This is a genomic window from Nitratidesulfovibrio vulgaris str. Hildenborough (genome assembly GCF_000195755.1).
Taxonomy (GTDB): Bacteria; Desulfobacterota; Desulfovibrionia; order Desulfovibrionales; family Desulfovibrionaceae; genus Nitratidesulfovibrio; species Nitratidesulfovibrio vulgaris.
In genome coordinates, this window is record NC_002937.3 from 1,036,813 (window position 1) to 1,093,639 (window position 56,827).

At 63.5% G+C, this 56,827-nt stretch carries 52 protein-coding genes and 2 tRNA genes (2 of these 54 running past the window's edge); 36 read left to right on the plus strand and 18 right to left on the minus strand.

Going from position 1 to position 56,827, the window contains the following annotated elements; all coding sequences use genetic code 11:
• The 4 genes from DVU_RS04475 to DVU_RS04490 all read left to right on the plus strand — a co-directional run.
• Positions 1–348, plus strand: partial view of a YeiH family protein gene (locus DVU_RS04475; protein WP_014524295.1) — the end only. Its footprint begins 1,392 nt before the window's first position; 348 of the gene's 1,740 nt are visible here — the last part of the coding sequence; its start codon lies off the left edge, out of view; the stop codon is at positions 346–348.
• Positions 349–401: 53 nt separating this feature from the next.
• A complete protein-coding gene (locus tag DVU_RS04480; protein ID WP_010938243.1) occupies positions 402–659 on the plus strand; it encodes a hypothetical protein in 258 nt (85 codons plus the stop codon).
• 85 nt (positions 660–744) lie between these two features.
• Positions 745–3,177, plus strand: a complete 2,433-nt coding sequence (locus DVU_RS04485) for a c-type heme family protein (RefSeq protein ID WP_010938244.1) — start codon at positions 745–747, stop codon at positions 3,175–3,177.
• A gap of 2 nt (positions 3,178–3,179) precedes the next feature.
• Entirely contained in the window at positions 3,180–4,610 is a 1,431-nt protein-coding gene (locus DVU_RS04490; protein ID WP_010938245.1) for a sigma-54-dependent transcriptional regulator, read from the plus strand.
• A 55-nt stretch (positions 4,611–4,665) separates the two neighbouring features.
• Here the strand turns inward: DVU_RS04490 and DVU_RS04495 are convergent, their stop codons facing one another.
• The 3 genes from DVU_RS04495 to DVU_RS04505 all read right to left on the minus strand — a co-directional run bounded on the left by DVU_RS04495 (position 4,666) and on the right by DVU_RS04505 (position 6,984).
• Positions 4,666–5,571, minus strand: a complete 906-nt coding sequence (locus DVU_RS04495) for a DMT family transporter (protein ID WP_010938246.1) — start codon at positions 5,569–5,571, stop codon at positions 4,666–4,668.
• Positions 5,572–5,746: 175 nt separating this feature from the next.
• The gene (locus DVU_RS04500) at positions 5,747–6,175 is read right to left on the minus strand and encodes a peptidase associated/transthyretin-like domain-containing protein (protein WP_010938247.1); all 429 of its coding nucleotides are present in this window, start codon (positions 6,173–6,175) and stop codon (positions 5,747–5,749) included.
• Positions 6,176–6,222: 47 nt separating this feature from the next.
• Complete coding sequence (locus DVU_RS04505) at positions 6,223–6,984, minus strand: DUF4198 domain-containing protein (protein ID WP_010938248.1); 762 nt, start codon at positions 6,982–6,984, stop codon at positions 6,223–6,225.
• 160 nt (positions 6,985–7,144) lie between these two features.
• Here DVU_RS04505 and DVU_RS04510 point away from each other — a divergent pair, with 160 nt between their 5' ends.
• From DVU_RS04510 to tyrS, 3 genes are all read left to right on the plus strand, one after another.
• Positions 7,145–8,482 (plus strand): molybdopterin molybdotransferase MoeA, encoded by a 1,338-nt coding sequence (locus tag DVU_RS04510; protein WP_010938250.1) that lies wholly within the window; start codon positions 7,145–7,147, stop codon positions 8,480–8,482.
• Position 8,483: 1 nt separating this feature from the next.
• Entirely contained in the window at positions 8,484–9,356 is an 873-nt protein-coding gene (locus tag DVU_RS04515) for a TIGR00282 family metallophosphoesterase (protein WP_010938251.1), read from the plus strand.
• 193 nt (positions 9,357–9,549) lie between these two features.
• A complete protein-coding gene (gene tyrS, locus DVU_RS04520; protein ID WP_010938252.1) occupies positions 9,550–10,746 on the plus strand; it encodes a tyrosine--tRNA ligase in 1,197 nt (398 codons plus the stop codon).
• Between the two features lie 172 nt (positions 10,747–10,918).
• Here tyrS and DVU_RS04525 read toward each other — a convergent pair whose 3' ends face one another.
• Positions 10,919–13,255, minus strand: coding sequence for an LPS-assembly protein LptD (locus DVU_RS04525; RefSeq protein ID WP_011792614.1), 2,337 nt, complete (start codon positions 13,253–13,255; stop codon positions 10,919–10,921).
• A gap of 144 nt (positions 13,256–13,399) precedes the next feature.
• On the opposite strand from DVU_RS04525, the gene alr reads away from it, so the two are divergent.
• The 5 genes from alr to dnaB all read left to right on the plus strand — a co-directional run bounded on the left by alr (position 13,400) and on the right by dnaB (position 17,185).
• Positions 13,400–14,530, plus strand: coding sequence for an alanine racemase (gene alr / locus DVU_RS04530; protein WP_010938254.1), 1,131 nt, complete (start codon positions 13,400–13,402; stop codon positions 14,528–14,530).
• A gap of 137 nt (positions 14,531–14,667) precedes the next feature.
• The gene (gene rpsF / locus DVU_RS04535) at positions 14,668–14,973 is read left to right on the plus strand and encodes a 30S ribosomal protein S6 (protein WP_010938255.1); all 306 of its coding nucleotides are present in this window, start codon (positions 14,668–14,670) and stop codon (positions 14,971–14,973) included.
• Complete coding sequence (rpsR, locus tag DVU_RS04540) at positions 14,974–15,237, plus strand: 30S ribosomal protein S18 (RefSeq protein WP_010938256.1); 264 nt, start codon at positions 14,974–14,976, stop codon at positions 15,235–15,237. It abuts the gene before it with no gap.
• 12 nt (positions 15,238–15,249) lie between these two features.
• The gene (gene rplI / locus DVU_RS04545; RefSeq protein WP_010938257.1) at positions 15,250–15,753 is read left to right on the plus strand and encodes a 50S ribosomal protein L9; all 504 of its coding nucleotides are present in this window, start codon (positions 15,250–15,252) and stop codon (positions 15,751–15,753) included.
• Positions 15,704–17,185 (plus strand): replicative DNA helicase, encoded by a 1,482-nt coding sequence (gene dnaB, locus DVU_RS04550; protein WP_010938258.1) that lies wholly within the window; start codon positions 15,704–15,706, stop codon positions 17,183–17,185. The genes rplI and dnaB overlap by 50 nt, the downstream gene beginning before the upstream one ends.
• Positions 17,186–17,586: 401 nt before the next feature.
• Here dnaB and DVU_RS04555 read toward each other — a convergent pair whose 3' ends face one another.
• Positions 17,587–21,651, minus strand: a complete 4,065-nt coding sequence (locus DVU_RS04555; RefSeq protein WP_010938260.1) for a DUF748 domain-containing protein — start codon at positions 21,649–21,651, stop codon at positions 17,587–17,589.
• A 461-nt stretch (positions 21,652–22,112) separates the two neighbouring features.
• Positions 22,113–22,610, minus strand: a complete 498-nt coding sequence (gene queF / locus DVU_RS04560) for a preQ(1) synthase (RefSeq protein ID WP_010938262.1) — start codon at positions 22,608–22,610, stop codon at positions 22,113–22,115.
• Positions 22,611–22,861: 251 nt separating this feature from the next.
• Here queF and DVU_RS04565 point away from each other — a divergent pair, with 251 nt between their 5' ends.
• From DVU_RS04565 to yjgA, 12 genes are all read left to right on the plus strand, one after another.
• Complete coding sequence (locus tag DVU_RS04565) at positions 22,862–25,855, plus strand: NAD-glutamate dehydrogenase domain-containing protein (protein WP_010938263.1); 2,994 nt, start codon at positions 22,862–22,864, stop codon at positions 25,853–25,855.
• 239 nt (positions 25,856–26,094) lie between these two features.
• Complete coding sequence (locus tag DVU_RS16695) at positions 26,095–26,271, plus strand: hypothetical protein (protein ID WP_010938264.1); 177 nt, start codon at positions 26,095–26,097, stop codon at positions 26,269–26,271.
• Between the two features lie 94 nt (positions 26,272–26,365).
• Positions 26,366–27,184 (plus strand): transporter substrate-binding domain-containing protein, encoded by an 819-nt coding sequence (locus DVU_RS04570; protein ID WP_010938265.1) that lies wholly within the window; start codon positions 26,366–26,368, stop codon positions 27,182–27,184.
• A 269-nt stretch (positions 27,185–27,453) separates the two neighbouring features.
• A complete protein-coding gene (locus DVU_RS04575) occupies positions 27,454–28,467 on the plus strand; it encodes an amino acid ABC transporter permease (protein WP_010938266.1) in 1,014 nt (337 codons plus the stop codon).
• Between the two features lie 2 nt (positions 28,468–28,469).
• Positions 28,470–29,204, plus strand: coding sequence for an amino acid ABC transporter ATP-binding protein (locus DVU_RS04580; RefSeq protein WP_181409382.1), 735 nt, complete (start codon positions 28,470–28,472; stop codon positions 29,202–29,204).
• Positions 29,205–29,451: 247 nt separating this feature from the next.
• Positions 29,452–30,198: a LysE family translocator gene (locus DVU_RS04585; RefSeq protein ID WP_010938268.1), complete on the plus strand. Its 747-nt coding sequence runs from the start codon at positions 29,452–29,454 to the stop codon at positions 30,196–30,198.
• Positions 30,198–30,740 carry a hypothetical protein gene (locus DVU_RS04590; RefSeq protein WP_014524297.1) on the plus strand — a complete coding sequence of 181 codons (543 nt, stop codon included), beginning with the start codon at positions 30,198–30,200 and terminating at the stop codon, positions 30,738–30,740. The genes DVU_RS04585 and DVU_RS04590 overlap by 1 nt, the downstream gene beginning before the upstream one ends.
• Positions 30,740–31,519 (plus strand): MogA/MoaB family molybdenum cofactor biosynthesis protein, encoded by a 780-nt coding sequence (locus tag DVU_RS04595; protein WP_010938270.1) that lies wholly within the window; start codon positions 30,740–30,742, stop codon positions 31,517–31,519. Before DVU_RS04590 ends, DVU_RS04595 begins: the two co-directional genes overlap by 1 nt.
• 38 nt (positions 31,520–31,557) lie before the next feature.
• Positions 31,558–32,823, plus strand: a complete 1,266-nt coding sequence (locus DVU_RS04600) for an HD domain-containing phosphohydrolase (protein WP_010938271.1) — start codon at positions 31,558–31,560, stop codon at positions 32,821–32,823.
• Between the two features lie 2 nt (positions 32,824–32,825).
• Positions 32,826–33,689: a 4-hydroxybenzoate octaprenyltransferase gene (locus tag DVU_RS04605; RefSeq protein ID WP_014524298.1), complete on the plus strand. Its 864-nt coding sequence runs from the start codon at positions 32,826–32,828 to the stop codon at positions 33,687–33,689.
• 98 nt (positions 33,690–33,787) lie between these two features.
• The gene (locus DVU_RS04610) at positions 33,788–34,126 is read left to right on the plus strand and encodes a hypothetical protein (protein WP_010938273.1); all 339 of its coding nucleotides are present in this window, start codon (positions 33,788–33,790) and stop codon (positions 34,124–34,126) included.
• Positions 34,127–34,158: 32 nt separating this feature from the next.
• Positions 34,159–34,719: a ribosome biogenesis factor YjgA gene (gene yjgA / locus DVU_RS04615; RefSeq protein ID WP_010938274.1), complete on the plus strand. Its 561-nt coding sequence runs from the start codon at positions 34,159–34,161 to the stop codon at positions 34,717–34,719.
• A 142-nt stretch (positions 34,720–34,861) separates the two neighbouring features.
• Here the strand turns inward: yjgA and DVU_RS04620 are convergent, their stop codons facing one another.
• Positions 34,862–36,025 (minus strand): response regulator, encoded by a 1,164-nt coding sequence (locus DVU_RS04620; RefSeq protein WP_010938275.1) that lies wholly within the window; start codon positions 36,023–36,025, stop codon positions 34,862–34,864.
• A gap of 126 nt (positions 36,026–36,151) precedes the next feature.
• On the minus strand, positions 36,152–36,559 hold the full coding sequence (locus DVU_RS04625; RefSeq protein WP_164928124.1) for a hypothetical protein: 408 nt from the start codon (positions 36,557–36,559) through the stop codon (positions 36,152–36,154).
• Between the two features lie 170 nt (positions 36,560–36,729).
• Between DVU_RS04625 and DVU_RS04630 the strand changes: the two genes are divergently transcribed.
• The 4 genes from DVU_RS04630 to ptsP all read left to right on the plus strand — a co-directional run bounded on the left by DVU_RS04630 (position 36,730) and on the right by ptsP (position 42,212).
• Positions 36,730–37,584, plus strand: a complete 855-nt coding sequence (locus DVU_RS04630; protein WP_010938277.1) for a substrate-binding domain-containing protein — start codon at positions 36,730–36,732, stop codon at positions 37,582–37,584.
• Positions 37,585–37,768: 184 nt separating this feature from the next.
• Positions 37,769–38,833 (plus strand): dihydroxyacetone kinase subunit DhaK, encoded by a 1,065-nt coding sequence (gene dhaK / locus DVU_RS04635; RefSeq protein WP_010938278.1) that lies wholly within the window; start codon positions 37,769–37,771, stop codon positions 38,831–38,833.
• 178 nt (positions 38,834–39,011) lie between these two features.
• Positions 39,012–39,644, plus strand: a complete 633-nt coding sequence (gene dhaL / locus DVU_RS04640; RefSeq protein WP_010938279.1) for a dihydroxyacetone kinase subunit DhaL — start codon at positions 39,012–39,014, stop codon at positions 39,642–39,644.
• Positions 39,645–39,647: 3 nt separating this feature from the next.
• On the plus strand, positions 39,648–42,212 hold the full coding sequence (ptsP, locus tag DVU_RS04645; protein WP_010938280.1) for a phosphoenolpyruvate--protein phosphotransferase: 2,565 nt from the start codon (positions 39,648–39,650) through the stop codon (positions 42,210–42,212).
• A 37-nt stretch (positions 42,213–42,249) separates the two neighbouring features.
• Here the strand turns inward: ptsP and DVU_RS04650 are convergent, their stop codons facing one another.
• From DVU_RS04650 to DVU_RS04665, 4 genes are all read right to left on the minus strand, one after another.
• Positions 42,250–42,909: a histidinol phosphate phosphatase domain-containing protein gene (locus DVU_RS04650; RefSeq protein WP_010938281.1), complete on the minus strand. Its 660-nt coding sequence runs from the start codon at positions 42,907–42,909 to the stop codon at positions 42,250–42,252.
• A 1-nt stretch (position 42,910) separates the two neighbouring features.
• Positions 42,911–43,456, minus strand: a complete 546-nt coding sequence (locus DVU_RS04655; RefSeq protein ID WP_010938282.1) for a bifunctional nuclease family protein — start codon at positions 43,454–43,456, stop codon at positions 42,911–42,913.
• Complete coding sequence (gene miaB, locus DVU_RS04660) at positions 43,450–44,799, minus strand: tRNA (N6-isopentenyl adenosine(37)-C2)-methylthiotransferase MiaB (protein ID WP_010938283.1); 1,350 nt, start codon at positions 44,797–44,799, stop codon at positions 43,450–43,452. The genes DVU_RS04655 and miaB overlap by 7 nt, the downstream gene beginning before the upstream one ends.
• A 132-nt stretch (positions 44,800–44,931) precedes the next feature.
• Positions 44,932–45,177, minus strand: a complete 246-nt coding sequence (locus DVU_RS04665; RefSeq protein ID WP_011792600.1) for a hypothetical protein — start codon at positions 45,175–45,177, stop codon at positions 44,932–44,934.
• Positions 45,178–45,368: 191 nt separating this feature from the next.
• Here DVU_RS04665 and DVU_RS04670 point away from each other — a divergent pair, with 191 nt between their 5' ends.
• A complete protein-coding gene (locus tag DVU_RS04670; protein ID WP_010938286.1) occupies positions 45,369–45,572 on the plus strand; it encodes a heavy-metal-associated domain-containing protein in 204 nt (67 codons plus the stop codon).
• 457 nt (positions 45,573–46,029) lie between these two features.
• On the opposite strand, the gene DVU_RS04675 is transcribed toward DVU_RS04670, so the two are convergent.
• The gene (locus tag DVU_RS04675) at positions 46,030–46,956 is read right to left on the minus strand and encodes a carbohydrate kinase family protein (protein WP_010938287.1); all 927 of its coding nucleotides are present in this window, start codon (positions 46,954–46,956) and stop codon (positions 46,030–46,032) included.
• 9 nt (positions 46,957–46,965) lie between these two features.
• Positions 46,966–47,277 carry a divalent-cation tolerance protein CutA gene (gene cutA, locus DVU_RS04680; RefSeq protein WP_223294592.1) on the minus strand — a complete coding sequence of 104 codons (312 nt, stop codon included), beginning with the start codon at positions 47,275–47,277 and terminating at the stop codon, positions 46,966–46,968.
• Between the two features lie 243 nt (positions 47,278–47,520).
• Here cutA and nth point away from each other — a divergent pair, with 243 nt between their 5' ends.
• The 4 genes from nth (at position 47,521) to DVU_RS04700 (ending at position 51,144) form a co-directional block, all read left to right on the plus strand.
• On the plus strand, positions 47,521–48,378 hold the full coding sequence (gene nth, locus DVU_RS04685; protein WP_010938289.1) for an endonuclease III: 858 nt from the start codon (positions 47,521–47,523) through the stop codon (positions 48,376–48,378).
• Complete coding sequence (locus tag DVU_RS04690; protein WP_010938290.1) at positions 48,375–49,193, plus strand: ribonuclease H-like domain-containing protein; 819 nt, start codon at positions 48,375–48,377, stop codon at positions 49,191–49,193. Before nth ends, DVU_RS04690 begins: the two co-directional genes overlap by 4 nt.
• A gap of 187 nt (positions 49,194–49,380) precedes the next feature.
• Positions 49,381–50,343, plus strand: coding sequence for a chemotaxis protein (locus DVU_RS04695; RefSeq protein ID WP_010938291.1), 963 nt, complete (start codon positions 49,381–49,383; stop codon positions 50,341–50,343).
• A gap of 78 nt (positions 50,344–50,421) precedes the next feature.
• Positions 50,422–51,144, plus strand: a complete 723-nt coding sequence (locus DVU_RS04700) for a hypothetical protein (RefSeq protein WP_010938292.1) — start codon at positions 50,422–50,424, stop codon at positions 51,142–51,144.
• Positions 51,145–51,416: 272 nt separating this feature from the next.
• Here the strand turns inward: DVU_RS04700 and DVU_RS04705 are convergent, their stop codons facing one another.
• The gene (locus DVU_RS04705) at positions 51,417–51,668 is read right to left on the minus strand and encodes an FmdB family zinc ribbon protein (protein ID WP_014524300.1); all 252 of its coding nucleotides are present in this window, start codon (positions 51,666–51,668) and stop codon (positions 51,417–51,419) included.
• Between the two features lie 167 nt (positions 51,669–51,835).
• On the opposite strand from DVU_RS04705, the gene DVU_RS04710 reads away from it, so the two are divergent.
• Positions 51,836–52,423 carry a DJ-1/PfpI family protein gene (locus DVU_RS04710; protein WP_010938294.1) on the plus strand — a complete coding sequence of 196 codons (588 nt, stop codon included), beginning with the start codon at positions 51,836–51,838 and terminating at the stop codon, positions 52,421–52,423.
• Between the two features lie 212 nt (positions 52,424–52,635).
• On the opposite strand, the gene DVU_RS04715 is transcribed toward DVU_RS04710, so the two are convergent.
• Positions 52,636–53,511, minus strand: coding sequence for a phosphodiester glycosidase family protein (locus tag DVU_RS04715; RefSeq protein WP_010938295.1), 876 nt, complete (start codon positions 53,509–53,511; stop codon positions 52,636–52,638).
• 400 nt (positions 53,512–53,911) lie between these two features.
• On the opposite strand from DVU_RS04715, the gene metF reads away from it, so the two are divergent.
• Together metF and DVU_RS04725 are read left to right on the plus strand one after the other, a co-directional pair.
• Entirely contained in the window at positions 53,912–54,787 is an 876-nt protein-coding gene (gene metF, locus DVU_RS04720) for a methylenetetrahydrofolate reductase [NAD(P)H] (protein ID WP_010938296.1), read from the plus strand.
• A 523-nt stretch (positions 54,788–55,310) separates the two neighbouring features.
• Positions 55,311–56,366 carry a glycosyltransferase family 9 protein gene (locus DVU_RS04725; protein WP_010938297.1) on the plus strand — a complete coding sequence of 352 codons (1,056 nt, stop codon included), beginning with the start codon at positions 55,311–55,313 and terminating at the stop codon, positions 56,364–56,366.
• A gap of 175 nt (positions 56,367–56,541) precedes the next feature.
• Here the strand turns inward: DVU_RS04725 and DVU_RS04730 are convergent.
• Together DVU_RS04730 and DVU_RS04735 are read right to left on the minus strand one after the other, a co-directional pair.
• A tRNA-Lys gene (locus tag DVU_RS04730) sits at positions 56,542–56,617 on the minus strand.
• Between the two features lie 191 nt (positions 56,618–56,808).
• Positions 56,809–56,827, minus strand: a tRNA-Lys gene (locus DVU_RS04735) (it continues 57 nt past the right edge of the window).

A 56,827-nucleotide genomic window follows, 5' to 3' on the forward strand; every position in this document is an offset into this window, starting at 1 on the left:
GGCTGGATCGAAATCTGGAACCGCTTCCCCAAGTTCGTCCTCGGCTTCCTCACCGCGTCGATCATCTTCTCGATCATCTCCGGCAGCCTCGGCTCGGACATGAGCCAGATCATGGTCAACCAGGGCGTCCTGAAGGGTCTGTCGTCGCCGCTGCGTGGCTGGTTCTTCTGCCTCGCCTTCACCGCCATCGGTCTTGCCACGAACTTCCGTGAACTGGCGCACTACTTCAAGGGCGGCAAGCCGCTCATCCTGTACGTGTGCGGTCAGAGCTTCAACCTTGTGTTGACGCTGACCATGGCCTACATCATGTTCTACATCGTCTTCCCGGAAATCACCGCGAAGATTTAAGGGAACGGCTGGCGGGGGCTACGGCCCCCGCCTCAATCCGCAAGGAGCGAAAGATGGTACAGGCGAGTCTTCCGGTGAGGCTGCTGCGACTCGGATTCGGCATCGGGGTGTTGTGGTTCGCGTTCTGGGTGGTGGGGCCGCGCATCGTCGCCAGTGTTCCGGCCCTTGCCCACTACGGTGCGGTGCAGGACATCTACGGTATCCGTAGCGGAGCGCTCTATTACAATGATGTGGACGCCACGCAGGCTGCCGAGAACAATTCACGGGACAGTTGGCGGTTCACGCCCCAGGGACCGGAACAAGGGGGCTAGCCGTTGACGGGGCACGCTCCTGCCCCTAGACTCCGTTTCATTCTGTAACGCGGCCCCGTGCCGCCTTTTTCGCTTTCGAGACGCCATGCACAATCGCAAATCGCATACTCTGGAGCACAAGTTCCTGCTCAGCCTCGGGCTTGCCGGACTTGTCCTGTGCGTGGTCTTTTCCTTCATATTCTATGTGCATATGCGTGGAGTGGTCGAAGAGCAGGTGCGTGACAAGGCCGAACTGGTCTTCGCCCAGATTGACGCCATTCAGGGGTACGTGCGCGAGACGCTCCGGCCCAGCATGTTCAAGACGCACCCCGGCGAGTTCTTCATCGAGGGCATGTCCTCTTCGTTCATTTCCCGGAATATCATGGAACGCATGGGCGACAAGGCTGTCGGCCATGTCTACAGGCGGGTCGCCATCGGCGCACGCAACCCGGCGTCGGAGGCGGATGAGCTTGAGCGGTCGCTCATCGAGCGGTTCCGGGCTCGCGAGGACGAGACGCAGTGGGCCGGAACGCTGAACCTTCGCGGTACCGATCATTTCGTCATCACCCGGCAGGTGCGCTTCACGGCCGAATGCATGCCTTGCCATGGCGTGCCAGGCGACGCGCCGCCGGAGCTCATCCGCATGTATGGCGAAAGGGGCTTCGGGCACAAACTCGACAGCATCGACGGGCTCGACTTCGTCGCGTTCCCTGTCGGTTCCAGCGAAGCGCAGCTCAAGGGTGTCATCACCTCCTATTTCATTCTCTTCGTGCTCTGCGCCACGTTCTTCTTTGCCACTGCATTCTTCGTGTTCAGGGTGCTCGTCGTGCGCCGTCTGCATGACCTTGCCGCCTCGTTCAGAAAGACGCTCGGTTTCGACGGGCAATCGCGAGCGCTTGAACGCCTCGACGGGCTTCAGGAAGGGGACGAGGTCGAAGAGATCGTCGAACGGTTCGAGGATGTGGCACATCATCTCGCCGAGGCCCGTAACCAGTTGCAGGCGTATGCCGACAATTTGCGCGACATGGTGGACGCCCGCACCGAGGCCCTTTCGCAGGAGGCCGCAGAACGGCGCGCCGACGTGAGCCTGTTCGTGCAACTGCTCGAAGACATGCGTGGAACCCATACCCGCGAGCGTCTCTGGCGCGGAGCCCTGCCCCAGATTGCTAAACGGTTCGGCACGCGGCGTGTGGGCTATGTCTGCACCTTCGTGTCGCACAACCATTATGTGTGGCCGTCCAATGAACCCCTCCCGGAATTGCCTGAACCGCTCACCCCGCTGCTTACGGAGGGGCGTGTGCATGTTTTCGGAACGCGGGTCTTCGTGCCGGTGGAAGCGCAGGACGGGGCGACCGAGGGGTTGCTCTGCCTCGAATGGGCGACGCCCGAAGAGGCTGCGAGGCAGAATATGGATGTCTTGCGCGCACTCGGCAGACAGCTAGGAACCGTAGCCGAGAACATCTCTGCGCTCGATCGCATGATGCGGCAGATGGACCTGCTGCAAGCCGTCTTCGATGGTGTCGGCGACCCTCTCGCACTCCTCGACGCCAAGGGGCGACTTGTCATCGCCAATGATGGCGCACGGCGTCTGGCTACCGAACTCGGCGGCACCGACGGCTACGGCAATCTGCTGGCACCGTTGCTCGGTACGTCGTGCGAGACCGAGATCGAAGCCGTTGCCCATGGCGGAGCCGTGTTGCACCGAGAGGTGCAACTGGATGACGGCAGGTCTTTCAGTGTGCAACTCTATCCCTTGCCGCGTGTCGAGGAACGCCCCGGCAGGGTGGCGGCCTACATCCATGAAACCACCGCCGAGCGCCGGATGCTCGCCCGCGTGAATCAGAGTGAACGCATGGCCACGGTGGGCAAGCTTTCTGCGGGCCTTGCCCATGAGATCAACAACCCGCTGGGCGTCATCCTGTGCTATGCCGAACTGCTGCGCCAGGGGGCGACCGCAGAACAGCAGGACGACCTGGGCATCATCCTGCGGCATACCCGGCAGGCCCAGAAGGTGCTGCGCGACCTGCTCGACTTCGCGCGGCCCAAGGCCTTTGAGGGGGTGCTGACCGACGCGGCTGGTGTGGCGCGGCGCATGGCGGAGGTCTTCGGGCCTCAGGCCGCCCACCGTGGGGGACGGGTACAGGTCGAGGCTGAAGATGGCTTGCCGCCTGCCCGCATCGGTGAGCAGGCCCTTGAGCAGATACTCTCGAACCTGCTCCTCAATGCCATCGATGCGCTCACAGGCGAGGATGGACTCATCAGAATACGGCTTCGCAGCCATGGGCTGAACGTCCGTATCGATGTGGAGGACAATGGCCTCGGGGTGGAGACCGATGCCCTGCAACGGGTGTTCGACCCGTTCTATACCACCAAGGAGACAGGCACAGGGTTGGGGCTTTCCGTCGTCTATGGCATCGTGACCGATGCCGGAGGCACGGCGGAGGTCTTGCAAAGCCATGAACTGGGCGGTGCCGTCTTCCGGGTGACACTGCCGGCCGGGACCGCCCCTGAAGCCGGGGCCACAGAGGAGAAGGTGTAGGAATGGCAAACAGGCAGAGGGTGCTTCTCGTCGATGACGAGCAGGATTTCGCCAACGGGCTGGCTCGCCTCATAGCCCGTCTTTTTCCAGACGTGCACGTGGATGTCGCCTTCTCCGGTCAGGACGCGCTGGAGCATATCCGCAAGCAGCGCGTCCACGTCATGGTGACCGACCTGCGTATGCCGGGTATGGGCGGCATGGAACTGCTCAGGCGGGTCATGGAGACGGAACCCGATGTGAGCGTCGTGGTGCTCACCGCCCACGGCACCATCGAGACCGCGGTGGAAGCGTTGCAGGCCGGGGCCTACGATTTCGTGACCAAGCCCGTCGAGCCTGAACAGGTGGCGCGCGTCCTTCGCAAGGGACTTGAGAGGGCACGCCTGCTCGACGAGAACAGGCGCTTGCGCGACCTCGTGGCACTGGTGGGCGAATCCGGTGAACTGGTGGGCGAGAGCCCCGCCATGCAGTCTGTACGCCGCACCGTCGCCACGGTTGCCCCTTCCGACTACACCGTGCTCATTCGTGGCGAGTCGGGTACCGGCAAGGAGATGGTCGCGCGGATGGTACATCGTTTAAGTCCGCGTGTTGACGAACCCTTTCTTGCCCTCAATTGTCCGGCCATTCCCGAACATCTGCTTGAGAGCGAGCTCTTCGGTCACGTCCGGGGAGCATTCACAGGCGCGGAAAGGGATCGCAAGGGCCTGTTCTCCATTGCCGACGGTGGCACTGTCCTGCTTGATGAAATCGGTGACATCTCATCGAACATCCAGACAAAACTGCTGCGCTTCCTGCAAGAGGGAGAGGTGCGCCCCGTGGGGTCGCCCCGCAATGAGCACGTGGACGTCCGCATCATCGCCTCCACCAATCAGGACCTTGAAGCCCGCATGGCGTCGCGCGACTTTCGCGAAGACCTCTTCTACCGCCTCAATGTCGTCACCATCTGGGTTCCGCCGTTGCGTGAACGGCTTTCAGACATCCCTCTGCTTGCGGCGACGTTCCTCGCCCGTGCAAGTCGGGAACTCGGTGTACCGCAGCGTGACTTCGATGAAGGCGTCCTCGACCATCTCATGCGGCGCGAATGGCCGGGCAACGTGCGTGAATTGCAGAACTACGTGCGCAGGCTCGCCCTGTTCAGCCGGGGGGATGGCATCACGCTTGATGCCGTGCAACAGGCCGAACAGAGCGAGAGCGGAGCCCCTGCCGCCCTCTGTGTGCCGTCTCCCGTGGCGGAGGGAGAGGTGATGCCCTACAAGGATGCCAAGGCATCGCTGGTCGAGTCGTTCAGTGAGAGGTACCTGCGCGACCTTCTGGAGAGTACGGGGGGCAATGTCACCGAGGCTGCCAGACTTTCGGGGCTGTCGCGCGTGTCCATCCAGAAGATGGTCGCCCGTTACGGTATCGATGCCGCAGCCATGCGTGCCAACGGCAGTTGACCGATGGCTGGCCGTGGGCCCGTGCCGCTCCTAGGTGGTCAGGCCCCGGACATCATCACTTCGCGGCTGGTGCCCGCTGCATCGTGGCGATGAGGATGCCCCCGACGATGAGGGCGCAACTTGCCACGTGGGCGAGGGTTATCGTCTCGCCGAGAAGCAGGGCGGCTTCTGTCGCACTGAAAAGCGGTAGCGAATAGTAGACCAGTGCCGATTTGGCCGGGCCTATACGCTCAACGGCGACACTCCAGCACAGGTACGCCAGCAACGAGGCGCCAATGCCGATGTAGAGCACTGCGCCGACCACGGCGGGAGTCACCGCGAGTTGCGCACCGTGCCCCCATTCCCAAGCGAGCATGGGAAGGATGCCCACGACGCCGATGGCGAACGTGGTGGTCAGCGACCCGAGGGCCGAAATGCCTTCGGGTTTCTTGCGTAGCAGGACGGAGTAGCTTGCGAAGGTGAGCGCAGCTGCCAGCATCCACAGGTCGCCGACGGCGAATCGCAGCGAGGCGAGGCGTGTGAAGTCCCCTCTGGTGACAAGGACGAGTGTCCCGCAAAGCGAGACGGCGACCCCGGCGGCGCGGCGCAGGGTGACGGCCTCACCGAGAAGGATGCGGGAAAGGATGATGATCCAGACGGGCGACGAACTGGCTATGAGCGCCATGTTGATGGCTTCGGTGGTACGCCCCGCAATGTAGATGAACGTGTTGAACACCGAGACGCCCGTGATGCCTGCCATGATGAAATAGGTGAGGTTGGCGCGCAGAAGCGGCATGTCGCGGCGCACGGCACCAAGCCCGAAGGGCAGAATCACCACGAGGGCCGTGACCCAGCGCAGAAAGGATGTGGTGACGGGGGGGACGGTGTCGGCGAGGGCGCGGGCCACGATGAAGTTGCCCGACCAGATGACGGTGGCGGCAAGGGCGCAGAGGTAGCCAGTTGCCTTGGCAGAACGGGGCATGATGCTTCCTGGTAGGCTTCGGTTGGTAAGAAGCTAGCTCATGCGATGTTGGGGGCTTGCCGTCAAGTAGGCACTTTTGCGGAACCAAGGCTCGTGGGAGGGGGGGGCACTGCCATCCCGGCCCGTCGGCCTTTCCGTGTGCGGGAAGCGGAAAGGCCGACGGGGGGCTGGGCTGCTAGGCGTTGCGCCTGCGCAGGAGGGCTGCGCTCATGGCGATGTTGCCAAGTAGCGACAGGCCGAGGAGAGTCGCCGTGAGGCCGGAAGGGCCTTCGGCGTTGCCGGAAGGCTGTCGGGCGGTGGATGAGTCCGCACCGGCAGCAATGGTCATTTCAGAGCGGTGTCCCATGCCGTCGCTGACGACGAGGCGCCATGAGCCGGGCTTGTCCGGAAGGACGGCGATGCGGCCCTTCGCGTCTGTTCGGGCGTTCTGGTGCTCGACCCCTTCCGGGTCGAAGAGGGTCGCCTCGGCGAACGCCATGGGGGTGCCGTCGGAGTAGTAGAAGCGGATTGCCTCGGCGTTGAGCGTTTCAGGCACATGGCCGACGCCATGAGCGTGGGCGGTGTCGTTCCATGCCGCAAGCACCGTGAGTAGTGCTATTGCCATGGCATTCAAGGCGACCGGGCGCGTGAGGCGGAAACCCTGAAGCACGTCTACCTCACAGGGAATACGAGCGTGGCGCGCATCACATGGGCGTCATACTCTGCCGTCTTCGTCCTGTCGGTGTGTTCAACGCGCACCATCCACAAGCCCGATGTCGAAAGCCTGATGGACGCTAGGCCGTCCCCGCCCGGTTCCGTAAGGTAGGCCCATGTGTTGGCGGCGTCACTGAACCCGTCATACGTGGCGGTCACGCTTTCGGGTGCGAAGGGCTTGCCGTCGAGCAGTACCTTGAAGCGGACGGTGTCTCCGGGGCGGGCCGCAAGCGGGTTGTCCACGGGGACGATCTCGAGCCTGTCTCCAGCGACCTTATCAAACCCTTCGGTCTTGCCGTCGACCGGAAGGAGCGTCTTGGCGAATTTCTCGTACTTGTTGCTGGTGATGGCATTCTTGTGGGTGTCGCGCCCGCCCTTCAGCCAGCCTTTGGGGGTGTTGCTCCAGATTTCCCCTTTGCGGTGGGCACGAAGCAGCGCTGCGCCGGACTTGCCAAGCTTCACCTTGCCCTCATGCTGGAGGAAGACGCTGTCGGCCTGCAAGGTGATATCCTTGCCTTCGTAGGTCGCTGACACGCTGGCGGGGTCTTCGAGTTCTTCACTTTTGAGAAAGGCGTGAGTGGCTACCAGTCCGAACGGTACTTCCTGCCCGGTGTGGTACACCTGCCACGGTTGCGGAACGAGTGCGAATTCGTGGGCCGCAGCCCCGGACGGCAGGGCAAGAAGCAGGGTGATGACGGACGCGGCGATGCGGGTACGCATGAGTGACTCCCTGAAATGTGTGTTACGAATAATAAAAAAGTATGCGCTATGGGTAGTCTTATTTCAAAAAGGTGTCAAGGTGGAAAGGCTTCTGTGGGTTGCCCCCTTGCCATGGGCAGGGTATGGACGTGATTTCGATCGCCAAGAAGGGAGCATGTCCATGCAGCAACGATTCTTCAGGGTGTTGACGGTCTCGGAACTCGTGGCACTGCTACGTACCTGTGCCCCTCTGGGTGCGGAATGCCCGACAGCGGGGCGCAGTGACTCCTTGCCTATCGAGGATGCAGCTTCTCTCGACTCTTCCGATGCGCCTACTTCCCTTGAATCGTCCGGTTCCCTTGATTCGCTGGACGGGCGAGTGCTTGCCAAGGCCGTGGTCGCGCGCGAGAACCTTCCGGCTACGCACCGGGCCGCCATGGACGGGTATGCCGTGCGCGCTGCCGACCTTTTCGGGGCGTCCGAGGGCAGTCCGGCATATCTCGATGTCGTGGGGCATAGTGCCATCGACGCCCGACCGGATGTGACTCTCGGCCCCGGACAGTGTCTCGGCATCGTCACAGGTGGAACCTTGCCCGAAGGGGCGGATGCCGTCCTCATGGTGGAATATGCCCACGACCTCGGGGGCGGCGCCATCGAAGCGCACCGGCCCGTTGCGCCGTGGGAGAATGTGATGCTCCGGGCCGAGGACGCGGAAGAAGGGCGCGTCGTCCTGCCTGCGGGTACGCTTCTGCGACCGCAGGAAGTGGGCCTTCTGGCCGCATTGGGCGAGACGGCACCTTTGGTGCATCGCAGGCCCCGTGTGGCGGTCATCTCGACTGGCGACGAACTGGTTCCCGCCGATGCGACCCCGCGTGACGGGCAGATTCGCGATGTGAACACCCATACGCTGGCATGTCTTGTGCGTCGCGCCGGGGCCGTGCCCCGCTGCATGGGACTCGTACCCGATGTCTTGCCCGCGCTGGAAGCCGCATTGCGGCAGGGGCTTGAAACAGCCGACGTCGTGTTGCTTTCCGGCGGTAGTTCTGTCGGTGTGCGTGACCTCACCGTGGCGGCGCTTGAACGCATCGAAGGGGCCGAGTTGCTGTGCCACGGTGTGGCCATCAGCCCCGGCAAGCCGCTCATCGTCGCGCGTGTCGGTGAAAAGCTGGTGTGGGGGCTGCCCGGTCAGGTTACGTCGGCGCAGGTGGTCATGCACGTCCTCGGTATGCCTTTCCTGCGGCATCTGGCCGGATGGCAGGATGCGTTCGACATGTCGCGCTGGCCTTCGCGTCGTGCGGTGCTTGCCCGGAACACGGCCACCCGTCAGGGACGTGAGGACTACATCCGGGTTCGTCTCGACCCTCGCCCCGACGACCTGCCAGAGGCCGTTCCGCTGTTCGGCAAGTCCGGCCTGCTCAAGACCCTCGTCGGTTCCGACGGGGTCGTCCGCATCCCCGCCGAAGTCGAAGGACTGGAGCGTGGTGCGCTGGTCGACGTGTTGCTCTTCGGGGAACGCTAGGATGCGCATCCTCGTTTTCGGCGACGTAGTGGGCAAGCCGGGGCGCCTTGCCCTGCGTGAGCGCCTGCCCTCGCTTCGGGTGGCCCATGCGGCCGATGTGGTGGTGGTCAACGGCGAGAATGCCTCCGGGGGTATCGGACTCACGGTTGAGTCCATGCGCGAGTTGTTCGCCTGCGGTGTCGACATCCTGACCAGCGGCAACCACATCTGGAAGCATCGCGAAATCTACGCCACCCTCGACCGCGAACCACGACTGCTGCGCCCGGCGAATTACCCGGACGGTAGCCCCGGCAGGGGGGTGTATGTGCATGAACTGTCCGACGGCAGGCGGGTGGCGGTACTGAATCTCCTCGGGCGCACCTACATGGACGCGCTGGAGTGTCCCTTCCGTACGGCGGACATGCTGCTTGCCTCCGTGCCAGAGGACGTGACTGTGCGTATCGTCGATTTCCATGCCGAGGCCACCAGCGAGAAGAAGGCACTGGGCTGGCATCTGGACGGGCGCGTCTCGGCGGTACTGGGAACCCATACCCATGTGCAGACTGCCGATGCCATGCTGCTGCCCGGTGGTACTGCGTACCTGACCGACCTTGGCATGTGCGGGGTCGAGGCGTCGGTGCTGGGCATGGACCACAAGGTCATCGTAGACCGCTTTCTGACGGCCATGCCACAACGGTTCAGACCCGCATCGGGGCGTGGTTCACTGAATGGCGTGTTCCTTGAGGTGGATGATGCCACAGGGCAGGCGCTGCGCATGGAGTGCCTGCGAGAGGGGTGCCCCACTGCCGTGCGCGAGGTGTGGCGCGGCGAGGCGGAGATGCCCGCAGAGATGCCAGCAGAAAGGCCCGATGACGAGTCCGGGCAGAGGCCATGAGCGTGATGGGGCGTGTAAACCCCATGCCGGGTGCTCACGCATCGCCCTGCCCTCTCCTGTAGTGGGCGATTGTGCCGCATCGGGTTGAAGACAGGGCCATGGGAGTCCGGCGAGACGGCGTGGGTGCAGAAGATTGACACGGCAACGGTTCTCTGCAAGACCGTGCCGATACCATACAATCGGGGTTAGCGTAATGATCGACATCGACAGGCAACTGGAGCACATCAAGCGGGGCTGCGCCGAACTCATCGACGAGGGTGAACTCCGCAAGAAGCTTGAGCGGGGCACGCCGTTGCGCATCAAGGCGGGGTTCGACCCCACTGCGCCCGACCTGCACCTCGGGCACACGGTGCTCATCCACAAGCTGCGCCATTTTCAGGAACTCGGCCACACCGTAATCTTCCTCATCGGCGACTTCACCGGGCTCATCGGTGACCCCTCGGGTCGTTCCGATACCCGTCCGCCGCTGACGCGCGAGCAGGTGCTCGCCAATGCCGAGACCTACAAGCAGCAGGTCTTCAAGATTCTCGACCCGGAAAAGACCGTGGTCGACTTCAATTCGCGCTGGATGGGTGAATTCGGCGCGGCGGACTTCATCAGGCTCGCATCTCGCTATACCGTGGCGCGGATGATGGAGCGTGACGATTTCGAGAAACGCTACAAGGAAGGACGCCCCATCGCTGTCCACGAATTCCTGTACCCGTTGGTGCAGGGCTACGATTCCGTGGCCCTCAAGGCCGATGTGGAACTGGGCGGTACGGACCAGAAGTTCAACCTGCTCGTGGGGCGGCATCTGCAGTCTCAATACGGGCAGGAGCCTCAGTGCATCCTCACCATGCCGCTCCTCGAAGGGCTGGATGGCGTCAAGAAGATGTCAAAATCCCTGGGCAACTATGTGGGTATCGATGAATCGCCCGCCGACATGTTCGGCAAGCTCATGTCCGTCTCAGACGAACTGATGTGGCGCTACTTCGAACTCATCTCCTCGCGTTCCCTTGATGAAATCGCCGACCTTCGCCGCAAGGTGGAGACGGGTGAGGCGCATCCCAAGCTGGTGAAGGAGTCGCTGGCCTACGAATTGACCACCCGCTACCATGGCGAAGACAAGGCCGCAGAGGCACAGCAGGGCTTCAATGCCGTATTCGCCGGTGGCGGCGTGCCGGACGACGCGCCGGTGCATGCCTGCGACCATGGCGACGACAGCACCCCGCCCGCCTTCCTTGAAGCCGCAGGACTCGTGAAGTCCCGTGGCGAGGCCAAGCGCCTCATCAAGGAAGGGGCACTGTCTGTGGATGGGGTACGCTGCGATGACGCCAATAGCCCCCTTGCCTCTGGCGAGTACGTCATCAAACTCGGCAAGAAGCGCTTCCTGCGCCTCACCGTGCGCTAGCTACGCTTCGATTCTATTTCGCCCCCGGCAGCCCGGTGTAAGCACAGCTGGGTGATACGAGGGCGTGGCAGACAATGCCAGAAGAAGCCCCCTCCTGCGATGCGGGAGGGGGCTTCTAGTATCTTCAGGCTTCGACAGCCGGGTCATGCGCGCCGAAGAGTGGCGGAGGGTATCAGTTCGTGAGTCCGGGCAACTCCACGAGGAATTCTATCCCTTCGTCATAGACGTCGTAGGTGTAGCGCAGGATGAACTTGTAGCAGGGGTTGCTGTAGATGAGGTCGAAAGCGCGTTCGTAGCCTTCCTGACGCACGAAGTCATAGTACATGTGCCCGGCGGCCGACCATGGCCCCCACATGTTGACGGCGGCGGTGAGCGTGGCGAGGTTGCCTGTATAGGCGCGTTTCCGGTTGTATTCGTCCAGCTTCGGTCTGTAGCTGTACCCCGTGCTGATATAGCCCCACCGCTGTGATGTGAAGGTCACGCCCTGGTCGTGCCGCGTGAAGTCTCCAAGATAGGGCGACCAGTCGCTGCGCGTGTAGATGCTCAGCCAGTCGAACACGCCGAACCGAAGGTCGGAGATCATGTCCATGAAAGGACGGCGCGGATAGTCTTCGAGGTCGTCGTTGCGGTCCATCTCGCGCAGGTCGTAACCGCTTTCAAGACGCCAACGTATCACGTCGAGATAGTCGTAGGCGACCTTCTGGTACTCCTCTTCGCTGTCAGGGTCGCGTGCAGGCACCACCGTGCCACGCTTGCGGGTGAGGATATTGGTGACGGAGTAGACGAGTTCGCTTCTGGGGCCGATTCTGTCGCTGTCGTCGTAGTAGGGGTTACGGTCCTGATCGACGTTGGCGATATTGCGGTACTCGATACGGGGTTGCACCCGGTGGTAGACGGACTTCCAGTGGCGTGTGCCGACCTCTTCTGTGGCGGGGTCGAGGGCGCCGTCTTCAAGGTCCCACACGCGGCCCACTTCGGTGAACGCCGCGACGTTGTAGTCAGGCAGTGAGCGGTAGTCACCGGTGGGTGCCGGTTCGCCATCGAGTCCCTTCGCTCGTTCCGTATTATACATGGTCTGTCGCCAGCCCATGCTGGCGATGACGGAACCGTAACGGCTGTTCATGGGCAGCGTCACACGTGGCGCTATTTCGGTACGTCCGCCCTGCGTGCCGTTGCGGCGGTGGAAATACACCGTCTGGGCTTCGGCCTCGATTTCGAGGGGCATTTCCTCGAAGGCCCTGCCCTTGTGCAGGAACACGTCAAGTTGGGGCAGGCGCTGGACGGTGGTGTCGGCGCTGTAGTTCTTGTTGCCGTGCCCGAGCGAAGGGTCCTGCTCGTAGCGGGCGCTCAGGGCCACTGTGGCCCTGTCCCATTCACGGTAGACCATGCCCTGCGAGATGCGGTTGCGGTCAAGTTCACGGATGTCGCGGCCGAACAGTTCGAAGAGTTGTGAACGGGATTTCCCGAAGCCTGACATGCCGCTGTTGAACTCACGCAGGAAGTTCTGGTCCGACACGTAGTCGAGGTCGAGCTTGTATCGCCAGTCGGGGTCGCCGAGTCTGCCTTCGGTCATGCCGCGCAGCCAGAATCGCTCGCTGTTGGTGCGTACCAGGCCGTCCTTGGCGATGGGGTCGTCGGCGTCGTTCTTGACGGTCGTGAGGTCGTCAAGCCAGTCGAAGCGCATCCACATGGCGGTGTCCGAAGCCTCGCGCGAGCGGTACTCCACGCCGTGCATGAAGCCGCGTTTCTCCATCCAGTACTCGTTGATGGTGACGTCTCGCCGGTCGTCGACTGCCCAGTAGAACGGCTGGTTGTAGTACACGCCCCGGCGGGTACTCATACCGTACTCCGGCATGAGAAGACCCGTCTGGCGGGTACGCTTGGCGGGCAGTATCATATAGGGCGAGTAGGCAAGACTGGTGTCGGCCACATCGAATGTGGCACCGAAGAGTTGGGCGTAGCCGTCGATCTCGACCACGGCCTGCTCGGCATTCATGGACCACGCCTCACCGTCGGGAGGGCACGAGGTCACCTTGGCCTTTTCAAAGGTGTAGTAGTCGCCCCATTTCTTGGTGACCCGCTCACCCGTGAAATAGATGTGCGGGCCTTCCATGAATATCTCGCCCTTCTGCATCCATCCCGTGCGGCTGCGCAGGTCGAATTCGGCTTCTTCGGCACGTATGGTCTCGGTGCCGGTGAACACCTCGACGTTGCCCTTGAGGTAGACCCAGTTGGTCGTGGAGTAGTAGCGGGCATAGTCGGCCTTGAAAAATTCGTTACCACGCCGCAGGGCGACCTGGCCGGTGGCTTCGAGGATCTTGCTCTCGTTGAGTGTGGAGAGGTTGTCCGCAGTGAGGTGCCATGTCACGGTCTCGGCATCGTCGGTGCGCATCTCGAGCACGCTCGCCGAGGCGAGCACCGGGGCGGGGGTGGTGGCCTCGGCCACGCAGCAACACACAAACGCCATCAACGCCGCCGCGACGGCGCGTGTCTTTCTGCCGAGAGTCATGAACTGTCCGTTATGGTTGAATGTCTTTCCTGTAGGGGATAGAATCCTCTGGCGTCGATACGACCGTTGTCGTGTAGCACAGCTTGAACGCGAGGAAAAGTTCTACAACGCCGCAACTCCGGGATTGTTCCGCCGGGAGGCTCCATGCCCATATCCTACAACAAGGCGAGTGTTGTCGTCAGTCTCCAATCCATAATCGCCAACTATCGCCGGATTCGTACGGTGGCACAGCGGCCCATGCCCGTCATCAAGTCCGATGCGTACGGCCACGGCCTTGAAGCTGTGGGCATGGCCCTTGAGGCCGAAGGTGCACGTGAATGCGCCGTCGGTACGGTGGGGGAGGGGGCGAAGCTGCGCAAGGCCGGTTTCGGGGCGGATATCGTCGCCCTGCTTGGGGCCCTCGACAGAGAGGACGCCCAGTTGGCGGCCTCTTCCGGCATCATCCCCACCGTCCTTGATATCGCCGGGCTTGAACGCCTTGCCGCGCAGGGTACCCCCGAAAGGCCGGTGCGCGTGGCGCTCAAGTTCGATACGGGCATGGCCCGTCTCGGCTTCACGGAACATGATGTGTCTGCCCTTTGCGAGCGTCTGCGCACCCTGCCTTCGGTGCGGCCCGTCATGGCGGTATCGCATCTCGCCGTTGCCGACGACCCCACCCAGTCGGCCTTCACGATGGCGCAGGGGGCCGCATTCGCGCGTATCATGGCGGGGCTTCGAAGCAACTTCCCCGATATCATGGGGTCGCTGTCAAACTCCGCAGCCACGCTGGCGCACCCGCAACTGCACTGGGACGTGCAGCGTCCCGGCATCGCCCTCTATGGTTCGAATCCCCTTCGCGGGACGGCCCTTGCACGGCATGGCGAAGGGCTGTTGCCCGCCATGTCCGTCTCCGTGCCGGTGTTGCAGGTCCATCCGCTGCCCGCGGGGCGTAGTATCAGCTACGGGCGGACGTACACCGCCACCAAAGATGCGACCGTGGCCATCATAGCCGCCGGATACGCCGACAACTACAGCCGCGCCCTGTCAGGGCGTGGTGTTGCTGTAGCTGGCGGGCGGCGTGTGCCTGTTCTTGGTCGCGTGTGCATGCAGACCACGGCCATCGACGTCACCGACGTACCCGGCATCGCCACGGGAGACCGTGTATGGCTGCTTGGTGGCCCCGGCCCCGCCACGGTCTCGGCTGATGAACTGGCCGACCTGTGGGGGACGATATCCTATGAAGTGCTGTGTCTGCTTGGCATGAACCCGCGCAGGCATGACGACTCTGTGGAGTAGCCATGTACGCGTGCCGGCGCCACCCATGCGATGTGGCGGCTTGCGGGTGTTGACAAGGGTGGGGCAAGCCGCTATTGACTCGGATTCGCCTTGCTCGTCCATGTGAGGACGGGCCCTCAGTCCATAAGGAGGAACCCATGAGGAAATTCGAAACGCTGCTGCTCCTTTCCCCGGAGCTGGCCGCAGACGCCCGTGAGGCACTGCTCACCACCCTTTCCGGTGTGGTGGAGCGTGAACAGGGCTCGATGATCACCGCCGACCACTGGGGCATGCGCGATCTCGCCTACCCCGTGCGCAAGCAGATGCGCGGCTACTATGTCCGCCTCGAATACACCGCCCCCGGCGCTACCGTGGCGGAACTCGAGCGCATCATCCGCATCTCCGACGGCATCTTCAAATTCGTGACCGTCAAGCTGGCCGACGCGGTCGAGGAGGTTGCATAAATGGCCTTCAAGAAGAAGTTCGCTCCGCGCCGCAAGTTCTGCCGCTTCTGCGCCGACAAGGAACTGCCCATCGATTACAAGCGCGCCGACATCCTGCGCGACTTCATCACCGAACGTGGCAAGATCATCGCCCGTCGCATCACGGGCACCTGCGCCCATCACCAGCGCGTGCTGACCCGCGAAATCAAGCGTGCGCGTCAGATGGCCCTGCTGATCTACACCGCGACTCACTCCAGTGATGTCAAGAAAAAGAGCATTCTGTAGGAGGAGCTGGTGATGAAGATCATTCTTCGTGCTGACGTTGAGAATCTGGGCCGTCTCGGTGACGTGGTCACCGTGAAGCCCGGTTTCGGGCGCAACTACCTGCTCCCTCAGGGCCTTGGTATGCTGGCTTCTCAAGCCAACCTGAAGGCCTTCGAACTGGAGCGCAAGAAGCTGCAGGCCCGTATGGACGCCCTGCGTAACGCCGCCGCCGACATCGCCGCCAAGCTGGAAGGCCTCGTTCTGGCCATTCCCATGCGCGTCGGTGAGAACGACAAGCTGTACGGTTCCGTGACCACCGCCATCATCGGCGATGGTCTGGCTGCCCAAGGCATTGAAGTCGACCGTCGCCGCATCCTGCTTGACAGCGCCATCCGCGCTCTTGGCGAATATCCCGTCCGCGTTCGTTTGCACGCTGACGTGACCGCCGAGATTCTCGTCAAGGTCGTCTCTGAAGACAAGGTGAACGATGTCGCTGAATCAGCCCCGGCCGAAGAGCCGGAAGCCGCAGCAGAATAACTATTCCTCGGAAACCACCCCCGCCTATGGCGGGGGTGGTGCCGACGGTGCTGCCGAGCGTGCCTCGGCCGAACTGTTGCGTCGTGTGCCCCCCCACAGCATAGAGGCCGAACAGGCCGTGCTGGGGGGTGTTTTCTTGAAGAACAGCATCCTCCACACCCTCGTGGATACGCTCACGGCGGAGGACTTCTACCTCCCCGCCCACCAGATGCTGTTCGAGAGCTTTCTTGAACTCTATCGCAAGAACGCCCCCATCGACCTCGTTTCCGTCGCCGAACACCTCAAGGCGCATGGGAATCTGGAAGCCGTCGGCGGGGCCATCTATCTTGCCGAACTTGCACAGGCCGTCGTCAGCGCCGCCAACGCCGAATACTACGGCACCATCGTCCGCGACAAGTCGCTGCAACGTTCGCTCATATCCGCCTGTTCGGACATCATCAGCAACTGCTTCGACGCCTCGCGCGAAGTGGGCAGCCTGCTTGACGAATCGGAACAGGCTGTCTTCGCCATCTCCGAACGGACGAGCGGCAAGGTCTTCCGCAGTTCGAAGGAACTGGTGAAGAAGGTCTTCGAAGAACTGGAGAAACGCGTCGAGCGCAAGGAACTGGTGACGGGTGTCACCACGGGCTACGTCAAGCTCGACCAGATGACCTCCGGCTTCCAGGGGTCCGACCTCATCATCGTCGCTGCCCGTCCTTCCATGGGCAAGACGGCGTTCTCGCTGAACATGGCGATGCGTGCCGCGATCAACCAGAACGTACCTGTGGCGGTGTATTCGCTCGAGATGTCGATGGAGCAGTTGATGATGCGTATGCTCTGTTCCTTCGGCAAGGTCGACCTTTCGAAGCTTCGCAAGGGTTTTCTCGATGACGAGGACTGGAAGCGCCTCTATGAGGCCGCCGATGTACTTGAGCGTGCGCCCATCTACATCGACGACACGCCCGCGTTGACGACACTGGAGTTGCGTGCCCGTACCCGGCGCCTCCGCGCCGAACGTGGCGTGGGGCTGGTGATGGTCGACTACCTTCAGCTCATGCGCTCCAGTCGACGCACCGATTCGCGCGAACTCGAAATCTCCGACATTTCGCGTTCGCTCAAGGCTCTCGCCAAGGAACTGAACATCCCCGTCATCGCCCTCTCGCAGCTCAACCGCAAAGTCGAAGAACGGACGAACAAACGTCCCATGCTCTCCGACCTTCGCGAATCGGGTGCCATCGAGCAGGACGCCGACATCATCATGTTCATCTACCGCGACGACGCCTACAACAAGCGCGACGACAACCCGCGCAAGGGCATTGCCGAGATCATCATCGGCAAGCAGCGTAACGGCCCGACGGGCACTGCTGAACTCGCCTACCTTTCGGCGCACACCGCGTTCGAAGACCTCGACCCCAACTGGGTCCCGCCGCCTTCCGAGGATTACGGGGAGTAGTCGCCATCGCTGTATGGGGCGACTGTCTCGACGTTATGTGATGAAGCCCGCCTGTCTCTCGACAGGCGGGCTTTTCTGCGCGTTGCGTTGCCTGCAACGGAGGGCCGTCCGCAAGGGGAGGGGGGGGCTGTCGGCAGGCGGCGTCTTGTGTCCGCCAGTATCCGAACACCTGACTCCGTACCGCTGCATCCACTTGGGGCGTGCTGCGATGCCTTGCCGCAACGGGCGAAGGGCACGTCGACGACGTTGCCATGCGTACGACGCGGATGCAGGTACGCCCGTTCACAGGGGCCCGATGTCCTTCGTCGAATCGCTCCAGTGGTCTGCGTACGACCATGCCATGACGCAGGGTCTTCATACGCCATTCCCTGAAGCGGCGTGTTGTGGCGGCAGCGACCTGCCTAGCGCAAGAGCATCTCTGCCGCGCTCTTCCCCTTGCCTGTGGCAGCGGCAAGTGAAAGCCGTGCGCCGAGTGCCGGGTCGATTTCAAGCAATCTGTCGCGCACGGCACGCGCCCGCTGCTGTGCGAGGGCTGTCAGGTCGTCGTCTGTGACGTCCACGTGCTCATAGAAGGCCTTTTCCATGACCTCGCGAGGCTGGTCTTTTACGAGTCCCAGAACATTGCGGGGTTTGTCGAAGGGGGCATCCTTGTAGACGGACTCGAGAAGGTCGTCGTACTCGTCGTCTTCGATGGTGATGGCCTCGACCGCCGTCTTGGCGCGCTCACCGCGCCACAGCGAAGCATACTTCGCCTCCTGCATCCGGCGCAGAAGGGCGACTTCGCGAAGCCCCTGCCCATCGGTCGCAGGGTCGACCATGCCGCGCACCTCCAGTGAAAGTCCGGGCCTTTGCCGCAGTACCTCCGCCACGCTTGCCAGTTGTGCCTCGGCCCTTTCGGAGAGCGTTTCCCGCCCGGGTTCGAAGGGGACGTTGCGCATGTCCTGCCCGCCGCCTCCGGCAAGGCGCACCACGCTGCCGACGAGGGCGAAGGGCGATGTGACCACCTTGACCATGAGGTTCATGACGGCCTGGACCACCACGCCTCCAAGCCTGAAGTTGGGGTCGTCGAGTCGCCCCCGTACCGGCAGGTCGATGGACACGTTGCCATCAAGCCCCCGCAAGAGGGCCAGTCCGAGTTTGACCGGATAGTCCGGGGCATCGGGACGCGAGTCCTTGTCGCCAAGTTCGATGTCTTCCAGCAGGAACTTCGAATCGGCGCTCAGTACCCATTCGGATGTCTGCAATTGCAAACGGGCTGTGAGGCGTCCCTTGTCGACCGGGTAGGCGATGTACTGAAGCGCGTATGGTGATACCGGAACGAGGTCCAGCCCTTCCATGGAGAAGACGATGTCGGCGAAGGGGGGCGTCGATACGGGGTTGAGCGTCCCCGTGAGCTTGACGGGCACACCCTCGAGCGTTCCGCCAGCCGAGACCTCGGCGCGGCTTTCCGGGGCCATGGTGAATCCGGTCACGGCTGCATCGACCTTGTCCAGCGAGGTGTCGAAGGCCGGAGAGAAACGCTCGTCGCGGAAGGCTATCTTGCCACCGCGGACGGTCACCTCGCCCAGCGTGAACCTGTCGAACAGCGATGCTGGTGCTTCTGCCCGGGCTCCCGCAGCGGAGGATGCGTCCGCTCCTGCCCCCGAAGCGTCTGCCCCCGACGCGTCTGCCTCGGCAGTCGTCCCTCCGGCAGCCACAGGGGCGGGGGACACCGGCTTCGACGCAAGACCCGAGGAGGCCTCGGCCCCGGTCTGCGTTCCCTGCTTCTTCGCTCTTTCTGCGGCCTTGGCCTTTTCTGCCGTACGGATGGCCGCAGCCCTGCGTTCCGCGCCTTCCGGGTCGAGGGCGCGCAGTACGTTGGTGGTGCCGTCCTTGTGCAGCACGAGGAACACCTGCGGCCGGTCGAGGAGTATGTCGCCAATCTCGACGCGCAGCGGGGACGAACCGTACCGGAAGTCCCTGACCGCCAGCCTCCGAAGCGAGATGAGGTCACGCCGGTCTCCGCGCCTGCGCAGACGGGCGTCATCCAGTTGCGTCCTGCCCGATGCCGTCATCTGGATGTCATCGCCGCGTTCCCGTGCGCCCAGCCGGACATCGCCGGAAAGGCGCCCCCCGGCCTGCATGGCCGTGGACATGGCAAGGGGGATGTCGAGCGGCGCCAGGTCGACCTTTGTGGCCTTGACGTTCAGGTCGAGGTCGAGAGGCCGGATGCGCACATTCCCCTTGAGGGCGAGTTGCCCGTCCTTCTGCCAGCGCATGGATGCGTCGAAGGGCAGCCGCTGGGTCAGGTCTGGCGAGAGCGCTCCCGTGCGCACGCGAAGGTCGGACACCTGCAGGGTCGGTGCCTTAGCGCCGCGTTCGGTGATGTTGACGGTACCTCCATCCAGTTCGAGGCTGTCCAGCACAAGGTTCCAGTCCGTGTCTGCGGTCTTGGTGTCGCCGCGTCTGGCCTTCTCTTGCGTGCCCCGGGCTTTGGACTCCACCTTTGTGGAAGAGCCCGCCTTGCCTTGTGCGCGTCGTTGCCTGTCGCCTTTGACCTTCTTGCCCGTGTCGGGCTGTGAGTCTCCGGCGGATGCCGGAAGCAGCGGCAGCCCGTCGTCACCGAGGATGAGATTGACCGAGGGGGAGGTCAGCGCGAGCACCGCTGCCCGGATGGACTGTTTGCCGTAATCGACGGCGAGTCCCTTGAGCCCGATGTGTTTGACGCCAAGGGCATGGCCCTGTTTTCCCTGTGCGGCGAGGGCGAGGTCGTCCACCATGAGCGCCCCTTCGGATACGGTCAGTTGCAGCGCGGGGGAGGATTGAAAGACCACCTTGGCTCTACCCCCGAAGCTCCCTGCGATGTCGGAGGCAGGTGTGCCCCCGGCGAAGGGCCGCGCGGCGGCAAGCGGGAGTCCTGTGCTGTCGATGGCGGCGCTCACCTTCAACGGTGAGAGCGTCGCCTCGCCATCTACATGGAAACGCCCCTGACCATTCAATCCGAAAGTGATGGCAAACGGCATGGTCTTGTTGTCACCCGTGGAGAATCGGGGAATCTGCACGTCGAGCCCGGTGACCGCTATCTCGCGTGTGCCGGAGAGTGATGCGTCGTGCCAGACAAGCGTCGCATCGCTCAGATGCAAGGCAGCCCCTTCGACGATGAAGGCCTTGCTGTCGGCTGTGGGGGCTGCGGATTTGCCGGTGGAATGTCCCTCGGGACTACTGCCGGAGGTGGCCGCTACGGGGGGCGTTCCCCCCGCAGGGTTCTTTGCCGAAGCCTTGTCCGTGGCGGTGGCGGAGGCAGGCATGGAGGCTGCCCCGGTCGCATTCTGCGTCATGGCTGACACTGTCGCGTTCTGCATGGCCGTGCGCGATGTCGCAGGCGTGACAGGGGCTGCCTTGCCAGAGGCCGGGCTTATCCAGCGTTGCCAGTCGACGGTGCCGTCGGTGTCGCGCACTGCCTTGACATAAAGACCGTCCACAGTTGCGGACTCGAGTTCCACGCGGCGTTCCGCCAGTGTGAACTTGTGCAGACGCAGTTCGGCTTCACGTAGTGCTGCCGCCTTTTTCCCGTCGGGCGTATTGAGAAGGATGTCGGAAAGGCGCAGTGCTCCTCCAAGCCCCAGTTCGACCTGCCCGGAGGGAAGCCTTTCAACCAGCAGGTCGAGTTCGAGACGAGCCTTGCCCTGCTCAAGCCGCAGTGGAGTGAAGGGCGCAAGATAGGCCTTGAATTGTTCGAGGGCCACATCCTCGGTGGCGATGTCGAATTCCGTTCGTTGTGTCTCGGCGAAGGGAAGCAGTCTGCCAGCCACGGTCATGCGGCTGCCGTCGACTGTGGCATTGAGGGATGGGGTGATGGGGGTGTCGCGGAACATGTCCAGCGAGGAGGTGAAAGGCACGATGAAGTCGATGTCCGCGATGGTGTGCGTCACGCCGCGCGGTTCGTCACGGAAGATGAAGCTGCCGTCCACGAGTTCGAAATCGCTGATGACGAAGGGGAATACCGGAGTAGCCTTGTCGTCTGTCGTCGCTTCGGACGGGGGCACGATGTCCGAGAACGAGAAGCGGCCTTCGCCGAAATAGGTGATGTCCACAACGGGTTCGACGAGGCGCGCCGAAGCGAGCGAAGGTGCCAGCCGGAACAGGGCTGCCGGACTTGGGGCGATGCTCAGTTCACGAAAGCCGAAGAGCACCCCTTCGCCGCTGGCATCGGGGACCTTCACGCCGAGGACACGGATACGCAGGGTGAAGGGGTTGATGGTCACCTTCTCTACGGTGCAGGTGGCCCGAAGGTGTTGTGCCATGGTGCGTTCGAGTTCAGAGCGGACAACGGGGGGAAGTACGAGACCGCCGATGACAAGCCAGAAGATGTACAACCCCAGCAACGACCAGAGAATGACGCGTCCACGCCGTGTGGCAGGGGTGATGCGCCTGAGCAGTTCCCGTATGTGTGGATGTTTCGTGGCGTCATTCTGTTTCGCGGTCATGGTCGTGCCTCCTCGATGCTGTGTCCGGTATCTTGTTCATACAGCATATCATGGTGCGATTGAAGACAAAAAGATGCTGTGTCGGGCACTATGATGTGGGGTATTCTCCTCATCGCCGGGTAGGGGCGCCCCGCATGTGAGCGGTGCGGGTATCCGGGTTGCGTGCCACGTACAGACCGGGGTCGCGCATGCTGCGCGGAATGGGCAGAGACAGGCAGAGACTGGCAGGAATGGGCAGGAAGAGGGAGATGCTGTCGGGCATGTCCGTATGGGGCCGCTGCCGCTAGGCATCGTATGGCCCATCCGAAGTGCGCACCAGGGGGATGGCGTCCTGTAGCCGTCTCTGCCCTTACACGAGGTGCAGACCCGCCACTGTGGCATGGGGGGCGGGTGCAAAAAGAACACCCCGACCTGTGGCGGGGTCGGGGTGCGGGGGGACAGGGGGGCGTGGTGCGGGACTATCAGGCACCGTGCCGGTTGTTCTCGCGCTTCCATTCCGAAACCATGTCGCGCAAAGCCTGAGCGCGCGCGGGTTCCACTTCCTTGAAGCGTTCGGCGAATACGTGCAGCTGTGTGCCGCCACGCGGGGTGAAGAGGCCCTTCACGCGGCACCACAGGGGCTGGAGTTTGGTGGTCATGTCATCGAGGATGGTATTGGTGATGGTCTCCATGAACGACTGGTGGTCGCGGAAGGCGAACATGTAGACCTTGAAGCTCTTCGATTCCACGCAAAACTGGTCGGGAATGTACTCGACGACGATGGTCGCGAAGTCGGGTTGCCCGGTGACGGGGCAAAGCGACGTGAATTCAGGGAAGGCGATGCTGACGATATAGGGCCGGTCGGGGAAGCGGTTGGGGAACGCCTCAAGCAGGTCGGTCGAGGGGCCCGCTGCCGGGTAGGGGGTCTTCTGGCCCAGCGCCCGGAGGTGTTCGGTCTGGTCTGTGCTTCTGGTGGTCATGTGTATCTCCTGAATGGTCTGCCGTATGGCATCCGTATTGTCACCATTCCCGGGGCGTGTGGCAAGGGGGTAGGGCAACACTGGAGTGCCGGGACGACGGCTTTCGTGCAGGGAGGATGAGCAGCCCCGGAGGTGCGGGCTGGGGCGGGGGCGTCTGTCGTCGTCGGGGCGGCAACGGCCCGTGCAGATTAGGTGTTGCCTCGGCAGGGGGTTGAGGTATGGTGCTACCAAATACAGTCAGGAGGGAGCCCATGACTGACGCATCCCGTTCCGGCACGGCGACCGCACTCCATGAGGACGCCGTGTCAGGTTCAGCCGCCGCAGAGGCCCTCGACCTCGTCCGGCGCGGTCTGGACGACATGGCAGGTCAGGTCGTGCCGTGGTTTTTCGGCAACATGCCCGAGTACTACCTGCGCACCCATTCGGTGACCGAGAAGGTGCACCATCTTCAGGCCATCATCTCGGGCCGGGCCGTCACCGGCAGTCAGACGGTGCGCCTCATGGCGCCGGACGGACGCAAGGCCACGTATCTGGTGCCGGGCGGGGGCACGAAAGAACTTCTGACCATACTCGAGGCGCATGTCGCCCAGGAGATAGAGACCGCCCGCCTCTATACGACGCAGGACGGGCAACTGCACCTTGTCGAGTTTCTCTTCGGTGAACAGCCCCGTGCGGAGGTCGCCGGCGACCTGTTCGCCGAGGCGGTGTCCGCCATGCGCGGCGAGGGCGTGAGTGGAGACCGGATAGACCTTTTCGAGCGAATGCTGCGTGGTGCCAACGCCGAATATCTAGAGAAGTTCGACCCTCAGCGGGCCCTGCGTCACCTGCATATGCTCGAATCGGTGGGCCGCAGCGAGGACACGGCCATCCTGCTCGAACAATGCACACCCGGTAGCGAGACGCGCCTTGTCATGGCCATGCGCCATCCCCCGGCGACCGGACTGCTGCTGCAGACGGCGAAGATACTGGCGCGCACGGGCGTGACGGTGAACCGCTGCTACGGTGACAGCTTCAACCTCGACGATGGCGACTCGGTCGCCATTCTCAGCTTCTACGTCAACGTGGGCGGGGACATCCTGCATGAGGATTCGGAATTGTGGCAACGGTTGCGCCGCAAGCTGCAGTTGGTGAAGTGGTTCGCCCCGAATCCGTTCGAGTCGTACGCCGACCGTGAAGGCTGGTCGCTGAAGCGCGTGATGCTGCTTGCCGCCGCTGCCGAGTTCGCCCACGCCTTTCTCGTGCAGGAGAACCAGTGGGCCTACAGCACCAACAACGTCACCCGCATCCTGCAGGAGAGGCGCGGCGAGGTGGCGCGGCTTGTGGCATGGTTCGAAGCCCGGTTCGACCCCACGCTGGGCGGCAGGGAGGCGAAGGCGCGTGAACTTGACGAGGCCGCACTGGCGGCGGTGGGCGATGTGGCGGACGAGAGCGAACGGACGGTGCTGCTCATGGTCCATCGCTTCTTCGCCTTCACCCTGCGCACCAACTACTTCCTCGAAGACGTCTACGGCCTCTCGTTCCGTCTCGACCCGCAGTTCCTTCCTGCCCCGTGCCGCATCGAAGGCGAAGAACTGCCCTATGGCATCTTCTTCTTCCACGGCCCCTACTGCATGGGGTTCCACATCCGCTACCGCGACATGTCGCGCGGCGGGGTTCGCGTCGTCCCCACCCGGTCTGCGGAGCAGTTCGAACTGGAGTCGAACCGCCTCTACGACGAGGTCAAGGGACTGGCCTACGCACAGCAGGTCAAGAACAAGGACATCCCCGAAGGCGGGTCCAAGGCGGTCATCCTTCTCGGGCCGCTCGGTGACATAAGGCTCGCCGTGGCGAGCATGGGCAACTCCCTGCTGGACGTCATCCTCTGCGGCGAGAGTTCGCCGACGCTCCCCGGCGTGGTCGACCATCTGGGCAAGGAGGAGATCATCTACCTCGGCCCGGACGAGAACATCACGCCGGAGCACATCACGTGGATCGTGGAACGCGCCCGGCAGCGCGGCTACCGCTGGCCTTCGGCGTTCATGAGTTCGAAGCCGGGGGCGGGCATCAACCACAAGCAGTATGGCGTGACGAGCCTCGGGGTGATGGTCTTCGCGGAAGAGGTGCTGCGGCATCTTGGCATCGACCCTGCCGCGCAGCCGTTCACGGTGAAGATCACTGGCGGCCCCAAGGGTGACGTGGCGGGCAATCTCATGCGCATCATGTTCCGCGATTACGGGGACAACGCCCGTGTCGTCGCCGTCACCGACGGGCATGGCGCCGCCTACGACCCCGAAGGGCTCGACCGTGCCGAACTCATGCGTCTGGTGGACGGGCAGCGCAGCATCGACTCCTTCGACGCGGCACTCCTGCGCGGGGAGGGCGCCTTCGTCGTCTCCGCCCGCGACCCGGAGACGGTGCGCCTGCGCAATGCACTGCACAATACGGCGCGCGCGGACATCTTCATTCCCTCGGGAGGCCGGCCCAACACCATCAACATGCGCAACTGGCACGAGTTCTTCGATGGTGACGGCGTGCCCACGGCCCGCGCCATCGTGGAGGGGGCCAACCTCTTCGTGTCGCCCGATGCGCGCAAGCGTCTGGCGGAACGCGGCGTGCTTGTCGTGCACGGTTCGTCGGCGAACAAGACGGGGGTCATCTGCTCGTCGTACGAGGTGCTGGGCGGTCTGGTCATGACGGATGGCGAGTTCATTGCCGCCAAGGAACGCTATGTGGCAGACGTGTTCGACATCCTGCGTCGCCGCGCCCGCGACGAGGCCCGCCTGCTGCTGGCCGAGTTGCGTCGCTGCGACAGGTGCAAGCCGCTGCATGTCATCTCCGTGGAGGCTTCGCAGGAGATGAACCACGCGGCCGACGCCCTTTACGGGGCCTTCATGCAACGACAGCTCGACATCGCGGAAGATTCCCTGTGGCGCGGACTGGTGCTCGACTATTGCCCCGCCGTGCTCGTCGAGAAGTTCCGCGACCGCATCTTCGACATGGTGCCCCGGCGGCACCTGTATGCGCTCATCGCCGCCTATGCGGCTTCGGCCATCGTCTACGCCGAGGGTATGGGATGGCTTGCAGGAGTAGGGACGCAACGCGATATCGTCGATGTGGTGCGCAACTGGCACGAGGCGAGGGCGCTCATGCTGCGCCTTGCCACCGCCGTCGAGTCCACGGACATGGAGCAGTCCGCGCAGGTGGCGCACCTGTTGCGGCATGGCGGCGTTCGGCGATTCACGGAAGAGCGCCTCGGGCTTGCCTAGCGGGCACCTGACGGGCGGCTGAAGAAGAGCGGGTGAAGAGGATGCCCCCGTGGCATCGATGCATCATGGAAGGGCCGCCCTGTCGGGGGCGGCCCTTTGCTTCTGTGTACAACCTGTGGGAAAACGAGGCGGATTCCGCTTGCCATGCGGAGTCGTTTGCCCCACAATGCCCGGTCGGGCTTCGCCTTCGAAGGCGGTCGGCCTGATCATCACCAACGCCTTGCATCAAGGAGGGGACCGTGGCCAAGCAACAGGGACCGCTGAAGGATCGCTATCGCCGCGAATTCGTCGAGGTCGTCTGCCCCAAGTGCCGCAAGACCCAGATCATCGCCGTTCCTGAAGAACCCATGCCGCGCTGCGAAATCTGCAAGCGCGACATGATCATCAAGGAAGTCCTCACCGAGGGCAAATATTAGGGCACGGTGCATCCTTCGCCCCCGTATGGGGCGGATGAGGAGCCATGCCCCGTCGGCTGGGTTGGACACTAACGGGTAACGTGTGGAGGAGACCATGAAGCTTTTCAGACTGTTGGCAGCCATGATGATGGCAGCCCTGCTCGCCGCCCCTGCCATGGCGGCGGACATCGAACTGGCCAAGAAGTCCACGCTCAACGAGATCATGGCGCGCGGCGAATTGCGCGTCGGCTTTGACGCTGGCTACCTGCCCTTCGAGATGACCGACAAGAACGGCAACTACGTCGGTTTCGACATCGACATCGCCAAGGAAATGGCCCGTGCCATGGGCGTCAAGTTCGTGCCCGTCAACACCGACTTCGACGGCATGATTCCTGCCCTGCTGAGCGACAAGTTCGACATCATCATCAGCGGCATGACCGTGACGCAGGAGCGCAACCTCAAGATCAATTTCGCCGACCCCTACATCGTCGTCGGCCAGACCGTGCTCCTCTCCAAGAAGCTTGAAGGCAAGGTCAAGTCGTGGAAGGACCTGAACAGCCCCGAGTACACCGTCGTGTCGCGTCTTGGCACCACCGGTGAAGAGGCTGCCAAGCGCATGCTGCCCAAGGCCAAGTTCAAGTCGTTCGACAAGGAGGCCGATGGCGCTCTTGAAGTCGTCAACGGTCGCGCCGACGCCTGGGTCTATGACATGCCCTTCAACGTGGTGTTCATGGCCGAACAGGGCAAGGACAAGGTCGTGCATCTCGACAAGCCCTTCACCTACGAGCCTCTCGGCTTCGGCATCAAGAAGGGCGACCCCGACTTCCTGAACTTCCTCAACAACTTCATGCGCCAGATCAAGAACGACGGTCGCTACGACCGCATCTACGACAAGTGGATGCGTTCGACCGAATGGCGCAGCCAGACCAACTAGACGACGCGCGCGCCATGCATGGACATGCATGGCGCGCATGACCGTCTTGCCGGAAAGAGTCTTTTTTCCGGTGCGCCCGGATTCGTGAAGCCGTAAGGCTCCGGCACCGGGTGCACAGTATCAGTACTTCCGGATGGCCGGGGCGGGGCTAGCCCCCCGCCCCCTTTCCGGGGTTTCGCAAGGCGGCGGACGCCATGCGCCGACACCTCGCGAAGCCTCTCGGCTACGCCCGCGTCCGCGCGGGATTCCATGTGCAAGAAGGATAAACGATGACGCAGTACAGGGGTTTGGACAAACCGCGGGGGCAGGGCTACTTCCTGTTCTGGAAAGCAGTGTTCGTGGGCATCATGCTCTGCACGGTGGCCTTCTTCTGGTACGCTTCCAGTTCCGTCGAGTATATCTGGCGCTGGAACAGGGTGCCTCAATATTTCTGGGTGGCCGAGAAGACCGATGTCCGCGCCGAGGTCAGCGGCGATGTGGTCTCCGTCGAGACCACGGCCGAGGGTGCCACACGCATCACGGTCAAGGGCGACGACGGTTCGGAGACCTACACCGTTCCTCCGGCAGGGAAGGTGCTCATCTCCGGTGGTGACTACATCTACAGCGGCGACCCGGTGGGCCGCTACGAGGTCAGCAAGCCGGGCATCCTGCTCGAGGGTCTGTGGATAACCCTTGAGGTGAGCATGCTCGCCATCATCATCGGTATCGTCCTCGGTGTGGTCACGGGGCTTGCCCGCATCTCGGTCAACCCGGCCCTGCGCTGGCTGGCCATCACCTACATCGAGATCATCCGTGGTTCGCCGCTGCTGGTACAGGTGTTCCTGTGGTACTTCGTGGTGGGCACGCTGCTCAACGCCCTGTTCGAAAAGGTGGGCCTCTCCGCCATTCCGCCGCTGTGGTACGGCGTCATGGCCCTTGCCATCTTCACCGGCGCCTATGTGGCCGAGATCGTGCGTGCAGGCATCCAGTCGGTGCACCGCGGGCAGATGGAGGCCGCGCGGTCGCTGGGCATGAGCTACGCCCAGTCCATGCGCAAGGTCATCCTGCCGCAGGCGTTCCGGCGCATCATGCCGCCTCTTGCCGGGCAGTTCATCAGCCTTGTGAAGGACTCGTCGCTGCTTGGCGTCATCGCCGTGCGCGAACTCACCAAGGCCACGCGCGAGGTCGTCACCACCTCGCTGCAACCGTTCGAACTGTGGATCGTCTGCGCACTGCTCTATCTTGTGCTGACGTTCACCCTGTCGCTTTGCGTGCAATACCTTGAGAGAAGGGCCGTCCGATGACCATCATTTCCGCTCGCAACGTCAACAAGTACTTCTACGTTCCCGAAGAGTTGCACGCCCTGCGCGACGTCTCGCTCGACGTGGCACCGGGCGAGGTCGTGGTCATCATCGGGCCTTCCGGGTCGGGCAAGAGCACCTTCCTGCGCTGCCTGAACAGGCTCGAGTACGCCGATTCGGGAGAGATTCTCATCGAGGGGCGCGACATTCTCGACCCCAAGTGCGAAATCAACGAGGTGCGCGCCGAGGTCGGCATGGTCTTCCAGTCCTTCAACCTCTTCCCGCATCTCTCGGTGCTGGAGAACGTGGCACTGGCGCAGATGACCGTGCGCAAGCGTTCGCGTGCTGAGTCCGAGAAGAAGGGCATGGAACTGCTCACCAAAGTGGGCATCGCCGACAAGCATGCCGTCTATCCCGACCAGCTTTCGGGCGGGCAGCAGCAGCGCGTGGCCATAGCACGTTCTCTCGCCATGGACCCCAAGATCATGCTCTTCGACGAACCCACCTCGGCGCTGGACCCCGAGATGGTCGGCGAAGTGCTCGACGTCATGCGCAACCTCGCGCGTGAGGGCATGACCATGGTCGTGGTCACGCACGAGATGGGCTTTGCCCGTGAAGTGGCCGACCGTGTGGTCTTCATGGACCATGGGGCCATTCTCGAAATAGCGACGCCCAAGGACCTGTTCACTACCGGCGCCACGCACGATCGTACGAAACTGTTCCTGAGCCAGATACTCTAGGGGCAGGGCCTCATGGGGCCGGGGTGCCGGCATGGTGACGTCGGGGGGCAGCCAATCGTCTTACCGTGGTCACACTGACAAGCCGTTGGCCCGCACGATGCCGGGGCAGGTTGGCCGAGATGCGGACATCACACCAGCCGTTACGTCACGTACGAATCATGGGTGTTGCGGCTGATTCGATTCAAGCGGGGGAGGGTTGCGGCCCTCCCCCGTTGACAGTAGATTGAAGGCCTGTACAGGAGAACCCGTGGATAGCGATATTCTTGCCCTTGCGGGACTGGCGGCCCTTTTGACCGTGACCCCCGGCCCCGATACCATGCTCGTGCTGCGCAACGTGTTGCGTGGTGGCACGCGGGGCGGTGTGTCCACCGCCCTGGGGAGTGCAGCGGGGTTGCTCGTGCATCTTTCGGCTTCGGCCCTTGGCGTGTCGGCCGTCCTTCTGCACTCGGCAGAGGCGTTTGCCACGGTGCGCCTCGCCGGGGCCTGCTACCTCCTGTGGCTTGGCGCTCGTTCCCTCTATGCCGCACTGAAGGGCCCCTCCACGCCGGACGCGGCCCGAGAGGCGCATGCTGGTGGCGAGGGCCTGCCGTGCTGTGCAGACAGGGGAAGCGCAAGCGGGAATGGTGAAGCGCCTTCCGACGCCTTGTCCGGTGAATACGGGACAGGTACCGCCCCGCTGGTGCAGGCATGGCGTGAGGGCTTTCTCACCAACGTGCTCAACCCGAAGGTCGCCGTCTTCTATCTTGCGGTGTTGCCGCAGGTCGCCGTCTCGGCAGGTGCCACCGTGGATACGACGACCGCCCTTGGCCGCTCGCTGCTTTTCGGCCTCTTCCACATCATCATCGGCGTGTGCTGGTTTTCGTTCCTCTCGTGTTCACTGCAGCGTGTGCGGACGACCTTGCTTCGTCCCATGGTGCGGCGCTGGCTTGATGGCGGGGTGGGGGCGCTGATGGTCTTCTTCGGTGTGCGACTGGCGACGGAAAAGGGTGTCTGATGATGCGTCACCGGGGCGTCATGCTGTTCCTGCTGTGCCTTCCGGTGCTGCTCGTGGCATGTGGCCCCCGGTATGTGGCAGACCCGCTTCCCGCGTGGAATGCCTGTCTTGCCGGATGTGCCCGGGACGATGAGACGGGTCGTCTCATCCGCAGGGGGTGCTTGCAGGGCTGCGAGATGGCGCTGGAGGCCTTTCCCTTCGCGGAGAGTGTCTACGCCGGACGGCAACCCTGCGAAGCGGCGCTTGGCCGGTTCGACGTTGAGGGCCTGCTGCGCACCCTCGATGCCCGGTGCATGCAAGAGGGTACGCAGGTGCACCGCAGACGCGGCTGCCGCGACGGCGTTCGCCTCTTCTACGGGAACATGGTGCCGGAGATGTGCGTCGGCGACGCGGATGTGAATGTGTCGACGAAGCCTCCCGTCGCGCTGGCGAACGACGGGGCGGCGTCAGCCGATGGTGCTGAGGCTGAAGTGGTGACGCAGGGTGAACAAGCCCCCGTCGCACCGGAAGGTGTGCGGGCGGATGCCCCGGAGGGTGACTGATGCAGGCCCATTATTTCGATATGTCGGTACAGCCGGTGCGGAACGGTCAGGTGTTGCCCCTGGCCCATAGTGCTCTTGCCGGTGTTGCTTCGCATGCCGTGCCGCGTGGGATGGTCCCGGCTGTGGGCACCGTGCTGCGATCCAGCGAGGGCGTCGACCTCTTTCGCATCGTCGGGCATGCCATGCTCCCGGCCTGTGATGCCCCTCATGCCGTACCGTGCGCCCTCGCCTCCGCGCTGACCGACCTTTCCGCCGGACCGGTGCGTTGCCGGGTGACGTCGGAGGGGTATGCCCTCGCATGGGTCACGCTTTCCGACAAGGGGGCGCAGGGCCAGCGCGAAGATGCCAGCGGCCCGTGTATAGCCGCCATGGTGCGCGAGTCCATACCGTTGCGATACGAACAGGGGTTCATGCTGCCCGATGACGGAGCCCAGTTGCGTGCGTTGCTTACCGAACTTGCCCTGGTGCAACGCTATGACATCATCATCACCACTGGCGGCACGGGTCTCGGCCCGCGCGATGTCACGCCGGAAGCCACATCTGCCGTGATCGAGAAGCGCCTTCAGGGCTTCGAACAGGCGATGCTGGCCGCAAGCCTTGCCAAGACGCCTCATGCTGTCATCTCGCGCGCCCTTGCCGGAACGCTCGGCGGGGCCATCATCATCAACCTGCCCGGCAGCCGCAAGGCTGTCGCGGAGAACCTCGAAGCCGTACTGCCTGCGCTCCCCCATGCGCTGGCGAAGTTGCAGGGAGACCCCTCCGACTGCGCTCAGGCATGAAAGGGGGGCGGCCCGGGGGGGCCGCCGGAGGCACACTCATGACGTTACAGGTCAGACTGATCGATCTTGTGGTCGCTTTTTCGCGTGCGCTCGACCATGTGAGCCGCGCCGTGTCCGATCACCATATCCATGTGGGCTATTTCGCGGCCCGCCTCGGTGAACGGCTGGGACTCGACGCCCGCGACAGGTGCGAGTTGCTGCTTTCCGCGCTGTTGCATGACGTGGGGGCCATATCGCTCAAGACCGGACTGGACGGGCTGCTGTTCGAACAGAACGCCGACGCCCATGCCCGTGCAGGCTGGGCACTTATCGGCACCTGCCCGCGTCTTGCCGCCGCCGGAGAGGTGGTGCTGCACCACCACGCTGCGTGGGAGGATGTGGCCGACGACCTCGACCGCGCCAAGCGTCTGGGGGCCATCGTGCACCTTGCCGACAGGCTTGACGTGCAACTGAGGCGCTCAGAACCTCTGGCACCGCAGTTGACACGGGCGTTCACGAAGCTGGAACCGGGCAGGGGTCGGCTGTTCTCTCCGGAACATCTCGATGCCCTGCGGGACATGCTCGACGACCCGCAGGTGCGTGAAGGGGTCGAAGACCCCTCCGTCGGACTGCATAGCGGCCCAGGAGCACGGCTGGAGGAGGAGATTCTCGATACCGAAGGTGTCATCTCGTTCTCGAACCTGTTCTCGCTGGTCATCGACTCGCGCAGTCCCTTCACGGCCACGCATTCCAGCGGTGTGGCCGAGACGGCGCGCTTGCTGGCGATGCGGGCAGGGCTTGGGCATGACGTGGCGCAGAAGGTTTTTGTGGCGGGCTTGCTGCACGACATCGGCAAACTGGGCGTGCCGCTATCCATCCTCGAGAAACCGGGGCCACTGGATGCCGCGGAGATGTGTGAGATGCAGCTTCATGCCGGACGCAGCAAGACCATTCTCGATGCCGTACCGGGATTTGATGAGGTGAGCCGCTGGGGGGCGTTGCATCATGAACGGCTGGACGGCAGCGGCTACCCCTTCGGTCTGCGTGGTGACGAACTAGAGGTGCCTTCGCGCATCATCGCCGTTGCCGACGTGTTCACAGCCATCGCCGAGGACAGGCCCTACCGCAGGGGAATGCCTCTCGAGACGGCCTGCGGCGTCCTGCGCGGGCAGGTGCGAGACGGCCTGCTCGATGGCGACCTCGCAGGGCTGTTGCTCAATGACATCGACGAGGCGGACTGTGCGCGCCGCAAGGCACAGGCGCGTGCCCGCAGCAGTTTCGACGAGGCCTACGACATCTGCACCCGTAACAGTGAGGACGCTTGACCATGACCCCGTTCGGCAGCTTTGCGGCCATATGCCGCATGATAAAGATCGAGCACTCCATCTTCGCCCTACCGTTCGCGTTTGCCGGGGCCTTCATCGCCAGCGGAGGCATACCGGCGTGGAAGCCCTTCGTGCTGCTCACCATCGCCATGGTCGCAGTCAGGTCGTTCGCCATGGCGTTCAACAGGGTCGTCGACCTGCCATTCGACCGCCGCAATCCCCGTACGCAGAACAGGCCGCTTGTCACGGGTGAGATAACGCGGCTGCAGACATGGGCCTTCATTGTCGTCATGGCGGTGGTCTTCGTGCTTGCCTGTGCCGGTCTGAACAGACTCTGTCTCATGCTGTCGCCGCTGGCACTCGGCATCTCGGCCCTCTACAGCGTCATGAAGCGCTTCACGTGGCTGTGTCACTTCGTGCTTGGGGCGGTTCTGGGACTTGCACCGCTGGCGGGGTGGTTGAGCGTCGACCCCGTGTTCACGCTGCCTGCGGTGCTGCTGTTCTGGGGCGTGCTCTTCTGGGTGGCGGGTTTCGACATCCTCTATTCCTGTCAGGATACAGCCTTCGACATCGAGGTGGGGCTGCATTCCGTACCTGCCCGTTTCGGCATACCCACCGCACTGGTCATCTCCACGTTCTGCCATGTGAATACGGTCGTCTTCTTCCTGCTTGCGGGCTGGGCGGCAGGTCTCTCATGGGCGTGGTATCCGGTCTGGGCCATCGTCTCGCTGGTGCTGGTGCTTGAACACAGACTGATCAGGGCCGACGACCTGTCGCGTGTGAACATGGCGTTCTTCACGCTCAACGGGGTCGTCTCCATCGTGGTGTTCGCTGGCATCGTAGCCGGGATCTTTATCGGACGTTGACCGGTAAGGGCCGGGTACGGCGTCTGGCCTGATGCGGTTTCCGTTGCAGGACTTGACGCTGTACCTGCGGCGTGCTCTCATCGGCTATGGAGGCGGATATGCGCTACCACAGCCTGAGCATGGCGCAGGAGTTCCTGCGGCGACGGTTGCAGGCCGGGTACGGGCCGGAGGTCGTCGTGCCTGTCGACCCCGACGCTGTGGGACTGCACGAGTCCGCGACGGAGGCGTTGCAGAGTGCCGCCGAAAAGGTGGCGGCGCAGGCGGGGCTTCCGCCGCAGCATGTCGCCGCCCGCATGTTCGACAATATCTTTCGTCTCGAACCCTCCGACACGCTGGTGCTGGTGGTCGCCGTACCTGAACGGGGGGTTGAGATGTTCGTGGAGATACCCGCCAAGCTGTGGCGTCTTGCTTCGCAGGACAGCCCCGCGGGCGGTTAACGGGCCCTGCCCATAAGACAACGGAGGATGGCATGGCGCGCGCTAGGCGCCGTGATTCCGGGGCTGATGTCCCCGAAGAGGAAGTAAGCCGTTCGCAGCGCAAGCGCGAGAGTACGGCTATGCAGAAGCTTGGTGAACGTCTCACTCGCATCGGCGAGGCCCGACTTCGTACGCTCGACCTGCCCCCCGACCTGATGGCGGCAGTCCTTGAATGGCACGGCCTGCCCACCCATGAGGCGCGGCGGCGGCAGTTGCAGTTCATCGGCAGGCTCATGCGCGAGGCCGATGTGGATGCCGTATCCGAGGCTGTAGACGCCCTTGATGCACCACACCGCGTTTCGACAGAAGCGTTCCATGAACTGGAAGTGTTGCGCGACAGGCTGATGGAGGAGGGTCCCGTCGTCGTCGACGAGATTCTCGCCCTCTGGCCCCATGCCGACAGGCAGCAGTTGCGCCAGATGGTTCGCAACGCACAGGCCGAACGTGCGGCCGGAAAACCCCCGCGTAACTTCAGGGCCTTGTTCAGGCTGCTTCGGGACATATCCGAGGCGGCACCCGCCGCTGGTGGCGTGATGCCCGATGGTGGACGGTAACGACAAAGGTTGCCCGCAGAGAATAGACGCCCCCGTTTCGAGAGAGACGGGGGCGTTGTCGTCGGGTGCCAGTCATGGGGTACAGGTCGGTGCGACCGGGGTTGCGTTGCAGGCCCTGCGCGACATCGGCGCGCACACGAGGTCAGGCTGCTGAACGCCAGACCCGCAGGGTGTAGCGCGCGACTGCCAGCACATCGTGCAGCAGCGGGAAGCGGGCCAGAAAAGATGACCCTGCGTCGGCTTCCGGTGCTGCCGTCGCTTCAGGGATGCCCCCCAGACGCCTGTGCAGGTCTTTGGCGATGTCCGTCGCCCCTGAACGTGCAAGGGCCTTGCACACCCCGGCGATGGCGCGCTGCGGCGCAGGGGTGAACTGACTTGCACGGGCCACATGGCGGAACATCTGGGTGTCTTCTCCGATGCCGCGCCCCATGAGCAGGGCATGTGCTGCACTATCGAAGTCGCCTGCACGTATGAGTCGGGACGCCTCTTCGAACAGGGCGTTGCCGCTCTCAGGTGCCTCGCGCATGAGGTCGGCAAGAGTCTGCCGAGCCCGTTGCCATTGCGCGGCCCGTGCGAAGGTCTGGCTGGCGGCCCGCAGGTAGGCCCGGCTTCGTACGAGGTCTCCCTTTCCCCGCCACGCGGCTGACAGGCCGAGTTGCGCGTCGCCCTTGATTTCGTTGTGGCGCAACGCCCGGTTGAACCCGGCGATGGCCTTGTCCCATTCCCGGTCGATGAGGTGTCGCATGGCGTGTCTGTAGGCCTCAACCGCCTGAACCTCGCTCAGGCCCACGGCATCGTCCAGCGCGGCGATGGCGGCCTCGAATTCCGCGTCGCCAAGCAACTGCACCCCTGTCCTCGCTGCCGTGCGCAATGCGTTGCCGGGTGCGATGGAGGCAGCTGCCCTGCGCAGTTGGCGGTGCAGCACCTCAAGGGGGTAGGGGCGTGCTACGACGGCACTGCACCCCGCACCCACCGCTTCCAGCACGGCATCCTCGGTGGGAGAGGGCGTGATGAAGACGACTGGTATCCACGCCAGCCTGCGGTGCTGCCGGATGAGCCTGATGAAGTCCAGCCCGCTCATGTCGGCGAGTCGGGCGTCACATACGATGACGTCAGGTCGGGGGGGCGTGTGGGGCTGGCGGGGTTTGGCGGGGGCGATGAGCCATCGTGCGGCATCGCGCCCGGACGTGAGCACACGGATGTGCTGGATTCCGGCGGCACGAAGGCACTGCCTGTCGACAGCGGCACAGGCCTCACGCCGCGTCATGATGAGTGCAGAGGTGAATGTGTGAGTGTGTGTCGTCATCGATCCGCCTCGCAATGGGTGAAGTTTCACCATTCATATCGGCAGAATCCGTCACGACTTGAGATGTAAAAAGGCATGAATCCCGTGTTTGAAGGGATTCATGCCTCTTATGATCGGAATGCTGATCTATTTAGTGAAGGGTATGACCTTGGCGAGTCTTGGTGCCGCAAGAGTCGATGCCGGTATGGGATGCTCTACATTCCTTTCGTGATGTGTACCGCATGATGGGCACTGCCATGACTTGCTGCGGCTGTCGAGCCGCACAAGAACACCGTCACGGTTGTAGCAAGATTCACAGAACGGTCCCTGCTTGATTTCACCTGTCAACAGCCAGTAGCAGTAACCATCGAAGACGAGATTACGCGACAGGTACAGGATATCCTCGAATTCCTGCACCTGCGAACGAAGCATGATGTTCTCGTCACTCAAGGCCACATAGCGCGTTTGCATTTCGGTGAGCAGATGGCGGGCCTCGTCGATGCGGCCTTCGAGGAAAAGATCATTGATTTCTTTGAACTTGTAATAGTCGAGCATGTTCCTCCCCCGCAGTTGACGGATGGCGAGGCATAAGCGTTTTACACACACTCCATCGGCATCCGGGTGACAAACTTTAGGGGGCGGGTGCAATTCCTGTTGTCACGTGATGCTCCCGTTGCTAGTCGTTGAAGGTGATCCATGGTTCATGTAACGACAAGGAGTTGTCAATGCAGAGAATAGCGACCTTGGTAGTGTTGTGGCTACTTGTGATGACGACGTGTGCCCTGGCGGGGGATGCCCCCTGCACCGAACGTTATGGAAAGGGGGAACAGGCTTTGCGACTGGCGACAGGCAGTCCGGGAGAGTTGGGGCTGGTCGGTGCCCTGGGCGAGGCATGGAGTGCCCGTAGCGGCATGGCCCTGTGCTGGCGCAAGGCGGGAACGGGTGATGCCCTGGCCGCGCTCAAGGCCGGAGAGGTGGACATGGTGATGGTGCACGGCCCCAAGGCCGAGAAGAAGGCCGTTGAGGAAGGCTGGGCCACGGGGCGTGCCCTTGTGGGTTCCAACGAATTCTTCATCGTCGGCCCGGTCGCAGACCCCGCAGGCATCGCCAAGGCGACGGACGCGGCAGATGCCTACCGTCGCATCGCCAAGGCGGGGGCCCTTTTCTTCTCGCGTGGTGACAACTCCGGGACGCACAAGAAGGAACTGGATATCTGGGCATCTGCCGGTATCACACCCTCCGGGGCATGGTACACCGTGCACAAGGGCTTCATGTCGGCTACGCTGCAACGGGCCGATGCCGAGGGCGGCTACTTCATGACCGATTCCAGCACATGGGTCGCTGAAAAGGGCAAGCTGAGGCGCCTTGCCGTGTTGTTCAGGGGTGACCCGGTGCTCATCAATGTCTATCACGCACTCCTAAGGGCCGAAGGCGGCAAGGCCGCAGTGCCCGCCGCCGTCGATTTCGCGGCGTTCGTGACGTCGCCCGAAGGGCAGGACATCGTGGGCTCTTTCGGTCGCAAGGAATACGGCGAAGGACTTTATAACGACGCGGCCTACGCGAAGAAGTACGATCATTGATGCGGAAGCGGGGTCGCCTTCCCGCTGGTGCGAAGGCGGCCCGCCTCCCACGCGGCATCACGCCATGCAGGACTGTGGCAACAACCCGCCGGTTCTTTCTTACGCCCCCCTTTTCCTCCCCGTGACAAGTAGTGTACTGTCTGCCGTAACTGTCTTGAACGAGCAACCCCCACGGAGCATGACCATGAAGAAACTGATCAATGCGGTGGAGAATGTGGTGCGCGAGCAATTGCAGGGCATGGCTGCCGCCCACCCTGAGCTTCGGGTGAACATCGACCCGCATTACATATGCAGGGCTGACATCCCCGACGGCAAGGTGGCCATCGTCTCTGGTGGCGGCAGCGGGCACGAACCCATGCACGGGGGCTTCGTAGGCCGTGGCATGCTTGACGGCGCCTGTCCCGGCGAGGTGTTCACATCTCCCACCCCAGACCAGATGTATGAATGCGCCAAGGCAGTCGACCGTGGCGCGGGTGTACTGTTCATCGTCAAGAACTACACCGGCGACGTGATGAACTTCGAAACGGCCGCTGAACTGTGCCATGCCGACGGCATCAAGGTGCAGAACATCCTCATCGATGACGACGTGGCCGTGAAGGACAGCCTGTACACGGCTGGACGGCGTGGCGTGGGAACCACCGTGCTGGCCGAGAAGATAGTGGGTGCCGCCGCCGAGGCGGGGTACGACCTCGACAGGTGCGCCGACCTGTGCCGCAAGGTGAACCGGTATGGTCGCTCCATGGGCATGGCACTCACGTCGTGCACGGTACCTGCCGCAGGGAAACCCACCTTCGAACTCGCCGAGGACGAAATCGAGATCGGCATCGGCATTCATGGTGAGCCGGGAACACAGCGCGCAGCCATGATGACCGTGGATGAACTCGTGGAGGTCATGGCTACCGCCATCATCGACGATCCCGCGTACACCCGCACCGTGCGCGAATTCGACCGCGCTGCCGGCGACTGGGTGGAGAAGTCGCTGACGGACGAACCCTTCGCCAAGGGCGACCGGGTCATCGCCTTCGTCAACAGCATGGGGGGCACGCCGGTGAGCGAACTGTACGCCGCCTACCGTAAACTGGCGGAAATCTGCGACAGGCGTGGCATCGTCATCGTGCGCAACCTCATCGGGCCGTATATCACCTCACTCGAGATGCAAGGCTTCTCCATCACCCTGCTGAAGGTCGACGACGAAATGCTCGCGTTCTGGGATGCGAAGGCGGTCACACCCGGCTTGCGCATGGGGTAATCTCTGTTTCCTCCGGGCTCGCCCGGTATCGTCCCGGTCTGGCGCGTCGCACCGGACCGGGGCGATAACCATCCACCGTCCCTTTGCCATCCCGCAGCCGGCGGGCGATTCGGTTCGCCTTCCTGCTGCGGGGCGCGCTACTTGCGCGTCCGCAAGCTCTCCATCATGAGGATGTTCCATGCAACTCACACGAAAGCATGTTCTGACCTGGCTCGCCCGACTGGGCGATATCATGCGTGAAAACAAGGCCTATCTGACCGACCTCGACGCCGCCATCGGTGACGCCGACCATGGCATCAACATGGATCGCGGGTTCGGCAAGGTGCAGGAGAAGCTGGCTGCCTTCGAGGACAAGGATATCGGAGCCATTCTCAAGGACACGGGCATGGTGTTGCTCTCCTCTGTGGGGGGGGCCAGCGGCCCTCTGTACGGCACCTTCTTCATGAAAGCGGGGCTTGCCGTGGCGGGCAAGGACACGCTGGATGCCACGGAAACCCTGACCATGCTCGAAGCCGGGGTTGCGGGTCTGGTCTCGCGTGGGCGGCCCGTCCTGCAGGACAAGACCATGTACGATGCGTGGGCCCCTGCCCTCGATGCCTTCCGTGCCGCCCTCGGCAAGGGCGATGACCTCGCACTGGCGCTTGACGCCGCAGTGGACGCCGCCGGAGAGGGGATGCGGGCCACCATTCCCATGCAGGCTCGCAAGGGCCGGGCAAGCTATCTGGGCGAGCGCAGCATCGGCCATCAGGACCCCGGTGCCACATCCACCGTGTTCATGCTCACGGCGTTGCGCGACGTGGTACGGGGGTAGGGGATGGTCGGCATCGTCGTCGTCACGCATAGCGCGGTGTTGGGGCAGGGTCTCAGGGAACTGGCTGAGCAGATGACACAGGGCCGAGTGCCGCTGGCTGTGGCCGGAGGCATCGACGACCCCGACCATCCGATAGGAACCGACCCCGTGCGGGTGATGACCGCCATCGAGGAGGTGCAACAGGGCGACGGCGTGCTTGTGCTGATGGACCTTGGCAGCGCCCTCATGAGCGCGGAGACGGCCCTCGACCTTCTGCCGCCGGAGGTGGCCTCTCAGGTACGACTCAGTGCCGCGCCACTGGTGGAGGGGCTCATGGCGGCCGCTGTCCTCGCCTCGACCGGGGCCGACCTTGGAGCCGTGGCGGAGGAGGCGCAGAGCGCGCTGGCGGCGAAGCGCGAACTGCTCGGTGCGGCGGCCCCCGCAGCCCCGGCGATGCCTTCAGCGCATCCGGAAGGGGCACGGGATTCCACAGTGCCCTCGTCGGCAATGCCCGCTGGCGAGGAACTCACGCTGGTGGTTCCCAACAGGCTCGGCTTGCATGCGCGTCCGGCTGCACGCATCGTCACTGCACTGGGGCCGTTTGCCGCAGACGTGCAACTGGTGCGGGGCGACCGCGTCGTCTCCGCGCGTTCGGTGAACCGCATCGCGACGCTGGCCGTGCGTGGCGGTGAGACCGTGACCTTCAGGGCCGTGGGTGGCGATGCCGCCCTCGCCCTGCGAGCCATCGAAGCTCTTGCGGCAGCTCATTTCGGCGATGCGCCTGAAGCCCCGTCCAAAGGGGAGGCCCCGTCCCCGGCGGAGGCGCCGAAGGATGGGGACATGGCAGAGGCCGCCGTATCTGCCGATGTTCAAGGTGGAGGCGTCCTGCGCGGGGCCGCCGCATCTCCGGGGCTGACCGTCGGAAACGCGGTATGGTACCGGCCCGCCTTCGATGCCCCGGATGTCGCGCCCCTTGCGGACGACCCGGCGACCGAGGTCACCCGTCTGGATGCGGCCCTCGGCGCGGCGCGCACCGAACTGGTCGAACTCGAACGCCGCACAGTTGCCGCAGCCGGTCGGAAAGAGGCCGAGATATTCGCCATGCACCGGTTGCTGCTCGACGATGTCACCATCGCCGGGGCGGCGCGTCAGCGCATAATGGACAGGCGCGAGGCAGCCGAATCCGCATGGTATGAAGTGATCAGCGATGCAGCGGCGACCTTCCGGCAACTTCCCGAAGGCTACATGCGTGAACGTGAGGCCGACATGGTGGATGTGGGCGCCCGCGTACTGCGCCTGCTGACCGGGGTTGCAGCGGTCGGCCCCCGTCTTGGCGGCCCTTCGGTGCTGCTGGCCACCGACCTTGGTCCTTCGGATATGGCGACCCTAGACCCCTCGCTGGTCATCGGCATCGTCACGGTGCAAGGCGGGGCCACTTCCCATGCCGCCATCCTCGCCCGGTCACTGGGCATCCCTGCCGTGGCAGGGCTGGGGCCAGCACTGCAGGGGGTGGGCGAGGGCGACATCGTGGCCCTCGATGGCGGCACCGGCGACGTCTGGGTGAATCCTGCACCGGGTGTGCGGGCCGCCGTCGAAGCCCGTCGTGACGCATGGCTTGCAGGGCGCGAAGCGGCCCTCGCTGGTGCGGCTGCGCCCGCAGTCACCGCCGACGGCCGTGCTGTGCACATACTCGCCAACATCGGTTCTTCCGCAGATGCCGGTGCGGCACTCAAGAACGGCGCAGAGGGCGTGGGGCTCTTCCGGACGGAGTTCCTGTTTCTCGACCGGACATCCCCCCCCGGCGAGGAGGAACAGCTGACAGCCTACGTGACCGCCGCGGCAGCCATGCAGGGCCGCCCTGTGGTGGTGCGCACGCTCGATATCGGCGGCGATAAACCGGTGTCCTATCTTGAAGGCTTCGCCACCGGCGAGGACAATCCCTTTCTCGGGCTGCGAGGCATACGTTTCTGCCTTGAGCGGAAACCGCTTTTCATGACCCAGCTGCGTGCGCTCTTGCGTGCTGCCGCCGTCCATCCGCTGAAGGTCATGTTCCCCATGGTGGCGCACCCCGGCGAACTCGCCGCTGCGAAGGCGTTGCTGGATGAAGCCCGTGCGACACTCGACGCGGAAGGCATGCCGCATGGCCAGCTTGATGTGGGTATCATGATCGAGGTGCCCGCGGCGGTGGCCCTTGCCGACCAGCTGGCACGTGACGCCGCCTTCTTCAGCATAGGCACCAACGACCTCGCCCAGTATGTCATGGCGGCGGACAGGGGGAACGCCTCTGTGGCGGCCCTGTCGGATGCGTTGCATCCTGCCGTGTTGCGCATGGTGCGTGACACGGTGCGGGCGGGGCATGCTGCGGGCATTCCCGTGGCGATATGCGGTGAGCTTGGGGGCAACCCGGAGGCCATTCCCCTGCTGGTGGGACTTGAGCTTGATGAACTGAGCATGAACGGCCCCGCCATCCCACGTGCCAAGGAAGTGGTGCGTGGGTGCGATACAGGCACGTGCGCGGTTCTGGCCGACCGCGCCATGGCGTTGCCCGATGCCGCGGCCGTGCGGCGGCTACTGCAGGGTGGTTCGTGACGCCGCGCTGGTGAACGCGGGATGACCTGCCGCGGCCCTAGCGGACTTCGCGCAGCAGCCTGCCCAGCAATGTGCGGCTTTCGGCTTCTGCGGCGGTCACCTCTGCGGTGGTCAGCCCCGCCCCCAGTGCCACGGCAAGGCGGTGGTCGGGGTTCACGAAATCACGGGAGTGGTGGGCGTCGTTGTTGATGACGCACCTGACGCCGTGCCTTCGCGCCGCCATGGCGACATGCCCGTTGGTGAGGGCGTGTCCGGGACGGGTCGTGATTTCAAAGCGCACGCCGCGTTCGGCGGCATAGGCGGCATCCTCGTCACTGACGAGTCCGGGGTGGGCCAGGATGTCGACACCACCTTCGATGGCGGCAAGGTTGGTGCCGGTTTCGACGGCATCGCTGATGGTCTCGCCGTGCACCAGCACAAGCTGCGCGCCCATGGCGCGTGCCTCGCGCACGGCTTCGGGGATGAGGGCAGGGGGCACGTGTGTGAGTTCCACACCCGCGAATACCTCGATGCCCGCGTAGAGTGAGTACTTGCGGGCCAGCGGCAGGGTCTGGCGCAGGATGAGGTCCATGTTGGCATGGTCGGCGTGGTCGGTGAGTGCCACGGCGCGATACCCGGCCATCTTGGCGTGGCGCACGGCCACGGCGGGGGTCATGGTGCTGTCGCTGAACGTGGTGTGGACGTGGAAGTCGATCATCCTACATCCTGTACTTGGTCTCTGGGTCGAGCGACTGCAACAGGTCTGACAGTTCCTTCTCGTCGGGTTCGTCGAGCTGTTCGCGTGTCATGCCCAGTGTCGTGTCGCCGGGGGCCCGCAGCACGGCGCTATCATCCTGCATGGGGCGCATACGGTCCTCGGCGGCGCGGCGGAGCACATCTTCGCGCACGAGGATTGGCACCCCGGCGCGCAGGGCGAGGGCGATGCCGTCCGACGGGCGGCAGTCCACACGCGCCTGACGTCCCCCCGCGATGAGCACGAGTTCGGCGAAGTAGGTTCCCTCGCGCAAATCCACAAGGTCGACCGCCACAAGTTCGGCCCGCAGCGCGTGCAGTGTGTGCAGCAGGAGGTCGTGCGTGAGGGGGCGCGGCACGTCGACGTTGTTGAGCGCCAGCGAAATGGCCATGGCCTCCATCGCACCTATCCAGATGGGAAGCAGTTCGTCCGACTCCTCGCGCCGCAGCACGAGGATGGGAGCCTTGGTCGACTCGTCGAGCGAAAGACCGACGACTTTCATTTCTACCATGGCGCACCTGCCTGCTCCGCGAGGAGCGAATGCTTCTTGGCCTGCGCGACGACGACGGGCAAGAACCTTCCACGCACGTCCGACCCTTGCGGCAGCGCGACGTTGACCAGGTTTCCGTAGGGGTCGCGGCCCTGCCAGCTGTCGCCTTCGTCGCCCGGTTTGCGGCTCATCCCTTCGAGGAGTACCTCGACCTTCCTTCCTACCATGTCTTGCAGGCATCGTTCCGTCAATCTGTTCTGAAGTGTCTGCAACCGTTCGAGCCGTTCGAGTTTGACCTCGCGGGACAGCTTGTCGGGCAGCATCTCGGCGCGTGTACCGGGCCTGTCGGAGTAGCAGAACGAGTACGAGGCGGCGTAGCCCACCGTCTCGAGTGCGTCCATGGTCTCCATGAAGTCCTCTTCCGTCTCACCGGGGAAGCCCACGATGATGTCGCTGGAGAGCACGATGTCGGGTCGTGCGGCACGCAGGTCGTCCACGATGCGCAGGTACCGTGCCATGTCGTAGCGCCGCCCCATGAGCTTGAGGATGCGGTCCGACCCTGCCTGTAGTGGCAGATGCAGCCGGGGGCACAGGTTGGGCAGCGTGCCGAAGGCTTCGACCACCTCGGGGGCGATGTCCTTGGGGTGCGGGGTGACGAAGCGCAGGCGCTCCAGCCCCGGTAGCGCGGCGACCTTGTGCAACAGTTGCGCGAACGTGGTGCCGTCGCCGTGGCTATCCTGCCCGAACGAGTTCACGTTCTGGCCCAGCAGGGTTATCTCTCTCGCGCCCCTGTCGAGAAGGGCGCGGCATTCGTCAAGGATGGTGCCTGTGGCGCGCGACTTCTGCCTGCCGCGTGTGTAGGGCACGATGCAGTAGGCGCAGAAGTTGTCGCACCCCTGCATGATATTGACGAAGACCGATGCGGGCACGGCCCCCTGCCCGAGGACTGCGTCGCGTTCCGGGTAGTCCTCGGAAAAGTCGAGCAGCGAGAGTTTGAGGTCGGGTTCCTCGACAAGGCGGTCGAGGGCTTGCGGGGCCATGGCGAGTCCGTCGGTGCCGAAGACGAGCCGCACTTGCGGAAAACGGCTGAAAAAGCCCGAACCTATCTGCTGCGCCACGCAACCGCCCACCGCGACGAAGGCGTCGGGCTTCTTGCTTGTGGCTTGCCTGATGCGGCCCAGCAGGCTGTAGACCTTCTGTTCGGGCTTGTCGCGTACGGAACAGGTGTTGACGATGGTCAGTCTCGCCTCACCGAAGGGGGCAGGTGAGAAGCCGCGCTCCATGAGGGCGCGGGCGAGCCAGTCCGAGTCGTTGACGTTCATCTGGCAGCCGAACGTCTCTATGTGGAATGTGCGGTCGTGCATGGGGGGTATCGTGTCGGCTTGCGCGCTGGCGCGGAGTGTGTTGCGGGGGACTGTGCTGCGGTGCCTGTCTGGCCGTGGCATTCGGGCCGTGTGCTCCCGGACGTCACGTCGGCAGCCGTGCCGCCCGTTGCGCTATCGGTTGTCGGTGCCGTTCTCTCTGGCTTCACGTGTGTCGGCTTCGGCCTTGTCCTTGGCCGCTTCGAGTCGGGCATGGTCACCCGCGAGAAAGAAGAGGGCAACGGGGGCGGCTAGGCACAGGGTGAACCAGAGCAGGACATTGCGTTTCTGGCGCGCGGCGAGAACGCCGCCCATGCAGCCTGCCCCGAACCATATGGCGGACATGATCCAGTAGCCTTTCTGCGTGAAGTCGAGTTCCATGGGTGCTCCGGTGAGGCCGCAAGGCGGCGTAGGGTGAAGTAAGACATTTGCGCCTGTCAGGCAAGGCGGCGCGGGTGGCGCGGCACTTCGCCAGCCCATTGCGCTCTTGATAACGGGGCGATACGGGTTATAAGGTAGCATGACATCAGGATTGTCAGCCACAAGGTATCAGCCATTCCAAGGAGGCGACCATGAAGAAGTACAAGGTGCGTGGCATGCAGTCCCCCGACTGCGTGGCCACCGTATCGCAGAGCATCCGCACGGCCACGGGCGAGGAGCAGGTGAACATCAATCTCGCCACCGGAGAAATCACATACGGCCCCAATGCATGCGTCGACCCCACCATCCTGCGTGAGGCCGTGGAGAAGGCGGGGTATTCGCTCGAAGAGGAATAGCCTGCCGCGGAGTGACGTTCGCCGGAGAGATGCTGGCTGGCAGACGAAGATGACAGACCCCGGTCACGGCATGTTCAGGTCGTGGAAGGGTGCCATGCGGAGTCTGCCGGTAGCCGTATGGGCTGTCCGGTCGGGCTGCCGGGCCGGACTGTCCGACAGGGGGAGACTGACCGGGGATTGCCCGTCTGGTACTGCCACTCGTTGTGCCGTCAGGTTCCGGTTGCCCCTGTGTGGCAGTCCATATGTGGCGGTCTGGCGAGTTCGTCGTTTTAACGGAGTACGCCCTTGGCACATACGCCCTGACGTACGCTTGGCGTCATGCCCGCGAACAGCCTGCGCCAGCCCGCGGGCCTGTCAGACGCGAGACTCCGTTCCGGGTTCGTCGAAGACCGGGGGCCACCTCATGGGTGGCCCCCGTCATGTGTGTCATTGCATGGTCGGTGCGACGGGATGCGGACTACGCGCCGAAGGCCCCTTCATGGCGTGCCTTGAAGGCCTCGGCGGTGAAGACGTGCTCCTGCGTGCCGTATTCCTCGACGCAGAAGCTGGCGCAGGTGGCCCCCAGACGCGCTGCACCCAGCACGTCAAGACCGTCCACAAGCCCTTTCAGGATCCCGGCGCGGTAGGCGTCTCCCGCTCCGGTCGGGTCGAGCACCCGTGTGGCCTTCACAGCGGGCACCATGACGGGTGCGCCGTTGTCGATGCGCGACCCGTTCTCGCCCAGCGTGGTGATGATGTAGCCGGTGTGCTCCAGCAGTTCGGCCTTGCTGCGGCCCGTGGCCTTCATGATGAGTTCGAGTTCGTAATCGTTGGTCACCAGCATGTGCGAGCCGTGGATGGCTTCGAGCATCTTCTCGCCCGTGAGCGCGGTGATCTGCTGCCCGGGGTCGAAGATGTAGCGGATGCCCTTTTCGCGGTAGAGCGCGGGCAGGGCGATCATGTCGTCGAGGTTGCCGGGAGAGACGATGGCGACGTCGGCCTCGGGGGTGGCGTGGGGAAAGCCGTACCCGCACGGAACGCTCATGGCCCCGGGGTTGAAGCCGGTGATCTGGTTGTCGCCCTGGTCGGTGGTGATGTACGCCCCGGCGGTGAACATGTTGTCGCAGCGGTTGATGCCCTCGAACGAGAGCCCGAGCGACATGAGCACCTGTTCGTAACGGTCGAAGTCCTTGCCCACCGAAGAGAGGATGATGGACTTCTCATCCATCAGCGCGAGGTTGTAGGCGATGTTGCCCGCTGTGCCTCCGCGCTTCTCGTCGAGCCTGTCGATGAGGAAGCACACGTTCAGGTTGTGTATCTTGTCAGGCAGGATATGGTCGGAGAACTTGCCGGGAAAGTTCATGATCCGGTCATAGGCGAGGGAACCGGAGATATAGATGGACATGGAGGCTCCTTAGCGGGTTTCGGCGTGTATCCAGTCGAGAAAGTCGGGGTTGCCCGTGGTGACGGGCAGCACGACGATGCAGGGAACGTCATAGCTGTGCATGGAGCGTACCGCGCCAATGAGGTCTTGCACCCGGTCATCAGCAGTCTTGGCGATGAGTGCCACTTCGGTGGCCTTCTCCACTGCGCCCTCCCATCGATAGACGGAACGGATAGGGCCGAGGACGTTGACACAGGCCGCGAGTCGCCGTTCCACGAGTGCGGCGGCGATGGCGTCGGCCTCATCGGGGCCGGAAGCGGTGATGTAGACCATGGAAGGCATGGGGCTTCTCCCGTTGTCCTTGCGCGGTGCGTCCTGCATAGCGCAACGTGCGGGCGAGGGCAACGTGCCCATGGCGTGGGACTTCCCGCATCCGCGTCGCACAGGAGTGGCGCATTCCGCCGGGGGCATGGGGTATGTTCCTGCTTCAGCTAGACAGACGCGGGAATGTGCTGCGGGGACGTGCCTTGCCGAGGGCCTTCGGCTGTGTCATACGATGCCGATTCCCGTAACCGGAGACGTGCCATGCCTTTGCCTTCCGTACAGCAACGCGCGTTGCAGGTGCTCGACCTCTTGCGCAGACGCTACCCGACCCCGGCCACGCATCTTGTGGCCCGCAATCCCTGGGAACTGCTGGTTGCGACCGTGCTTGCAGCCCAGTGCACCGACGAACGTGTGAACAAGGTCACCCCGCACCTGTTCGCCCTGTGGCCCGACCCCGCCGCGCTGGCATGTGCCACGCAGGAGGCGCTTGAGGAGGTCATCCATTCCACGGGGTTCTATCGTAACAAGGCGAAGAACCTGCTGGGGGCGGCCCGGCGTGTCACCGAGGTGCACGGGGGCGAGGTGCCGCGAACCATGGATGAACTGGTGCAGTTGCCCGGTGTGGCACGCAAGACCGCCAATGTCGTGCTCTGGGGGGGCTTCGGCGTCAACGAGGGCATCGCCGTCGACACGCATGTGAAGCGCATCGTGCACCGTATGGGGCTCACGAAGGAGACCGACCCGGTGGCGGTCGAACGTGACCTGATGCGTCTCTACCCGCGCGAAGCGTGGGGTGACGTCAACCACATGCTGGTGTGGTTCGGGCGTCATGTGTGCGACGCACGAAAGCCCTTGTGCGAACAGTGCGAGATGGCTGGTATCTGCGCGAAGGTCGGCGTGGGCAAGGAGGATGCGCCCGCCGCCCCCCGGAAGGGGCGCAAGCCCGGTGCCGTGGCGGCGAAGTCCGGGCGTTCCGGTACCAGGGGGCGCAAGACGGCATCGACGAAGGACGCAGGAGAGGATGCCGCGCGGGCGGCAGCATCCGCCGGGCAGGCGCACGAGACCGGGACGAAGCCGGTGCGCGGGCGTCGCGGCAAGTCCGGTGGAGGCGACGCATGATACGCTCGACGTTCAGGCATCTGCCCGGCGTAGGGCCGGGAAAGGAGGCCCGCCTCTGGCAGGAGGGCTGCCTCACGTGGGACGACGCGCTTGCGCGGGGACGCCTGTCATGCCGTGGCGGTGGCGGGGCAGCTGCACACCTCGAAGAGTCGAAGGCACGCCACGAGGCCGGGGATGCGCAATGGTTCGGCGAACGTCTGGCCCCTGCGGAACAATGGCGGCTCTTCTCTGCCTACCGGCATAGCGTTGCCTATGTGGACATCGAGACCACGGGCATGGCGTGGCCGATGGCGCACATCACATCCATCGCCCTCTACGACGGTGTCACCGTGCGTACCTATGTGCATGGTGAGAACCTTGAGGCGTTCGCCGACGACATCCTGCCCTACCGCCTGCTGGTCACCTTCAACGGGCGTTCCTTCGATGCCCCGTTCATCGAACGGTCGTTCGGCATCCGGCTACGGATGGCCCACCTCGACCTTCGGCCCGTGCTGCGGGCGGCGGGCTATACCGGCGGACTCAAGCGCATCGAGCATTCGCTGGGCATGGGGCGCGGCGACCTTGAAGGCGTGGACGGTTTCACCGCCGTGTTGCTCTGGCAACACTACGAGCGTACCGGGGACGTGCGGGCCCTAGAGACACTGCTCGCTTATAATGTGGAAGACGTTCTTTCGCTGGAACAGCTGGCGGTCTTTGCGTACAATAGACATCTGGCGGAGTTGCCCCCCCTGCCGGTCGCTACGCTGCCGCAGTGCGGGTGCGCACACAATCCGTGGAACGCACATCCCGAAGTGCTTGCCCGTCTGACGAGATGACGTGCATCCATGCCGGGGTCTGCACAGTGCGGGCCATGTGCGCCGGGGCCGCTTCAGGATGCGGAGCGGCGGAAGTCCATTCACGGGCGGGGCGTCGCGTCCAGCCTCATTCGCCTGCAACCTGACAGCCTGTGTTCCCTGATGCGGGCGGTTCACGACATTCAAGGCACCACGTTACGGAGTCAGCATGAGCCAGACAAACATCCTTCTCGAATCCGGCACCAACGAGCTTGAAATCATCGAGTTCTACATCGATGAGCAGGCGTCGGACGGCTCGACCTATCGCGGCTACTACGGCATGAACGTGGCGAAGGTGCTCGAGATCATACGTCGCCCCACCATCACGGGGGTTCCCAGCAAGCACCATCCGGCGGCACTGGGCACATTCAACCTGCGCGGCAAGGTGCTACCCCTTGTCGATCTCGCCCTGTGGCTTGGCAAGTCGCTCACGTCCAGTGATGCGCTCAAGGTCATCGTCTCCGAATTCAGCGGAGTGGTGACGGCGTTTCTCGTGTCGGGTGTCACGCGCATCCATCGGCTCAGCTGGAGTCAGGTCGAGGCCCCCGGCAGACACGTGCAGAGTTACAGCAGCGATTCCATCACCGGGGTCGTGCGTTTCGAGGACCGTATCGTCTTCATTCTCGACATGGAGAAGATCATCACCTCCATGGACCCCAATCTCGACATGGGCAAGAAGGGCGAGAAGGCCATCGGCACACAGGTGCCGTCCGGCGAACCCGACCATGTTCTCATCGCCGATGATTCGGCCTCCATACGGAACATGATCGGCAACACGCTCGAGAAGGCGGGCTACCGTGTGACGCGTACCGCCAGCGGGCGCGAGGCGTGGAACGTGCTACTCGGCTACCGGCGTGATGCAGAAGAGCGCAAGGTGCCGGTCAACGACATCGTGCAGCTTGTCATCTCCGACATCGAAATGCCCGAGATGGACGGTCATACGCTTACGAGGAACATCAAGGACGACAGCATACTGCAGCGTCTTCCCGTGGTGCTGTTCTCGTCGCTCATCACAGATGCCCTGCGGCATAAGGGCGAATCGGTCGGGGCCGATGACCAGATTTCCAAACCCGACCTGCCCATGCTGACGGAACGTGTGGCGGGGCTCATCGCCAAGACACGCGGGCGGTAGCCTTCGTCTTGCACGCGGCCCTGCATCCCTCTCGTGTCGTGCTGAGGTGGGGCGGTGCTGTCGTGTCGGGAGTGTCCTATGTCATACCATCATCCCAACTATCATGAGACGGCCGGGGCGGGGCGGTGCCTGTCCGGCAGGGTGTGTCTCAGCATCCTGCTGCTAGTGGCATTCGTGACATCAGGTCTCGTTGCCGGGTGTTCGAGTACGCCCGTGCCCGTCAAATTTGCCGGACAGGAGCAACGCACCCTGCGCAGTGTGCAGCACTGGCGTGCACTGGCGGACGAGGTCGCTGGCGAGGTCGCCAAGGCCATGGACGACCTCATGTACACGGGGCTGGTCAGTCGGCCCATCCATGTGGTGCGGCATGGCGGCACGGCTTTCGGTCTGTTCTTCCACGACCTCGTCCAGACGGCACTGGTGCGTCGGGGGTTGCAGGTCTCGCGCGAGGCCGAGGCGGACTCGATGTACCTCGACTACGATGTGCGCATGGTACTCCATGACGGCAGGTACGCTTCGGTGCTTGGCCCCGTCGACGCCGGGCTTCCGGCGGGACTGGGGGCCGTTGCCCTCTCGCTGGTCGCAGACCCGTACGACTCCCGGTCGCGTAACGAGGTGCTGGTGGTCTCCTCTCTCTGGTACAATAACAGGTATATTCTCAAGAGTGCCGACCCGTTCTATATCCATGATGCGGACTGGCAGTTCTATCGTAACGGACAGCCGCAGGGCGGTTCCGCTTCTCCGGCACTGGTCGATGTGCATGTGCAGGGGACGCAACGTCGGGCGGTGCAGCCCGATTGAGATACCCTCGAACCAGCGTCTGAATGCCAAAACGCCGTCTCCGGTTCCGGAGACGGCGTTTTCATGTGCAGCGGGGTGTTGCGTCTGGGCGTTGCATCTTCATGGATGCACGTGCGGTATCCTGCCAGACCCTGCGTGCACCGGGGCGGGACTCGCACGCCGGAGGATGCATGACGCATCCCCGAGGCTCATGCGGGGGCGCCCGTCTCCTTGCCGAAAGACGCAAGACGTGTGGTTGCCCTGTTGCAGTCCCGCGCGCAGGCGGTCTCGGGTCAGCCGAGGGTGGTGCTGCCGCCGCAGCCGCCGCACGAACCGCCGGGGCAACCTCCGCCGGGGCGGGAAGGCGGCATGGGGCGCACGGGGCCGACCTTGAAAGGCGGGGCACCGGTCTTGAGACTGGGGGCCGACATCTGCCGTGCGGTATCGTCGCTGCCGCAACCGGGGCAGGGCACGGTCGCCTCGCTTCCGGCTATTTCTTCAAAGTCCTTGCCGCAGGCGTTGCAGTGGTATTCGAACATGGGCATGTGGCTGTCACCTCATAGTAAGGACAGAGACGTTCCATTGTGCTACGTAATGACCGGACCCTGCGGATTGCCGCAGGGCGGTGCCTCCGCAACGGGCGGTTGGCACTGGAGTTGTAGCCATCGCAGACCGGTGTGGCAAGATGCCGCATCCTATTCAGGAGACCATCATGGCTGTGAAGAAGATACTGATGCTCGCAGGTGACTTCGTCGAAGACTACGAAATCATGGTTCCTTTTCAGATGCTGCTCATGGTGGGGCATCAGGTCGATGTCGTGTGCCCCGGCAAGAAGGCTGGCGACTTCGTGGCGACCGCCATCCACGATTTCGAGGGATTCCAGACCTACACCGAGAAGCGCGGACATAATTTCACCCTCAATGCCGACTTCGACAAGGTGGACACGGCAGCCTATGACGCGCTTGTCGTGCCGGGGGGGCGTGCCCCCGAATATATCCGCCTCGACCCGAGAGTCCTTGAAATCGTGAAGGAGATGGCAGCGGCGGGCAAGCCCATCGCATCGGTCTGCCACGGGCAGCAGGTGCTTGTGGCAGCTGGCGTGCTCAAGGGCCGTACCTGCACCGCGTACCCGGCCGTGCGTCCCGACGTGGAGGCGACAGGCGGCAGATGGTGCGAAGTGAATGCCACCTTCACCAATGCCTGCGTCGACGGCAACATCGTCACCGCCCCGGCGTGGCCCGCCCATCCGGAGTGGATACGTAAATTCCTCGACGTGCTCGGTACGCGCATCGAAGCCTGATCATCAACAGGAAACGCCCCCTGCGGATGCGTCGACGACGGCGCATCCGCAGGGGGCAGACAGCTGTCCTCTACGCGCCGTGGCTGTCCCGGAGTAGCCGGTGTGTGGTCCCAGTCCTTGGTGGGATGCCCGGTGATGGCACCAGAGGGTGGCATCCGCGGTCGCGCGCAGGTATTGCCCGGCAGCCGTGTCCGGAGTGGGCTCTATAGCCGTCAGGGTTGCGGCGTGGGGGGTAGTTGCGGAAAGTCGAAGAGGGTGCGAGGGCACGTCTCAGGACGCTTGCGCGCCCCCAGGATGTTGGGCAGCGGCGCTTCGGCGTTGCCCGTTCCCCAGAAGTCGGCCCTGTGCCGGCCCATCCAGATGCGGGTCTGCGACTGGCTATGCAGCAGAAGCCCGGCCTGCGGGCCGCCTTCGACGTACATGACGTCGTGGATGTCGAGGGGTAGCGCCAGAAGCATGGACGCGAAGGCATGGGCTGTCATGGGTTCGCGGCAGTGCAGGAACAGAATGGCCCCGCTTCCGTCCTGTCCCACGGCTGCAATGGAGTATTCAGGGCCTCCTTGAGGCCAGAGGATGCGTCTGTTCGTGCTGATGAGCCGGTAGTTCTGTACCACCATATTGTAGTGGGGCAGGCGTTCGGCCCACGGGTCGATGGTACGGTCGAGAAGGTCGGCCTGTGGCAGGGTAGGGTCGTCGGGGGCGGCCACGAAGAACGAGCCGAATTTGGTCGTGACGCGCGGGTTGTTGACGTGTTCGCCCGCTTTGAGAAAGCCGGTACTCGTCCGCACATCGGGCAGGTACATGCTGGAGTTGATAGCCGCACCAAGGTTCAGCTTCTCTGCCCATGCCCCCAGTGAGAGAGGGTAGCCGCCTTCGCCCGTCGCCGTGTGCAGCGAGAAATCCCAGAGATTGGGGTCGATGCGCAACGCCACCAGCACGGTCGGGCCCTCCGCCGTGTCGGGATGTGAGAAGACGGCTATCTGTAATCCGGTCTCGACCTCACTCCATGGCCCGGCGTGGGCGGAGGGCGATGCGAATTGCAGAAGCAGTGCGATGAGGGCCAGAGTGGCCAGACATTTTCCGTGCATAAGACTCCGGTCGGGCGACCTGCCGCATAGTAGGCGAAAGGGGCTGCCGAAGCAACGCATGGCCTGTGACCTCTCCATCTTCAGCGGCTTCATGTTTCGCGTATGTCTCCATGAGAGACGCCGTGGTATATATTCTGCGATAACAGGATCTTGCGTGTTGTATTAGGAGAAGCGCACTCTGTGCGACATGGTGTCTGTCGTTGATGCCGATGTGAGTCTATGCGTTGATGGGGGCGACGAGTGGGGACGTGTGAGAGGCCGGAGATATCGAGGGATGTTTTTTGAAGCAACGAACTAAAAACAGTATATTGACATATCAATCTATCTTGATATATGAAGAGGCATCGTAACGCCATGCGCCGCCACGCGGTGCGCACCAGCATATAGCGAGGGAGAGAACGTGAAGATCGCCGAAGCCATTGAACGTCAGAGTCGCCCATTCTACTCGCTGGAGTTCTTTCCGCCCAAGGAACGCGAACAGTGGCCTGCGTTCTTCGCCACCGTCGAGCGGCTCAAGGCCATGGACCCTGTCTTCGCCTCGGTGACCTATGGAGCGGGGGGGGGCACACAGGACAATACGCTCGATATCACCGCCCATCTCAAGAATGCCCTCGGACTCGAACCCATGGCGCATCTCACCTGCGTGGGGGCCACGCGTGAACGCATCGCCGGTTTTCTTGCAAGATTGCGTGAACAGGGGGTCGAGAACGTTCTCGCCTTGCGTGGCGACCCGCCGCGTGGGCAACAGGTGGACTGGGAAACTGCGGAGTTCCGGTATGCATCCGACCTTGTACGTTTTGTGCGGAACGAGTTCCCGGAATTCGGCATCGGCGTGGCGGGCTACCCGGCAGCGCATCCCGAGTCGGTGAGTTTCTCGCAGGATATCGCACACACCTGCCAGAAGATTCACGCCGGTGCGGATTTCGTCGTGACGCAACTTTTCTTCGATGTGCGTGAGTATTTCGCCTTCATCGAACGCCTCAAGGAGTGCGGGGTGGAGAAACCCGTGCTGCCGGGCATTCTCCCCATCCAGAGTCTCGAATCCATCAAACGTATTCTGGCCTTGTGCGGGGCGAACATCCCCGGAAAGCTGTACCTTGAGCTTGAAGAAGCCGACGCGCGCGGGGGCGCAGAGGCCGTGCGCGAGGCGGGCATAGCCTTTGCCGTGCGTCAGATTCGTTCTCTGATAGATGGCGGCGCCCCCGGCATCCATCTGTACACGCTGAACAAGGCGGACATGTGCCTTCAGATTCGTGACGCGGTGGGAGCACTATAAGTGGAGTCGACGGCGCCCCGGTCTGCATACCTGCCGGGGCGTCGTCTTTTACTTTCACACGCAGTAATCTTGACAGACAAACGATCTTCTCATATTTTCAGCACTGGTTGCTTGATCAAACGGTACACGGTAGCACAACCGTGCTTCACTACCGCAGAGGCCGTGCCTCGCCAGCTACGGAACCCCGGCAATGGTTCGCCGCGGAGAGGGCAAAGTTCCGTAGCAATGACTGGTGACCATGAAGCCCCCCTGACGGAAACGTCGGGGGGGCTTTCTGCTGTCGCCGTAGGCGTGCAGCAGTCGGTGAAGTGAGCAGGCAGGGTTCACCCCTGCCGTGAGCGAACGTGCGCCGTGCCTTTCCGCCCGGCGGCTTGCCGCCGCTGGCGGCGCGAACCCCTGCACGGGTTCGTAATGGATAGGGCGCCTCCTCCCTTCCGGCGTGCTGGACAGGATGATGTCCCGACGTTATCAGAAAGCGCGGTGTCATGCTTGCCGCGCAGACTCATCCCTACCCCGGAGAATCATGACTTCGATCGTCCTGCCCGAAGGTGGTGTGCGGCGCATCCTCGTCTGCCAGTTGAGGCAGATAGGCGACGTCCTCCTCGCCACTCCGGCCCTTACCCTTCTTCGTCGGCGCTTTCCCGAGGCCGAAATCCATGTCCTCACCGAGTCCAAGTGCGTCTCCATGCTGGATGGCAATCCAGATGTGGATGTGGTCTGGCCTCTCGACAAGAAACGGCTCAGTTCCTTTTTCGCCGAAGTGGCATGGTATCGTGAGGTGGCCGGGCAGGGGTTCGACATCGTGGTCGACTTCCAGCAATTGCCGCGTACCCGTTGGGTCGTCGCCTTCTCTGGCGCTCCGGTGAGGCTCAGCTTCACGCCTCCGTGGTACAACCGCTGGCTTTACACGCACTGGGTGAAGCCGCGCGACGGCTATGCGGCCATGTCCAAGGCCAGTGTCCTTGAGCCGCTTGGCATACGGTGGGACGGTGAACGCCCGCGCCTGTGGCTGCGCCCTGAAGAGCGTGCGACTGCCCGCGAGATACTGGCATCCGCCGGTCTGGCAGAAGGGCAGAGGCTGGTGACGCTAGACCCGACGCATCGCCGTATCACCCGCCAGTGGCCCGCCCTGCACTACGCCCGGCTTATGGATATCGCCGCGGATAAGGCCCCCGACGTACGCTTCTTGCCTTTCTGGGGGCCGGGAGAAGAGGCTGACATCCGGAGAATGGTCGCTGCGTGCCGTGCAGACGGCAACGTCCTGCTGCCGGACAGGATGCTGACGCTGCGCGAGATGGCGGCGTGCATCGCGGAAGCGGACATGCATCTGGGCAACTGTTCGGCCCCGAGGCATATCGCGGTGGCGGTGGATACCCCGACGTGCGTCGTGCTTGGGGCGACAGGCACCGCATGGACGTTCCCTTCACCCGAACATATCGATGTCGCCGCGCGCCTCGCCTGCCAGCCGTGCAACCGCAATACGTGTGATACGCTGCAATGCCTGCGCGACCTTGCCCCTGAGCATGTCTTCGAGGTCGCCATGGCGCATCTCGACCGCTTCGGCAAGCGGCGCGATTGACCGTATCGTATGATGCTCGTCACTTTCTGGTGATACAAGGCCCCTGGGGAATGTCCTCAGGGGCCTTTTGCATGTGATGGAAGAATGCATGGCTACTGCGATCAAGGCGGGATCGTTCACTTTTCTATGGAACGCAAAAACCCGCAGTATCACTACTGCGGGTTTGCACTCGTTCTGGTGGGCCATCAGGGACTCGAACCCCGAACCAACTGATTAAGAGTCAGCTGCTCTACCAATTGAGCTAATGACCCGTGCCTCGTGGCGGAGACGGTATCTACGCTCAACGGGTGTGAGGGTCAACAGGTTTTTTTGCGATTCCCGAAAAAAGTTGAAGAAGGGGGGAGGCACCAGCATCGTCTCAGGGGTGCACGTCTCCGTCATATCAGGCAGCCGGAAACGAAGAAGCCCCACAGTGTTTCCACTGCGGGGCGTACTTGCAAGCTGGTGGGCCATCAGGGACT

Bases quoted from the DNA above. Each gene is read 5' to 3' on its own strand.
- DVU_RS04700 (WP_010938292.1), top strand. From the start codon at position 50,422: ATGTCATACCATCATCCCAACTATCATGAGACGGCCGGGGCGGGGCGG.
- DVU_RS04710 (WP_010938294.1), top strand. From the start codon at position 51,836: ATGGCTGTGAAGAAGATACTGATGCTCGCAGGTGACTTCGTCGAAGAC.
- DVU_RS04490 (WP_010938245.1), top strand. From the start codon at position 3,180: ATGGCAAACAGGCAGAGGGTGCTTCTCGTCGATGACGAGCAGGATTTC.
- DVU_RS04725 (WP_010938297.1), top strand. From the start codon at position 55,311: ATGACTTCGATCGTCCTGCCCGAAGGTGGTGTGCGGCGCATCCTCGTC.
- DVU_RS04610 (WP_010938273.1), top strand. From the start codon at position 33,788: ATGCGCTACCACAGCCTGAGCATGGCGCAGGAGTTCCTGCGGCGACGG.
- DVU_RS04630 (WP_010938277.1), top strand. From the start codon at position 36,730: ATGCAGAGAATAGCGACCTTGGTAGTGTTGTGGCTACTTGTGATGACG.
- DVU_RS04675 (WP_010938287.1), bottom strand. From the start codon at position 46,956: ATGTCCATCTATATCTCCGGTTCCCTCGCCTATGACCGGATCATGAAC.
- DVU_RS04690 (WP_010938290.1), top strand. From the start codon at position 48,375: ATGATACGCTCGACGTTCAGGCATCTGCCCGGCGTAGGGCCGGGAAAG.
- tyrS (WP_010938252.1), top strand. From the start codon at position 9,550: ATGATCGACATCGACAGGCAACTGGAGCACATCAAGCGGGGCTGCGCC.
- alr (WP_010938254.1), top strand. From the start codon at position 13,400: ATGCCCATATCCTACAACAAGGCGAGTGTTGTCGTCAGTCTCCAATCC.
- DVU_RS04605 (WP_014524298.1), top strand. From the start codon at position 32,826: ATGACCCCGTTCGGCAGCTTTGCGGCCATATGCCGCATGATAAAGATC.
- DVU_RS04480 (WP_010938243.1), top strand. From the start codon at position 402: ATGGTACAGGCGAGTCTTCCGGTGAGGCTGCTGCGACTCGGATTCGGC.
- DVU_RS04565 (WP_010938263.1), top strand. From the start codon at position 22,862: ATGACTGACGCATCCCGTTCCGGCACGGCGACCGCACTCCATGAGGAC.
- DVU_RS04485 (WP_010938244.1), top strand. From the start codon at position 745: ATGCACAATCGCAAATCGCATACTCTGGAGCACAAGTTCCTGCTCAGC.
- rpsF (WP_010938255.1), top strand. From the start codon at position 14,668: ATGAGGAAATTCGAAACGCTGCTGCTCCTTTCCCCGGAGCTGGCCGCA.
- cutA (WP_223294592.1), bottom strand. From the start codon at position 47,277: ATGCCTTCCATGGTCTACATCACCGCTTCCGGCCCCGATGAGGCCGAC.
- DVU_RS04500 (WP_010938247.1), bottom strand. From the start codon at position 6,175: ATGGCAATAGCACTACTCACGGTGCTTGCGGCATGGAACGACACCGCC.
- DVU_RS04590 (WP_014524297.1), top strand. From the start codon at position 30,198: ATGATGCGTCACCGGGGCGTCATGCTGTTCCTGCTGTGCCTTCCGGTG.
- DVU_RS04525 (WP_011792614.1), bottom strand. From the start codon at position 13,255: ATGACTCTCGGCAGAAAGACACGCGCCGTCGCGGCGGCGTTGATGGCG.
- dnaB (WP_010938258.1), top strand. From the start codon at position 15,704: ATGTCGCTGAATCAGCCCCGGCCGAAGAGCCGGAAGCCGCAGCAGAAT.
- dhaL (WP_010938279.1), top strand. From the start codon at position 39,012: ATGCAACTCACACGAAAGCATGTTCTGACCTGGCTCGCCCGACTGGGC.
- rplI (WP_010938257.1), top strand. From the start codon at position 15,250: ATGAAGATCATTCTTCGTGCTGACGTTGAGAATCTGGGCCGTCTCGGT.
- miaB (WP_010938283.1), bottom strand. From the start codon at position 44,799: ATGCACGACCGCACATTCCACATAGAGACGTTCGGCTGCCAGATGAAC.
- nth (WP_010938289.1), top strand. From the start codon at position 47,521: ATGCCTTTGCCTTCCGTACAGCAACGCGCGTTGCAGGTGCTCGACCTC.
- DVU_RS04705 (WP_014524300.1), bottom strand. From the start codon at position 51,668: ATGCCCATGTTCGAATACCACTGCAACGCCTGCGGCAAGGACTTTGAA.
- rpsR (WP_010938256.1), top strand. From the start codon at position 14,974: ATGGCCTTCAAGAAGAAGTTCGCTCCGCGCCGCAAGTTCTGCCGCTTC.
- DVU_RS04515 (WP_010938251.1), top strand. From the start codon at position 8,484: ATGCGCATCCTCGTTTTCGGCGACGTAGTGGGCAAGCCGGGGCGCCTT.
- DVU_RS04595 (WP_010938270.1), top strand. From the start codon at position 30,740: ATGCAGGCCCATTATTTCGATATGTCGGTACAGCCGGTGCGGAACGGT.
- DVU_RS04570 (WP_010938265.1), top strand. From the start codon at position 26,366: ATGAAGCTTTTCAGACTGTTGGCAGCCATGATGATGGCAGCCCTGCTC.
- DVU_RS04555 (WP_010938260.1), bottom strand. From the start codon at position 21,651: ATGACCGCGAAACAGAATGACGCCACGAAACATCCACACATACGGGAA.
- ptsP (WP_010938280.1), top strand. From the start codon at position 39,648: ATGGTCGGCATCGTCGTCGTCACGCATAGCGCGGTGTTGGGGCAGGGT.
- DVU_RS04495 (WP_010938246.1), bottom strand. From the start codon at position 5,571: ATGCCCCGTTCTGCCAAGGCAACTGGCTACCTCTGCGCCCTTGCCGCC.
- DVU_RS04505 (WP_010938248.1), bottom strand. From the start codon at position 6,984: ATGCGTACCCGCATCGCCGCGTCCGTCATCACCCTGCTTCTTGCCCTG.
- DVU_RS04510 (WP_010938250.1), top strand. From the start codon at position 7,145: ATGCAGCAACGATTCTTCAGGGTGTTGACGGTCTCGGAACTCGTGGCA.
- DVU_RS04670 (WP_010938286.1), top strand. From the start codon at position 45,369: ATGAAGAAGTACAAGGTGCGTGGCATGCAGTCCCCCGACTGCGTGGCC.
- DVU_RS04655 (WP_010938282.1), bottom strand. From the start codon at position 43,456: ATGGTAGAAATGAAAGTCGTCGGTCTTTCGCTCGACGAGTCGACCAAG.
- queF (WP_010938262.1), bottom strand. From the start codon at position 22,610: ATGACCACCAGAAGCACAGACCAGACCGAACACCTCCGGGCGCTGGGC.
- DVU_RS04620 (WP_010938275.1), bottom strand. From the start codon at position 36,025: ATGACGACACACACTCACACATTCACCTCTGCACTCATCATGACGCGG.
- DVU_RS04600 (WP_010938271.1), top strand. From the start codon at position 31,558: ATGACGTTACAGGTCAGACTGATCGATCTTGTGGTCGCTTTTTCGCGT.
- DVU_RS04715 (WP_010938295.1), bottom strand. From the start codon at position 53,511: ATGCACGGAAAATGTCTGGCCACTCTGGCCCTCATCGCACTGCTTCTG.
- DVU_RS04650 (WP_010938281.1), bottom strand. From the start codon at position 42,909: ATGATCGACTTCCACGTCCACACCACGTTCAGCGACAGCACCATGACC.
- dhaK (WP_010938278.1), top strand. From the start codon at position 37,769: ATGAAGAAACTGATCAATGCGGTGGAGAATGTGGTGCGCGAGCAATTG.
- DVU_RS04665 (WP_011792600.1), bottom strand. From the start codon at position 45,177: ATGGAACTCGACTTCACGCAGAAAGGCTACTGGATCATGTCCGCCATA.
- yjgA (WP_010938274.1), top strand. From the start codon at position 34,159: ATGGCGCGCGCTAGGCGCCGTGATTCCGGGGCTGATGTCCCCGAAGAG.
- DVU_RS04695 (WP_010938291.1), top strand. From the start codon at position 49,381: ATGAGCCAGACAAACATCCTTCTCGAATCCGGCACCAACGAGCTTGAA.
- DVU_RS04575 (WP_010938266.1), top strand. From the start codon at position 27,454: ATGACGCAGTACAGGGGTTTGGACAAACCGCGGGGGCAGGGCTACTTC.
- DVU_RS04625 (WP_164928124.1), bottom strand. From the start codon at position 36,559: ATGCTCGACTATTACAAGTTCAAAGAAATCAATGATCTTTTCCTCGAA.